This window comes from Enterobacter sp. 50793107, assembly GCF_001463365.1.
Taxonomy (GTDB): Bacteria; Pseudomonadota; Gammaproteobacteria; order Enterobacterales; family Enterobacteriaceae; genus Enterobacter; species Enterobacter cloacae.
The window spans coordinates 1-53,665 of the sequence record NZ_LNII01000047.1 but is presented as its reverse complement, the minus strand read 5'-3'; the positions used below and the strand labels follow the sequence as shown (position 1 = coordinate 53,665).

General features: G+C 53.3%; 40 protein-coding genes and 2 rRNA genes. 14 read left to right on the top strand and 28 right to left on the bottom strand.

What is annotated here, in order from left to right; translation table 11 throughout:
- Window positions 1-465: 465 nt before the first annotated feature.
- The 7 genes from APU11_RS06220 to APU11_RS06190 all read right to left on the bottom strand — a co-directional run bounded on the left by APU11_RS06220 (window position 466) and on the right by APU11_RS06190 (window position 9,398).
- Window positions 466-765 carry a helix-turn-helix transcriptional regulator gene (locus APU11_RS06220; protein WP_001097216.1) on the bottom strand — a complete coding sequence of 100 codons (300 nt, stop codon included), beginning with the start codon at window positions 763-765 and terminating at the stop codon, window positions 466-468.
- A 352-nt stretch (window positions 766-1,117) separates the two neighbouring features.
- Window positions 1,118-2,044: a hypothetical protein gene (locus APU11_RS06215; protein WP_000262423.1), complete on the bottom strand. Its 927-nt coding sequence runs from the start codon at window positions 2,042-2,044 to the stop codon at window positions 1,118-1,120.
- An 11-nt stretch (window positions 2,045-2,055) separates the two neighbouring features.
- Window positions 2,056-3,612 (bottom strand): TnsD family Tn7-like transposition protein, encoded by a 1,557-nt coding sequence (locus tag APU11_RS06210; protein ID WP_001324699.1) that lies wholly within the window; start codon window positions 3,610-3,612, stop codon window positions 2,056-2,058.
- Between the two features lie 40 nt (window positions 3,613-3,652).
- Window positions 3,653-5,101, bottom strand: a complete 1,449-nt coding sequence (locus APU11_RS06205) for an ATP-binding protein (protein WP_001049180.1) — start codon at window positions 5,099-5,101, stop codon at window positions 3,653-3,655.
- Window positions 5,101-7,224 (bottom strand): transposase, encoded by a 2,124-nt coding sequence (locus APU11_RS06200; RefSeq protein WP_000351437.1) that lies wholly within the window; start codon window positions 7,222-7,224, stop codon window positions 5,101-5,103. The genes APU11_RS06205 and APU11_RS06200 overlap by 1 nt, the downstream gene beginning before the upstream one ends.
- Window positions 7,211-8,053, bottom strand: a complete 843-nt coding sequence (locus APU11_RS06195; RefSeq protein ID WP_000090707.1) for a TnsA endonuclease N-terminal domain-containing protein — start codon at window positions 8,051-8,053, stop codon at window positions 7,211-7,213. The genes APU11_RS06200 and APU11_RS06195 overlap by 14 nt, the downstream gene beginning before the upstream one ends.
- 142 nt (window positions 8,054-8,195) lie before the next feature.
- On the bottom strand, window positions 8,196-9,398 hold the full coding sequence (locus tag APU11_RS06190; RefSeq protein WP_058650548.1) for an NAD(P)/FAD-dependent oxidoreductase: 1,203 nt from the start codon (window positions 9,396-9,398) through the stop codon (window positions 8,196-8,198).
- A gap of 228 nt (window positions 9,399-9,626) precedes the next feature.
- On the opposite strand from APU11_RS06190, the gene pitA reads away from it, so the two are divergent.
- Entirely contained in the window at window positions 9,627-11,126 is a 1,500-nt protein-coding gene (gene pitA / locus APU11_RS06185; RefSeq protein WP_013099193.1) for an inorganic phosphate transporter PitA, read from the top strand.
- A 54-nt stretch (window positions 11,127-11,180) separates the two neighbouring features.
- On the opposite strand, the gene uspB is transcribed toward pitA, so the two are convergent.
- Window positions 11,181-11,516 carry a universal stress protein UspB gene (gene uspB, locus APU11_RS06180; protein ID WP_003861224.1) on the bottom strand — a complete coding sequence of 112 codons (336 nt, stop codon included), beginning with the start codon at window positions 11,514-11,516 and terminating at the stop codon, window positions 11,181-11,183.
- Between the two features lie 282 nt (window positions 11,517-11,798).
- Between uspB and uspA the strand changes: the two genes are divergently transcribed.
- A complete protein-coding gene (gene uspA, locus APU11_RS06175; protein ID WP_058650535.1) occupies window positions 11,799-12,236 on the top strand; it encodes a universal stress protein UspA in 438 nt (145 codons plus the stop codon).
- A 91-nt stretch (window positions 12,237-12,327) separates the two neighbouring features.
- Here uspA and rsmJ read toward each other — a convergent pair whose 3' ends face one another.
- Together rsmJ and prlC are read right to left on the bottom strand one after the other, a co-directional pair.
- Window positions 12,328-13,080, bottom strand: coding sequence for a 16S rRNA (guanine(1516)-N(2))-methyltransferase RsmJ (rsmJ, locus tag APU11_RS06170; protein WP_032644932.1), 753 nt, complete (start codon window positions 13,078-13,080; stop codon window positions 12,328-12,330).
- Window positions 13,081-13,087: 7 nt separating this feature from the next.
- On the bottom strand, window positions 13,088-15,130 hold the full coding sequence (gene prlC / locus APU11_RS06165; RefSeq protein ID WP_013099196.1) for an oligopeptidase A: 2,043 nt from the start codon (window positions 15,128-15,130) through the stop codon (window positions 13,088-13,090).
- A gap of 213 nt (window positions 15,131-15,343) precedes the next feature.
- On the opposite strand from prlC, the gene APU11_RS06160 reads away from it, so the two are divergent.
- The 3 genes from APU11_RS06160 (at window position 15,344) to APU11_RS06150 (ending at window position 19,443) form a co-directional block, all read left to right on the top strand.
- Complete coding sequence (locus APU11_RS06160) at window positions 15,344-16,186, top strand: 23S rRNA (adenine(2030)-N(6))-methyltransferase RlmJ (protein ID WP_029883697.1); 843 nt, start codon at window positions 15,344-15,346, stop codon at window positions 16,184-16,186.
- A gap of 71 nt (window positions 16,187-16,257) precedes the next feature.
- Window positions 16,258-17,610 (top strand): glutathione-disulfide reductase, encoded by a 1,353-nt coding sequence (gorA, locus tag APU11_RS06155; protein ID WP_020687710.1) that lies wholly within the window; start codon window positions 16,258-16,260, stop codon window positions 17,608-17,610.
- Between the two features lie 183 nt (window positions 17,611-17,793).
- Window positions 17,794-19,443: an alpha,alpha-trehalase gene (locus tag APU11_RS06150; RefSeq protein WP_013099199.1), complete on the top strand. Its 1,650-nt coding sequence runs from the start codon at window positions 17,794-17,796 to the stop codon at window positions 19,441-19,443.
- Window positions 19,444-19,501: 58 nt separating this feature from the next.
- Here the strand turns inward: APU11_RS06150 and APU11_RS06145 are convergent, their stop codons facing one another.
- Window positions 19,502-21,091, bottom strand: coding sequence for an STY4199 family HEPN domain-containing protein (locus APU11_RS06145; protein WP_058650536.1), 1,590 nt, complete (start codon window positions 21,089-21,091; stop codon window positions 19,502-19,504).
- Between the two features lie 148 nt (window positions 21,092-21,239).
- Here APU11_RS06145 and APU11_RS06140 point away from each other — a divergent pair, with 148 nt between their 5' ends.
- Complete coding sequence (locus tag APU11_RS06140) at window positions 21,240-21,779, top strand: GNAT family protein (RefSeq protein ID WP_058650537.1); 540 nt, start codon at window positions 21,240-21,242, stop codon at window positions 21,777-21,779.
- A gap of 71 nt (window positions 21,780-21,850) precedes the next feature.
- Complete coding sequence (locus APU11_RS06135) at window positions 21,851-22,177, top strand: glycoside hydrolase family protein (RefSeq protein WP_058650538.1); 327 nt, start codon at window positions 21,851-21,853, stop codon at window positions 22,175-22,177.
- On the opposite strand, the gene APU11_RS06130 is transcribed toward APU11_RS06135, so the two are convergent.
- Together APU11_RS06130 and APU11_RS06125 are read right to left on the bottom strand one after the other, a co-directional pair.
- Complete coding sequence (locus tag APU11_RS06130; protein WP_038420781.1) at window positions 22,156-22,758, bottom strand: response regulator transcription factor; 603 nt, start codon at window positions 22,756-22,758, stop codon at window positions 22,156-22,158. The two genes, APU11_RS06135 and APU11_RS06130, sit on opposite strands and share 22 nt — an antisense overlap.
- Window positions 22,759-22,931: 173 nt before the next feature.
- The gene (locus APU11_RS06125; RefSeq protein WP_020686105.1) at window positions 22,932-23,690 is read right to left on the bottom strand and encodes an SDR family oxidoreductase; all 759 of its coding nucleotides are present in this window, start codon (window positions 23,688-23,690) and stop codon (window positions 22,932-22,934) included.
- Between the two features lie 119 nt (window positions 23,691-23,809).
- Between APU11_RS06125 and APU11_RS06120 the strand changes: the two genes are divergently transcribed.
- The 3 genes from APU11_RS06120 to APU11_RS06110 all read left to right on the top strand — a co-directional run bounded on the left by APU11_RS06120 (window position 23,810) and on the right by APU11_RS06110 (window position 27,371).
- Window positions 23,810-24,709, top strand: coding sequence for a LysR family transcriptional regulator (locus APU11_RS06120; protein ID WP_029883692.1), 900 nt, complete (start codon window positions 23,810-23,812; stop codon window positions 24,707-24,709).
- 50 nt (window positions 24,710-24,759) lie between these two features.
- Entirely contained in the window at window positions 24,760-25,785 is a 1,026-nt protein-coding gene (gene yhjD, locus APU11_RS06115; protein ID WP_013099206.1) for an inner membrane protein YhjD, read from the top strand.
- 263 nt (window positions 25,786-26,048) lie between these two features.
- The gene (locus tag APU11_RS06110) at window positions 26,049-27,371 is read left to right on the top strand and encodes an MFS transporter (RefSeq protein WP_058650539.1); all 1,323 of its coding nucleotides are present in this window, start codon (window positions 26,049-26,051) and stop codon (window positions 27,369-27,371) included.
- A gap of 93 nt (window positions 27,372-27,464) precedes the next feature.
- On the opposite strand, the gene APU11_RS06105 is transcribed toward APU11_RS06110, so the two are convergent.
- The gene (locus tag APU11_RS06105; protein ID WP_058650540.1) at window positions 27,465-29,507 is read right to left on the bottom strand and encodes an AsmA family protein; all 2,043 of its coding nucleotides are present in this window, start codon (window positions 29,505-29,507) and stop codon (window positions 27,465-27,467) included.
- 66 nt (window positions 29,508-29,573) lie between these two features.
- Window positions 29,574-30,347: a cyclic-guanylate-specific phosphodiesterase gene (gene pdeH, locus APU11_RS06100; RefSeq protein WP_013099209.1), complete on the bottom strand. Its 774-nt coding sequence runs from the start codon at window positions 30,345-30,347 to the stop codon at window positions 29,574-29,576.
- 229 nt (window positions 30,348-30,576) lie between these two features.
- Here pdeH and APU11_RS06095 point away from each other — a divergent pair, with 229 nt between their 5' ends.
- On the top strand, window positions 30,577-31,506 hold the full coding sequence (locus APU11_RS06095; RefSeq protein ID WP_013099211.1) for a sugar kinase: 930 nt from the start codon (window positions 30,577-30,579) through the stop codon (window positions 31,504-31,506).
- A 62-nt stretch (window positions 31,507-31,568) separates the two neighbouring features.
- On the opposite strand, the gene APU11_RS06090 is transcribed toward APU11_RS06095, so the two are convergent.
- From APU11_RS06090 to bcsR, 9 genes are all read right to left on the bottom strand, one after another.
- Entirely contained in the window at window positions 31,569-33,062 is a 1,494-nt protein-coding gene (locus APU11_RS06090; RefSeq protein ID WP_058650541.1) for a pitrilysin family protein, read from the bottom strand.
- Between the two features lie 226 nt (window positions 33,063-33,288).
- Window positions 33,289-34,575 carry a dicarboxylate/amino acid:cation symporter gene (locus APU11_RS06085; protein WP_013099213.1) on the bottom strand — a complete coding sequence of 429 codons (1,287 nt, stop codon included), beginning with the start codon at window positions 34,573-34,575 and terminating at the stop codon, window positions 33,289-33,291.
- A 159-nt stretch (window positions 34,576-34,734) separates the two neighbouring features.
- Complete coding sequence (gene hmsP, locus APU11_RS06080; protein ID WP_013099214.1) at window positions 34,735-36,741, bottom strand: biofilm formation regulator HmsP; 2,007 nt, start codon at window positions 36,739-36,741, stop codon at window positions 34,735-34,737.
- Between the two features lie 119 nt (window positions 36,742-36,860).
- On the bottom strand, window positions 36,861-40,343 hold the full coding sequence (gene bcsC / locus APU11_RS06075) for a cellulose synthase complex outer membrane protein BcsC (protein WP_058650542.1): 3,483 nt from the start codon (window positions 40,341-40,343) through the stop codon (window positions 36,861-36,863).
- Window positions 40,325-41,428: a cellulose synthase complex periplasmic endoglucanase BcsZ gene (gene bcsZ, locus APU11_RS06070; RefSeq protein WP_058650543.1), complete on the bottom strand. Its 1,104-nt coding sequence runs from the start codon at window positions 41,426-41,428 to the stop codon at window positions 40,325-40,327. Before bcsZ ends, bcsC begins: the two co-directional genes overlap by 19 nt.
- Window positions 41,429-41,434: 6 nt before the next feature.
- On the bottom strand, window positions 41,435-43,858 hold the full coding sequence (bcsB, locus tag APU11_RS06065) for a cellulose biosynthesis cyclic di-GMP-binding regulatory protein BcsB (RefSeq protein ID WP_048972551.1): 2,424 nt from the start codon (window positions 43,856-43,858) through the stop codon (window positions 41,435-41,437).
- A 10-nt stretch (window positions 43,859-43,868) separates the two neighbouring features.
- A complete protein-coding gene (gene bcsA / locus APU11_RS06060; RefSeq protein ID WP_029883686.1) occupies window positions 43,869-46,484 on the bottom strand; it encodes a UDP-forming cellulose synthase catalytic subunit in 2,616 nt (871 codons plus the stop codon).
- Window positions 46,481-47,233 (bottom strand): cellulose biosynthesis protein BcsQ, encoded by a 753-nt coding sequence (bcsQ, locus tag APU11_RS06055; RefSeq protein ID WP_058650544.1) that lies wholly within the window; start codon window positions 47,231-47,233, stop codon window positions 46,481-46,483. The genes bcsA and bcsQ overlap by 4 nt, the downstream gene beginning before the upstream one ends.
- Before the next feature lie 11 nt (window positions 47,234-47,244).
- A complete protein-coding gene (gene bcsR / locus APU11_RS06050) occupies window positions 47,245-47,433 on the bottom strand; it encodes a cellulose biosynthesis protein BcsR (protein WP_013099220.1) in 189 nt (62 codons plus the stop codon).
- Between the two features lie 173 nt (window positions 47,434-47,606).
- Between bcsR and bcsE the strand changes: the two genes are divergently transcribed.
- From bcsE to bcsG, 3 genes are read left to right on the top strand one after another with little or no spacing between them, the layout of a single operon-like run.
- Complete coding sequence (gene bcsE / locus APU11_RS06045; protein ID WP_058650545.1) at window positions 47,607-49,169, top strand: cellulose biosynthesis c-di-GMP-binding protein BcsE; 1,563 nt, start codon at window positions 47,607-47,609, stop codon at window positions 49,167-49,169.
- Entirely contained in the window at window positions 49,163-49,360 is a 198-nt protein-coding gene (gene bcsF, locus APU11_RS06040) for a cellulose biosynthesis protein BcsF (RefSeq protein WP_038983946.1), read from the top strand. Before bcsE ends, bcsF begins: the two co-directional genes overlap by 7 nt.
- Window positions 49,353-51,032: a cellulose biosynthesis protein BcsG gene (gene bcsG / locus APU11_RS06035; RefSeq protein WP_013099223.1), complete on the top strand. Its 1,680-nt coding sequence runs from the start codon at window positions 49,353-49,355 to the stop codon at window positions 51,030-51,032. The genes bcsF and bcsG overlap by 8 nt, the downstream gene beginning before the upstream one ends.
- A 101-nt stretch (window positions 51,033-51,133) precedes the next feature.
- Here bcsG and birA read toward each other — a convergent pair whose 3' ends face one another.
- The 4 genes from birA to APU11_RS06015 all read right to left on the bottom strand — a co-directional run.
- Window positions 51,134-52,096 carry a bifunctional biotin--[acetyl-CoA-carboxylase] ligase/biotin operon repressor BirA gene (gene birA, locus APU11_RS06030; protein ID WP_058650546.1) on the bottom strand — a complete coding sequence of 321 codons (963 nt, stop codon included), beginning with the start codon at window positions 52,094-52,096 and terminating at the stop codon, window positions 51,134-51,136.
- Window positions 52,093-53,121: a UDP-N-acetylmuramate dehydrogenase gene (gene murB / locus APU11_RS06025; RefSeq protein WP_058650547.1), complete on the bottom strand. Its 1,029-nt coding sequence runs from the start codon at window positions 53,119-53,121 to the stop codon at window positions 52,093-52,095. Before murB ends, birA begins: the two co-directional genes overlap by 4 nt.
- Window positions 53,122-53,247: 126 nt before the next feature.
- A 5S ribosomal RNA gene (gene rrf / locus APU11_RS06020) occupies window positions 53,248-53,363 on the bottom strand.
- A gap of 187 nt (window positions 53,364-53,550) precedes the next feature.
- Window positions 53,551-53,665 (bottom strand): 23S ribosomal RNA (locus APU11_RS06015); the annotation flags it as partial.

Here is a 53,665-nt window from a genome sequence, read left to right as displayed (position 1 = left end):
ATCTTAACGACATTTCGGGATTATGATCTGGTCGCGCTTTCAGAACTTTACTGCCCCTCAAAACACCGGAAACTAACTTGTGGTTGGTTACATGGCAAAGTTAAAACTCCAGAATCACGGGTAATGATTTCAATGCTTATTATATTTTTTGGAATTGACTCATGAGCTTTATAATTTAAATGATAATAATAACCATTCTTTTATGCGTAATATTTGCTACTGACACTGATGAATTTAAAAGAAGATAGATTTTCATTTACGGATTATTTCCTAAATTCATCGATAATGTGATCGACATAAAATTTTCACTGAAGAATGAAGAGATAATTTAAGGCCGAGCGAAATAGCTCAAAATGGTGTATTTAACATAACAGAAGAAATGAAAGGCTCTATCGCAACCTGATACTTCAGGCCGCTAAGGGGTTAATCTTGTTGAAGAAAAATTAGACCGGGAAGCGCCAGGCGTCACCATTTCTCCCGCCTGGCTGGAAGTGAAGAATAATTGTGCATAGCTCCGTATTCGGGCTTTGCATCTGACAATGGTTCCCTGGATGAAAGTACGATCTCCACTCCAAGGACGCTGAACACCCTAAACAAACGCTCAAAACCAGCACTTGCAGGGTTGGCCTCTAGTCGGGCATAAGTTTGCTGTGTTATACCCAAACGTTCAGAAACATCTTTTTGCGTCAGTCCATTGGCTTTGCGAAAGCCGATTAAAACAGGACGTAACTGATTCAAAGTCTTCAAAGCGTATTGAGTGTTCATAAGTGACCTTCCGTATCGACGGGTTAACAAGCATAACGCAGGGATTTACAGCATATAGGCTGTAATGCTCATTAACAGACTATAGGCTGTAATACGAATCTTGCCAAGATGCGGCATCTTTCAAATACAAGGCCGTATTGGGTAAGCAGTACACCGTTATATAGCACCCCTTGCCCCTTTGCTGGAGAGGGACCCACGTGATCGCAGGTCTTTTAGACGTTGTTGCTAACCGGCATCATACACAGGTGGTAACCCCCAGGGAAACTCTATGAGTGATAATTTATTCCTGCCCCAATCAAAATATAAAACCTTATCTAACTAGCTTTCTTAGTATTTTATAAATGAAGTGAAATTAGCGAAGAAGTTTTACATTGTAAAGTGAGCAAAAATATTTACCATTCAACTGGCAAAATTTACAATCTGCAGCCCTTAGCCTGAGAAAATGCACATTAACAGAATAATCATCAAGTCCGATAGAGGCATAACTTACGTCCTCAAAAATATCAGAAATAAATGAGTTGAAATTACAAAAATTAACTTCACTTAACATCTTGAACACCGCAGAAATATATCTATCATGCATTATCTTGACTTCGATAACCTTAGATAAACTTGAATGCGACTTACATTTGAAGAGATCAAAGAGAAAGTAAATCAGCATATTTTTATTGTCCGAAATCCATTTTAAAATTTTATTACGTGCACATGGTAATATATACACTGGATTTTTGAAAGGGTTTGAAACGTCAACCACAAGGGAACAATAACCATGAGGATTTATTCCACTTATAATTAAGTCACTAAGTCCTTTCACTGCATTCAAATAGTTATCAAAACAAACCTCATATAAACTGGTACTATGAACTGCACATTTAGATTCAAACAACCATCTATGACGCAGATAACCAATGCCTTTAGAGTGTATATCTTCAACAATACATTTGTGACAGTAACGAATGTTTGAGATGTTTACCAATGGATATGAATTAGTTATGTGAAAATTTTTCCGACAGGCATCTTCAACAGCGTTAAAATACCCGTAAACACCAGAAGATAACGACACTATATTGGAAGTTAGTATATAACCATTTCTAGTGGCAAGAATGTCATATATATCCTGCAAGCTATGCAGTTTGTACATATCAATCAGTTCGAAACGAGGAAAGGCATCGTACCTTAGTGCGCCATGCTTTGATATTATGTTCCTGCAATTGGATAAGTTATACATTATCTGTGAACGCAGAAGAAAACTGTGCCACAATTCATTTTCGTAAACCATATAACTCCCTCTTATTTAATTAGTTCCATTTTTCTGAGAAGTATCATTGTCATTGGTAGTTTATCTCTGTATTTCAAAAGCCAGCCATGCCCTCCCAGTAAAGCATCTAGACTTGTAAGTGACATCGAGTACTGCCCCTGAGATAAAACATCATTTATTAATGATGATGAGATAATATCTCTCTCGCTCCAGTCTACTCTTTTATTTTTATAGCATCGTATTGTTTTAGGAAGACAGGAATTAAGCCAGTCACATTCATGTTTATTTAGCCAATAGAAACTTGCATAACAACTTTCTTTGACTAACTTTCGTGTTATAGAAACGGATTGATTATGTATAAATCTTAATATTTTCTGCTTATGACGCCGTCTTAAAGAATCTTTTTTACATTTTTTACGCCATGAGCATAAACCGTAACAAGATGAAATTACAGAGGATACAGCTCCTTCCGATAATGAGTTTTTCTCAGCTATGGATGCCAGACTAAACCCCCTTACAGCCATAGACTTGATAAGCAATTCAGTGAATATATTAATTTTTGTGTTTCGCTTAAACGCCCTCAGGTATTTTTTATAAATAAGTGTTTTAATGTAACATCTGCTGCGACTAAATTCCTTCCCAAGGTTGCTAACACTAGTATTATTTTCAACTATATGAAAACTGTATTTCTTATGACTTTTAAAGATTTCTTTCTTTTTATTAGTACGACTTCCTGCATACGTTGGCCAGCAAGTATTTAACAAACAATAACAAAGCAAAAGATGCTTTGTGGGATGCTGACAACATTTGTCTTTGAGTATAGGCTCCCAGTAATGATAATCAGTTAGGGATGTTGGTATAAGTCCCGATGAACCCTCCCCAAATAACTGGCACTTAGCATAAACATGTGCGTAGAATACATTTTTCTTTAAATTTCCATCCAATGATAATAAATTCAACTTTTTAAGTACATCCATGTAATTGGGGTGTGTAATATCTTTTCTTCTGATTATATTTAGGGACTCATAACAAAACTTAGCAAAATCGAAGTCTATCTCATTGCTAAGTTGTTCTGTATACGAAACAGGAGGCATCAGTCCAATACGTATGTGCGGTGAAGAAGGGACATGGATGCTTTCAAGCGCTACCGGATGCCGATGGCAGGTTGTAACCCCATGAAGCTGATGCGCCAGATGCCAATAAGTAACACCATAATGAAAAGTATCTTCACGAGCGCAAACCGGGCAAAACTTCAATAGTGTGCGCTGCCCTAGTGAAAAATTACTAAGGCGGCACAATCGATTAAGCCTGGCAGGGGTCGTGTTGAAATCCATAATTTCATTACGACTGATTGGTAGTGCCCAGGCAAAAAGAGGGAGTAAAGTCTGTTCATGCCAGAGCTGATCTGCACTTTCGGATGTATGAAGAGAAATAGCCTTTAATCCTGAATTGAGAATTGGATGGACGTTCATATCAGGTTTGTTGAAAATGATCGTTAACAGAGAAGATGGGGACATACCGTACACGGTAGTTGTCCGACAAAACCGGCTGAACAAGGATTCATCAGGCAAAACAGGCAACATTCTCATTTCCCACACCTCTCTTTGACCGTTACGAACTGTTACCTCATTACAATTTATTAAGTGGATCTATATTTATAAGCCCGCAACGCTGAAGAGCATCGTAGGTATTTTTCTTTTCAGCTGTTCTGTTGATAACAAGATCGTGGTCAAGAGACAGTATTTTCTCGTCGAAATTGCGCAAAACCTCGTCTATTTTTCCTACGAATTCCTTGTGCTGTGGCCTGTCTATATCCCCAGGGATCAAAGACTTTAGGGACTTCTCTGCCATGATTTTAGCCGAAGCATCACCCTCATTAGATGCAGAGAGCCATTTAGCTTCCTCATCTTCAGTCGCGGCCCCCGGGAGTGGAGTATCCTTATATTCCTCCGTATGACTCACGAGTACCGGTACAGAGGCCGACAAGACTGCGCCAGTGATGATTTCATTGCCGCTACCGATAACCTTTAATTGTGCCCCCCGATAAATCATCTGAGCCAATCCAATATTGCCTTTAGATAAAATGAATAATTTTTCGTTTAACTCATCATTTAATGGAGTTTCAACATTTGTCCATTGTAATGGCCATAAATAATGAATAAACGATTGCCAGTCTTGTGAATCGTATCTAACATTCTTAATTTTCATGTAACCACCAGACTCTGCCCGCCTGGCAATTCTCATTTTCTTTGTCAGCGTCTCGTCAAAAGGATGATTTCCACAAAAAACCATAGATACCCCCATGGAATCTACAATTTCATGTAAAAAATCAATCAACTTACTCTCACCCCCGGTTCTTGAAAATTTAAGCCTCTGCATTTCATCAATAACAAGGATACCCAAAAATGATGATTTAATTCTTTGTGCAATCTGGCGAGCCAGAGCACCATTTCTAATCTCAGGTGTAGTTCGTTCAATACCAATTGCATCATCTAATTTTTGTAAAATCTCTTCACAAAGGTCTCTCACACTTGAATTGTATGGACAATTAATCTTTACCCATACAATTTGCTTACTGAAGCCGGGAAAAACTCCTTTATAGCTGCTGTGTTCTATAATCTGAGGGAAATGATCCATGACTTGCTCAATCATGGTAGTTTTTCCAGAACCACTCATTCCAACTATCGTAATAGTTTCAGCCTGGGATTTAAAATATCCACTTTCTGGCTCAATATCAGGACGCTCATTTCCATAGTAATGAAGATATTGAATTGTTCCGCTTTTTAAAGGATTACGAGCTGCATAGCTTTCCCTAAGTGCCCGTAATATCATCTTATAAGCCTGGATAAGATTGGTTTGAGGGCAACGGAATTTCTTTATACGTTCGACATACTGCTCTCTAACATTCGCCGGGGCAGTCCAGCGGATTTTTTCGTCAATTTCGGGGAAATAACTCATTTCCAGAAGTACTTCATCTTCCGTAAGCGCTTCAGGAAGTGCTTCAATTAAGGGATTGCCACGATACTCAGGTAACTCCTGTTCTTTATATATCGCTGAAACGCGCCGTATAAGGTTCATTATTCTGCGTCCTCAGTCTTCTTCTTACCTTTTAACCATCTTTGTTTCTCCTCCCGGCCAGGCAAAAGCAGAACATTACTGGATGAAGGAAGTAGGGGTTCAGATCTTCCATTAGCAACATGAGTTCGCCCTAATGAATCAAGTTCATTTTTCCTGTTTTTTTTAATATCTTTACCATGTACCCGACGAGATTCGTATATTTCATTTAATCTTTCGTTACCTTTCCTGTTAAATTCATCTTTATTATTGATATTGCTGAGCGAATCCAGAGTAAATAAATTAATTTCTTTTTGAGTATCTACCCAATCAGCCATTACATCTGTATCAAGATGAGCTTTCCCTTTAAATACATCTCTTTTCTTAAGTAGGTAATGTTTTTTGAAAATGCTATTTTTGTCAAATCTTACATATATATAATCTACGCAATTGTCATCTATTCTTGCTTCACAAGTGGTTCTTCCAAATACTCTGACACCTGATGCAATTTCAGGATCACATTCATAAAAAAGATTATTGTACTGAATCCCACCGGCGGTAATGTTAGCGTTCACAGGGATTAACAATCGTGCGATCACTTCGTCGGCCCCAACGGCTCTTGCGCTGAATCTCCCGTGCTTTAAGCTTATCATCCAACTATTTTTTGGTGATATTACGAGATCATTTTCAATCAGTAAGGGATTGATATAAGCCAGTTCCTCATACGTTCTCTGATTATGTGCAAGTATCTCCCGAATCAGTAAAGACGTGACCTCCTGAATCGTTAAACAAGCCCTGGATTGCGGTGTTGGCTCTCCTTTAACAATCTTTCCCCTTCGTGTTGTTCCAATAAGCCTATGAATAACCTCATCATTCAGAATGCCGAAACAGCGTTCAACAATGCTTTTTCTGTCGCCTCTACCGACTGGCGCAAACTCAAGTTTTGTCAGGGGGGTCATCTCTTCCTGAGGTTTAAGACCAATCATCTCCCCGTTGTCACACATCAATGTTAATGGAATGTGAGAACAAGGCCAATCATCATCAGTAATAGAGATTCCAAATAATCTACAATATTCTTTTTTTGGCATAAAGCAATTTGCTAACGCTTGTCGGGCGGCTCGCCATGAAGCATGGTATAAAGAAACATGAAGGCCAACAATCATTCTTGTTGCACGATCCACCACTGTATAAATAGTAGGACGCCCAATGACTTTTCGTCTGTTTAAACTCGAAATAAGATGTACATCAGCGACAGTTGAGTCTATTTCGAAAACATCACCCGGCAAAACAGTTGTATTAGCCACACTACCTAAAAGCGCCCGCATTTTGAGGTCTATTTCTTTTTTCGTGTTCTTCTTATTTATCGAGAAATCTTTAGTGAAGAGTTTTTTATTCCAGTATGAAAATTGTTTTAAAGAAGGAACATATGGAGCTCTATTTTCTAGGTTTGCTGTTTTAATTTCATCCCTAAAATACAAATCAATATGTCTCTCTAATGTTTTCTTTATCGTATCTCCGTTAACTTTATAATGATACGTAATGAGAGATTTTCTAATATTATTTATATCTCTTTCATTAAGAATGAAAACACGTGATCGTTCATTAGGTAATGCTCTGTTTTTTTTGGAATTCCCAAGTTTAATTTCATGTTTGATTCTACTTTTCCCAGCGGCGCCACAGTTCGAGAATGCGGGTAGCAATGCATAAATATCCTGCCCATGTCGCCAATACAACGCCAGAAGCGTTCTGATAGTATATTGTGATATTTTTTTATTTCTGGAGTAATCCATTAAAAGGTGCGACTTTTTATGTAATGCATAGTCGAACAGAAACATTCTGTCATCTACAAGATCTTTAATGATATTGTAATTTTCATCTCGCCTTCCTCTGTCTTTATCTGTTAATTCTTTCTCATCTACTAACATATATGAAGGATATATATAATCTTTACAAGTTATGCTATTTGATTCAATATAATATTTAAACATTGAAAATGAGAAAGGGATTGGCTTACCCGTTCTTTCTGATTTTATTTTAAACAAAATTAACAAATCGACCTTTCTGTCAAAATCCAAAACACGGTAAAGTCCCTCTGCAAGCAAATCAGTGCCTTGAGAGAGCCAGACTGAATTCCTAATAATATCCATTTGCGTTCAGTCCTATATAGTGGTCATTGGAAATTATCTTTATCAGACCGGTTTCGAGTATTGGATATGATAAATCAACATTTATCATTTTTAATCCAATCATTGCCTGCAATAACATCATCGCTTCTTGTGCATCTACCCCAAAGATTGATGAAATCATTGCACGTAGTCCTACTATGGGATAAACATCTGGTTTAAGCTTCCATAGGATTTTATCAAGAGGATATTTATCATAAAATTCAGAACCATCTCTTAATACAGAAGTAGCCCAGCAAATGTTTTTACCGACGACGTTATTGAGTTCCGAGCCAACATAAATTTGAAACTCAACATCAATCAACTGCCAAAACATCCTCTCTATTTCAAGTTTTTGGGCTTCGCGTTCAGGTATGCTCTCGTTATGTTTTACTGCTATAGCTTTGTATCGAAGTCCGCCTTCAGGAGTTCTCAAGGTCAGTAAAAAATCGGTTGTCATAACATTCAGAACTTCGACAGGTACTCCTCTTACTCCCCTCACCATAGGATGTTGAAAATGTAGATGATTTGCTATTTGTTGGGTAAGCCGGAGAGGAAAGAGTGGGAATTGTTCCCGGATATCAATCACCGAGTCATTAAACTCAGCCAGATAGAAAAAGTTACTTTCGACAGAAGAAAGGAGATGATGGTTTCGAAACGTCTTAAGGCCAAAGACTATCGAACGGTTTCCACGGGATTTAACGTCCTGAGCTCTAAGCCAGGGCTGATAACTTTGGCCATAGCCCACTCCTATGCCGTCACCTAGCGCATTTTCATAATCCAAATAGGATTTGAGACGCCTACCCCTAGCCATGATCGTACCCTAAAAACGACATTGATACGTACCTATATGTGCATTTTATAGTCTCCAACCCTATAACCACACATTCAGTAAGTATACAACATTAGCGTCGTTTTTTGAGAATGGTTACAACTTTAGTGCTTTGTGTACAACTTTATTGTCCTCGGACATCGGCCAGTGCCTGCGCACACGCCCAGGCACTGGCCCACGCCCACTGGAAGTTATACCCGCCGAGCCAGCCGGTCACATCCATCACTTCACCGATGAAGTAGAGGCCCGGCACGTTGCGCGCTTCCATCGTGCGCGAGGAGAGCTCATTCGTGTCGACACCGCCCAGCGTGACCTCCGCCGTGCGGTAGCCTTCAGTGCCGTTGGGCTGCACGCGCCAGTTTGTCAGGGTCTCTACCAGCGTCTCCTGCTCGCGGCTGTTAAGCTGCTTAAGGGAAACATCCGGGATCTGCCCTAACCCCTGCAAACACTCTACCAGACGCTTCGGCAACTGCATCGCGAGGGTATTTTTCAGGCTCTGATTCGGGTGCGCCGCACGCTGTTCATTGAGGAACGCATCCAGATCGCACTCCGGCAGCAGGTTAACCGTGACGAACTCGCCCGGCTGCCAGTAGCTGGAGATTTGCAGCACCGCCGGGCCGGAGAGGCCGCGGTGGGTAAAGAGCAAGTTTTCGCGGAACACCGTTCCGTCTTCGGCGGTAATAACGGAAGGAACAGAAACACCAGAAAGCGTCTGAAGTTGTTCCAGAAGCGGTTTGTGCAGAGTAAAAGGAACCAGTCCCGCACGCGTTGGCAGCACCTTCAGGCCAAACTGCTCGGCAATTTTGTAGCCGAACGGCGAGGCGCCCAGCCCCGGCATCGACAGACCGCCGCTGGCAATGACCAGGTTATCGGCGCTGACGCTTTCGCCGTTGAGCTGCAGCGTATAGCCCTGCTCGTCGCGGGATACGTCCAGCACCTCTGTACGCAGGCGCATTACCACGCCGCCCTTCTCGCACTCGGCCACCAGCATATCGACAATCTGCTGCGCGGAGTCGTCGCAGAACAGCTGCCCCAACGTCTTCTCATGCCACGCGATACCGTGCTTACCCACAAGATCGATAAAATCCCACTGGGTATAACGCGCCAGCGCAGATTTACAAAAATGGCGGTTCTGGCTCAGATAGGCCGCAGGTTCGACATACAGGTTCGTAAAGTTGCAGCGCCCGCCGCCAGACATCAGGATCTTGCGCCCAGGCTTTTTACCGTTATCCAGCAGCAGCACGCGACGACCCGCCTGTCCGACCATCGCCGCACAAAACATACCCGCCGCACCGGCGCCAATTACCACGGCATCAAACCTTTCCACGTCAAAACCCTCGTTGTTCACTGCCGCGGATTGTAAAGTTTCCTCTGTGGTCACACCAGCGTAAAAAGATATTACAAAGCCATTTCATTGAAATTTAAAGAATATCCTTTCAGGCACTTTTCCCAAATCAGGTGGTATGTCAAAAAAAGTCTATATTTCACTTTGCCCGCCGCGCATTTGTCCTGGATAATGCGCCGCGTTCATGTCCTCAAAATGGCGTAACGTCCTATGCTACATTTGTTTGCCGGCCTGGATTTACATACCGGGCTTTTATTATTGCTTGCTCTGGTTTTTGTACTGTTTTACGAAGCGATCAACGGCTTCCACGACACTGCAAACGCAGTAGCAACGGTTATCTACACTCGCGCAATGCGATCGCAACTGGCGGTCGTTATGGCGGCGGTATTTAACTTTTTTGGTGTCCTTCTGGGCGGACTGAGCGTTGCGTATGCCATTGTGCATATGCTGCCAACGGATCTGCTGCTTAACGTAAGTTCTGGCCATGGCCTCGCTATGGTGTTCTCAATGCTGCTTGCTGCAATTATCTGGAACCTCGGTACCTGGTATTTCGGCCTGCCTGCATCCAGTTCTCACACCCTCATCGGTGCCATTATCGGTATCGGGTTAACCAACGCCCTGATGACCGGCACCTCGGTTGTTGATGCGCTTAACCTGCCTAAAGTACTGGGTATTTTCGGTTCTCTGATCATCTCCCCTATCGTCGGTCTGGTGGTTGCAGGTGGATTGATTTTCATTCTGCGTCGCTACTGGAGCAACACGAAAAAACGTGCGCGTATCCACCTGACGCCAGCAGAGCGTGAGAAGAAAGACGGCAAGAAAAAGCCACCATTCTGGACGCGTATCGCCCTGATCATTTCCGCCATCGGCGTGGCCTTCTCTCACGGCGCGAACGACGGGCAGAAAGGCATCGGTCTGGTGATGCTGGTTCTGATTGGCGTTGCACCGGCGGGCTTCGTGGTTAACATGAATGCCTCCGGTTATGAAATCACCCGTACCCGTGATGCGGTCAATAACGTTGAAACCTATTTCCAGCAGCATCCTGAACTGCTGAAAAAAGCGACCGGCGTTGACCAGCTGATCCCGTCGCCTGAAGCGGGTGCGACCACCGCGCCGGGCGAGTTCCACTGCCACCCGGCAAACGCGATTAACGCGCTGGAACGTGCAAAAGGCATGCTGGGCGATATCGAAAGCTACGACAAACTGGCCGTTGAGCAACGTGGTCAGCTGCGTCGCATTATGCTCTGCATCTCTGACGTGACCGACAAAGTCGCGAAGTTGCCAGACGTAAATGCTGACGACAAGCGTCTGCTGAAGAAACTGAAAAGCGATATGCTCAACACCATTGAGTACGCGCCAATCTGGATCATCATGGCTGTCGCGCTGGCGCTGGGTATCGGTACGATGATTGGCTGGCGTCGTGTGGCAACCACCATCGGCGAGAAGATCGGTAAGAAAGGCATGACCTATGCGCAGGGCATGTCCGCGCAGATGACGGCGGCGGTCTCTATCGGTCTGGCAAGCTACACCGGTATGCCGGTCTCCACCACCCACGTACTCTCTTCGTCCGTGGCAGGTACCATGATTGTTGATGGCGGCGGTCTGCAACGCAAAACCGTGACCAACATTCTGATGGCCTGGGTGTTTACGCTTCCGGCGTCTATCCTGCTCTCGGGTGGGTTGTACTGGATTGCGCTGAAGCTGATTTAATCGGCTGAAGGCGACAAAAAAGCGGGTCAGGAAACTGACCCGCTTTTTTTATGCTCAGTGCCAAATCATTAAGGCAATCATACTGACGACGACCAGGCCACACAGGGCGCTGGTCAAAATGAACTGGCGACGCAGGCGCTCGCAGCGGCGGATAAACTCTTCATCGTGATGATCCCGGTAGCGCTGGTAGTAGATATACCCGACCAGGCGCATCTGTTTGCTGGGCTGTCCATGCGAGGTGAAGAACCCTCCACCGTCCACATACTGATAAAGCAACGGATCGCAACCACGAAGTACCACTAACAGCGCACGTAACGATGAGAAGTAGCGCGCCATATTCACTATGCAAACTACGCATAACGCCCAAAACAATGCGACGGTGCTAATCATACATCCTCCCCGGCGTCGGCCCACGAAGCAAGGCTTCTGAGCTACCGCACCCCAATGCCCTGACAGACAGTTCAGTGAAAGAATGACCAAAAGTCGATCCGGTTCGCGTTTTAATATCCGAACGGTTCATTAAATAGTGTAGGAGATCCGTTAATTTTTTTGCCACAAGGTTAATCGTTATCAACACCAAAGCTTGAAAAATATGTTTAACTGGGCCGTAATGAAAGCATCAGACGACGGCTTTCTGTTTAGTCATCGATAACTTAAGGAAGGAGTAACACTATGGCTTACAAACACATTCTCATCGCGGTAGACCTCTCCCCGGAGAGCAAAGTGCTGGTTGATAAAGCAGTATCCATGGCACGCCCTTACAACGCGAAAGTTTCGCTGATTCACGTTGATGTGAATTACTCCGACCTTTATACCGGTCTGATCGACGTGAATCTCGGCGATATGCAAAAACGCATCTCCGAAGAGACACACCACGCCCTGAGCGAGCTGTCCACCAACGCAGGTTACCCGATCACTGAAACCTTAAGCGGTAGCGGCGATCTGGGCCAGGTGCTGGTCGATGCGATTAAGAAATACGATATGGACCTGGTGGTTTGCGGTCATCACCAGGACTTCTGGAGCAAGCTGATGTCCTCAGCGCGTCAGCTGATCAATACCGTTCACGTGGATATGCTGATTGTTCCGCTGCGTGACGAAGACGACGAGTAAGTGCAAAAAAGCCCGGTGGCGCTAACGCTTACCGGGCCTACAAATGGCACTGAACGTAGGCCGGGTAAGGCGAAGCCGCCACCCGGCTTTTTTATTCCGGCGTACCCGAATAAATATCAAACCGGTGCCCTTTGGTGGTCACCGCGTTGGTCGTCGCAACGTCCGCCAGCGGCGGCGCGTAGTCCGGGCGTTTCACCACCACCCGCTTCGTTGCAAGCTGACGGGCAGGCTCAAGCAGGCCGTCCGCATCCAGATCCGGCCCCACCAGCGACTGAAACACCCGCATCTCTTTTTTCACCAGCGCGCTTTTCTGCTTATGCGGGAACATCGGATCGAGATAGACCACCTGCGGGCGCGGGGTGATATCGGTCAACGCCGTCAGGCTGGAGGCGTGGATCAGCTGTAAACGTTCCTGCAACCACGGGCCGATTTCCGGGTCCGCGTAACCACGAGTCAGGCCGTCATCCAGCAACGCGGCCACCACCGGGTTGCGCTCCAGCATCCGCACGCGGCAGCCGACAGACGCCAGCACAAACGCATCGCGCCCCAACCCCGCCGTGGCATCCACCACGTCCGGAAGATAGCTCCCTTTGATGCCGACGGCTTTTGCAACAGCCTCACCGCGGCCGCCGCCAAACTTGCGCCGGTGCGCCATCGCGCCCCCGACAAAATCGACAAAAATCCCGCCGAGTTTCGGTTCGTCGCGTTTACGTAATTCGAGATGCTCTGGCGTCATCACCAGCGCCATCAGGTTTTCTTCATCGTGCTCCAGCCCCCAACGGGCGGCCAGAACAGATAAGGCGCCGTCTCCGGCGCCTGTTTCATCCACTAAGCAGATCTTCACGTAGCAATCAGCCTTTGATCCCGTAATGCTCAAGCATCGCATCCAGCTGCGGCTCGCGGCCACGGAAGCGTTTGAACAGCTCCATCGGCTCTTCTGAGCCGCCGCGGGTCAGGATGTTATCGAGGAACGACTGACCGGTTTCACGGTTAAAAATCCCCTCTTCTTCAAAGCGAGAGAAAGCATCCGCCGCCAGGACATCGGCCCACAGGTAGCTGTAATAACCTGCCGCATAGCCGCCCGCGAAGATGTGGCTGAACGCGTGCGGGAAGCGACCCCAGGTTGGCCCTGGAATAACCGCGACCTGCTTTTTAATCTCAGCCAGGGTTTCGAGGATTTTTGCCCCCTGCTCCGGGCTAAACTCGGCGTGCAGGCGGAAGTCGAACAGGCCGAACTCCAGCTGGCGCAGAATAAACATTGCCGCCTGGTAGTTCTTGGCTGCCAGCATTTTATCCAGCAGTTCTTTCGGCAGCGGTTCGCCGGTCTCGTAGTGGCCGGAGATAAACGCCAGCGCGTCCGGCTCCCAGCACCAGTTTTCCATAAACTGGCTCGGCAGCTCGACCGCATCCCACGGCACACCGCTGATACCGGCCACGCCTGCGGTTTCAATGCGGGTCAGCATATGGTGCAGACCGTGACCGAACTCATGGAACAGGGTGATCACTTCGTCGTGGGTGAACAGCGCCGGCTTGCCGTTGACCGGGCGGTTGAAGTTACAGGTCAGGTAAGCGACCGGCTTCTGCAGGGAACCGTCGGCTTTACGCATCTGGCCGACGCAGTCATCCATCCACGCCCCGCCACGCTTGTTCTCACGCGCGTAGAGATCGAGGTAGAAGCTGCCGCGCAGTTCGTTTTTCTCGTCATACAATTCGAAGAAGCGCACGTCCGGATGCCAGACGTCGATATCGGTACGCTCTTTAGCGGTGATGCCGTAGATGCGTTTCACCACTTCGAACAGGCCATTAACGGCTTTGTTTTCCGGGAAGTACGGGCGCAGCTGCTCGTCGCTGATGCTGTAGAGGTGCTGCTTCTGTTTTTCGCTGTAATACGCGATGTCCCACGGCTGCAGCTCATCCACGCCGAACTCCGCTTTGGCGAAGGCGCGCAGCTGGGCCAGCTCTTTTTCACCCTGAGGACGGGCGCGTTTCGCCAGATCGGTCAGGAAATCGAGCACCTGCTGCGGGTTCTCGGCCATTTTGGTGGCGAGGGATTTGTCCGCGTAGCTGTCAAAGCCCAGCAGCTGTGCCAGCTCGTGACGCAGGGCGAGGATTTCCGCCATCACCGGGCTGTTATCCCACTTACCGGCATTCGGCCCCTGATCGGAGGCGCGGGTGCTGTAGGCGCGGTACATCTCTTCACGCAATGCCTGGTTGTCGCAGTAGGTCATCACCGGCAGATAGCTTGGGATATCCAGCGTTAACAGGAAACCTTCCTGCTCTTTCGCTTCGGCCTGGGCTTTTGCCGCCGCCAGTGCGCTTTCCGGCATACCCGCCAGCTCTGCTTCGTCGGTAATCAGCTTCGTCCAGCCCATGGTGGCGTCGAGCACGTTGTTGCTGTACTGGTTACCCAGCTCAGACAGGCGCGCCGCGATTTCGCCGTAGCGAACCTGCTTCTCTTTTGGCAGGCCAATCCCGGAAAGCTCGAAATCACGCAGGGCGTTATCGACGGATTTTTTCTGTGCGGTGTTCAGTTCGGCATAGTGGTCGCCGTCGCGCAGATCGCGATACGCCTTGTAGAGCCCTTCGTGCTGGCCGACCCAGGTGCTGTACTCGGAGAGCAGCGGCAGGGTTTGTTCGTAGGCTTCACGCAACTCCGGGCTGTTTTTTACCGAGTTGAGGTGGCTTACCGGGGAGAAGATACGCCCCAGCACGTCATCCACTTCGGCCAGCGGCTGACACAGATTTTCCCAGGTGTACGGCCCGCCCTGCGCGACCACGCTTTCTACCGCCGCGCGGCAGTTGTCCAGCGCTTGCGTAACGGCTGGAACCACATGCTCAGGGAGGATTTTAGAAAACGGTGGCAACGAAAAAGGCGTCAGTAATGGATTGGTCATAAACGCTGTCCTGTTGAATTTGATGAATGAAGCGCGCATCCGGCGCTGTGCATATGGTTCAGTAATGGGGTTAAGTGTAGAGGATTTCAATGCCGGGCGTTGCGCTTTCGCGGCCGTGGAAACTTTTCTGTATACTGTGGCGATACGCTCTATTTTTGCCCGATGGCGCTACGCTTATCGGGCCTACGTTGACTACCCGGAACACATTCATCCATGCTCAGTTATCGCCACAGCTTTCACGCAGGCAACCACGCCGACGTCCTCAAACACACCGTTCAGAGCCTGATCATCGAATCACTCAAAGAGAAAGAGAAGCCGTTTCTTTATCTGGACACCCACGCGGGCGCGGGCCGCTATCAGCTGAGCGGTGAACACGCCGAGCGTACCGGTGAATATCTGGAAGGGATCGCCCGTATCTGGCAGCAGGACGATCTGCCTGCCGAACTGGAACCGTACATTGGTGTGGTGAATCATTTCAACCGCAACGGCCAGTTGCGCTACTATCCGGGCTCGCCATTGATTGCCCGTCAGCTGCTGCGTGAGCAGGACAGCCTGCAGTTGACCGAGCTGCACCCAAGCGATTTCCCGCTGCTGCGTTCTGAGTTCCAGAAAGACAGCCGCGCCCGCGTGGACAAAGCCGATGGCTACCTGCAGCTGAAAGCCAAACTGCCGCCGGTCTCCCGTCGCGGCCTGGTGCTGATAGACCCGCCATACGAAATCAAAACCGACTATCAGGCGGTGGTCACCGGCATTAACGAAGGTTACAAACGTTTTGCGACCGGCACCTACGCCCTGTGGTATCCGGTGGTCCTGCGCGCGCAGATCAAGCGCATGATCAAAGACCTGGAAGCGACCGGCATCCGCAAAATCCTGCAGATTGAACTGGCCGTCCGTCCGGACAGCGACCAGCGCGGCATGACCGCCTCCGGCATGATTGTCATTAACCCGCCATGGAAGCTCGAAGCGCAGATGAACAACGTTCTGCCATGGCTGCATAAAACGCTGGTACCTGCCGGGACAGGTCACGCCACCGTCAGCTGGATCGTGCCAGAGTAATCGCAGCCATCGGTGGAAACTATTGATTTCAGGTATACAATCGCGGCAATTCACGATTAAGGATAAAAGCTATGACTAAGCATTATGACTACATCGCAATCGGCGGCGGTAGCGGCGGCATCGCCTCCATCAACCGTGCGGCCATGTATGGCCAGAAGTGTGCGCTGATTGAAGCCAAAGCGCTGGGCGGCACCTGCGTCAACGTGGGTTGTGTACCGAAAAAGGTGATGTGGCATGCGGCGCAAATCCGTGAAGCCATCCATATGTATGGCCCGGATTACGGCTTTGACACCACGATCAACCACTTCGACTGGGAGAAGCTGATCGCCAGCCGTACGGCCTACATCGACCGCATTCACACCTCGTACGATAACGTGCTGGGTAAGAATAACGTAGATGTGATCCACGGCTTCGCCCGCTTTGTGGACGCGAAAACGATCGAAGTGAACGGGGAGACGATCACTGCCGATCATATCCTGATCGCTACCGGCGGCCGTCCGAGTCACCCGAACATCCCGGGTGCCGAATACGGCATCGACTCCGACGGTTTCTTCGAGCTGCCAGCCCTGCCAGAGCGCGTTGCGGTGGTGGGCGCGGGTTACATCGCGGTCGAACTGGCCGGTGTGATTAACGGTCTGGGCGCTGAAGCGCACCTGTTCGTGCGTAAACATGCGCCGCTGCGCAGCTTTGATCCGCTGATCGTCGACACCTTAGTAGAAGTGATGAACACCGAAGGTCCAACCCTGCATACCAACGCCGTGCCAAAAGCGGTGATTAAAAATGCAGACGGCAGCCTGACCCTGGAGCTGGAAGATGGCCGCAGCCAGACCGTCGACTGCCTGATCTGGGCGATTGGCCGTGAACCGGCGAATGACAACTTCAACCTGGCCGTAACCGGCGTGAAAACCGATGAAAAAGGCTATATCGTCGTCGATAAATTCCAGAACACCAGCGTACCGGGCATTTACGCGGTGGGCGATAACACCGGTGCCGTTGAACTGACCCCGGTGGCCGTTGCGGCGGGGCGTCGCCTTTCCGAACGTCTGTTCAACAACAAGCCGGACGAGCACCTGGATTACAGCAACATCCCGACCGTGGTCTTCAGCCACCCGCCTATCGGCACCGTCGGTTTAACCGAGCCGCAGGCGCGCGAGCAGTATGGCGACGATCAGGTGAAAGTGTATAAATCTGCGTTTACCGCAATGTATACCGCCGTCACCTCGCACCGTCAGCCGTGCCGCATGAAGCTGGTCTGCGTGGGCCCGGAAGAGAAGATTGTCGGTATCCACGGCATTGGCTTTGGCATGGATGAGATCCTGCAGGGCTTTGCAGTGGCGCTGAAGATGGGCGCGACGAAGAAAGACTTCGATAATACCGTGGCGATCCACCCAACGGCGGCCGAAGAGTTTGTGACCATGCGCTAGTCCTGATGCCCCTCCACTGAGGGGCATTCTTTTTTACATTCACAAATCGTTGCAAAACGAATGCTCCGAAAAGAGTGATCTACCGCACATATTCCTCCCCATCTACCGAAGCGAATGTCTACGCTTATAAGACGCCCGGATAAACCTGTCTTCAAGAACACCTAACCGGAGGTCCTTATCATTATGTTCAACCAGAAACTACAGGCTAACGAGAACATCGCGTTCGAGATCGCAGAAGAGCTGCGCTACGAGACCGATCCCTGCGAGTTGAAACTGGATGAGATGATTGAGGCGGAGCCGGAGCCAGAAATGATCGAGGGGCTACCCGCCTCCGATGCCCTGACCCCCGCTGACCGTTACCTTGAGCTGTTCGAACATGTGCAGTCAACAAGGCTGTTTGCGGATAGCAAAACCTTTCCCGACTGCGCGCCGAAGATGGATCCGCTGGATATTTTGATCCGCTATCGTAAGGTGCGACGCCACCGGGATTTCGACCTGCGCCAGTTCGTGGAGAATCACTTCTGGCTGCCCGAGACCTATAGCACGGAGTATGTGTCCGACCCGGGGCTGTCGCTTAAAGAGCATATCGACAGCCTGTGGCCCGTGCTGACGCGCGAGCCGCAGGATCATATTCCCTGGTCTTCCCTGCTAGCTCTGCCGCAGGCCTATATCGTCCCCGGCGGACGATTCAGCGAGACCTACTACTGGGATTCCTACTTCTCGATGCTGGGGCTGGCCGAGAGCGGCCGTAACGATCTGCTGAAGTGCATGGCGGATAACTTCGCGTGGCTGATCGAGCGTTACGGCCATATCCCGAACGGCAACCGAACCTACTACCTCAGCCGCTCCCAGCCGCCGGTCTTTGCCCTGATGGTGGAGCTGTTTGAAGAGGACGGGGTGCGCGGTGCGAAGCGCTACCTTGAGCACCTCAAAATGGAGCACGCCTTCTGGATGGACGGCGCGGAGTCGCTACTGCTGAATCAGGCCTATCGCAGCGCGGTGCGTATGCCGGATGGCTCATTGCTGAACCGCTACTGGGATGACCGTGACACTCCGCGCGACGAATCGTGGATTGAGGACGTGGAGACGGCCCGCCATTCCGGTCGACCACCCAATGAGGTGTATCGCGATCTGCGTGCAGGGGCGGCCTCCGGCTGGGATTACTCCTCCCGCTGGCTGCGCGAACCGGGCCGACTGGCCAGCATTCGCACCACTCAGTTTATCCCTATCGACCTGAACGCCTTCCTGTTCAAGCTGGAAAGCGCTATCGCCAATATCTCGGCGTCGAAAGGAGATAAGGAGACGGCTGACCTGTTCCGCCAGAAAGCCAGCGATCGCCGGGCAGCGGTGAACCGCTACCTGTGGGATGAAGAGAATGGCTGCTACCGCGATTACGACTGGCGTCGGGAAAATATGGCGTTGTTCTCTGCGGCGAGCATTGTGCCGCTGTATGTCGGAATGGCGACCCATGAGCAGGCAGAACGCTTGTCTGATGCGGTTAAATCACGTCTGCTCACCCCGGGCGGTATCCTGGCGACCGAGTACGAAACCGGCGAGCAGTGGGATAAACCCAATGGCTGGGCGCCGCTGCAGTGGATGGCCATTCAGGGCTTCAAGCAGTACGGCAACGACTCGCTGGGCGATGAAATCGCCTGGAGCTGGCTGCATACGGTGAATCATTTTTATAAGACTCACCATAAGCTGATTGAGAAGTATCACATCGCCAGCAGTACCCCACGCGAAGGGGGCGGCGGTGAGTATCCATTGCAGGATGGCTTTGGCTGGACGAATGGCGTGGTGCGGCGGTTGATTGGGTTGTATGGGGAGCCTTGAGTGGGGTGCGGTCTGGTGCCCTCACCCCGCCCTCTCCCACCGGGAGAGGGCGTTACGATCAGCGGATCACCTCATAAATGGCAGACTGAATAGCCTGCCATTTTTTCGTGCTGGCATTCGGCTGTGACTCGGCGCGGCGCGTCGCCATATCCAAATCGTGCTGCTGGCGTTTCACCACGGCCGGGACGGTGCAAAACGCTTTAAGGTACTGTTTACGCAGGGATGTCAGCGATTCGCCATTCGCCATGGCATGGGTGAGCGTATTGATAAACCGGCGGCACGGCTTCTCTTCCACCATGTGCTGTCGGTAGCGCAACATCAGCTCCAGCACGTCGTCATGGTTGGATGACATCGCCTCTTCGGTCCATGACAGCTTCCAGTCCATTCCACCCTGCAAAAAGAGCTGCGCAATGCGGGTGTCGTTGCGGTTGATGGCCGAGCGGAAATTATTCTCGTCCCAGGTAATGCCCATGCGCGTCAGCGTCTCCCGCGAGGAGGGCGTTTCCCGCATCTCCTGCGGCGCAGGCGTTTCGGTGGCGGCCACTGCAGTCTCTGCTGGCGCGCTGCTGGTCACCAGCCAGAATCCTCCCACAACAATCGCAATGACCATCACGCCCACTGCGCCCCATAACACGCCGGAGATGAGCTGCTCGCGTTGTTCTGGCGTGCGCGGGGCGCGCTGGGTCGGTTTTTCTATGGTGTCACGGACTTCAAATAAATCCCCGCCGGTGACCCGATCCCTTTTCTGTGCTTTTTCCCAGAAAGCGTGCAGTTCGCTGGCATCCACCGCCATTATCCCGGCCGGGTTGACGCGGGTTCGCCCCTCTTCAAACGCACGCTGAACGGGCCGGGTGATTTGGGTGTAGTAGTTGTCGAGTAGCTGGATTTGCGCCGAGGTTAATGCTTTCTGAACGGTAAGGTTGTTGCGGATCTGGCGGATGTCATCAAGGAAGGTTTGCAGCGTTTTGCGCGGCTCCACCAGCAGCGTCAGCATGGACGAATCGCTGAACAGCGACGCGTAGTAGCGGCTGTACTCTTTTTTATCCACCAGCATCTGGGCCAGCTCGCTGAACATCATGCCGCTTAGCACATCGTTGATGTCGCCAAGCTTCAGCCAGCGCCGCACGCGGTCAGCGTTAAACAGGGTCTTCAGGTGGTTATTCAGACGGACCTGATCGGGCCACGCCTGCTGGATAAGCCCTTTAATCATCAGTTCAATTGCACGTACCTGCTTGTGCGCCTGCTGCTGTTCAAGATCGCTGCCCGGCGCCAGCTCGGTACTGTAGGTGAGAAGAGGCTGTTGCAGACGAAGATGTTCCAGCGCGGTGACAAACCGCATCGCCGCAATAAGCTGATTTTCACTGACATCCTGCCCGCTTTCATACTGTGGTACGCGCTGCTGCAACAGGCGCAGTTGCAGGGTAAATTCTGACATCTCGGCATCGTTCAGGTTGAGCTTCTTCGCCACGGCCCCCCATCCGCCCAGGCCTAAACGGGCGCTATCCAGCTGCTCCAGAAACCAGCGTGGATCTTTTCCCTCAGAAACATGTACATTCAGGAGAAGCAATATTTCCACAGAGGCCTGACGAATGACCGCCAGACAGTGTTCAAACTGTTCGCGGTTATGGTGTGATGTGCTGAGCGTCATTGTTTTCCTTAAAAGACCACGAAGACATCCAAAAGGGGCCCGGAACGGCCGTTTTTCTTTTTATTTATACGCGCTTAACCATACCTGACTTTCTGTTGAAATAAAGTGACAGTCCTAAAATCATTTATATTGTTTCAGGAGAATCTGAATGCCTCAGCTAACCACCTCGCGTCTTATCTGCTCGCCGTTACAGGAAGATGACTGGCCCTTTTTTCTGGCGCTACAGCAAGACCCGGATGTGATGCGCTTTGTCGCGCAGGATCGCACTGTGGCGGACATTCGTGAGGCCTTCGACTCCCGACTGACGCCATGGACGCCCGGCTGCATGCACTGGCTCTGCCTCGTGGTTCGCGATAACGCCAGCCAGACTCCGCTGGGGGTGACCGGCTACCAACACCACGAATCGGATTGCGCCGAAGTCGGTTTCCTTTTCGCCCCCGCGGCCCAGGGAAAAGGCTACGGCTTTGAATCCCTGCAGGCACTCTGTGATTATGCCTTCCACCAGGGGGGGATCCGCCGCCTCACCGCCACCGTCACGGCAGGGAATATCGCCTCCCGGTGTCTGCTGGAAAAAGCCCACTTCCGGCTGGAGGGTGAGCTGCGTGAGAGCTATTACCTTGGCGGCCGCTGGCATAATGACTGGCTATTCGGTTTATTACAGCGCGACTATCTGGAAAATATCAGCTGAGCAACGGCCATTTGGCGGATATGTCTCGTGCCGTATTTCCTCTACAGTAGTGTCTGAAAGAGGAAAATACCATGTTGAAGCTATCTTCTGCTGCCGTTGAATTAGTTAAAAAACAGCAAGGGCTGTCTCTGGAAAAATACCGTGATGAGCACGGTACTGAGGTTATTGGGTATGGTCACGTTATTCAGCAATGGGAGAAGTTCCATGGTCTTATTACCGTTGCTGAAGCAGAGCGCTTGTTAGATAACGATATTCAGATTTATGAGACGTTAATTCAGGAAAATATCGCCCAGCCATTAACGCAACACCAGCACGATGCGCTGGTGTTGTTAATGTTCAGTTTTAGTGACACACCGTGTCCAATAAACGCCATCGCTCAGGCGGTGAGCCGGGTATAGCACATTGCCGCCTGCGTGCGATTTTTTACATCCAGCCGCCGGAAAAGTGACTCCAGATGGGCCTTTACCGTTGCCGCACTGATATTGAGCGTGCGGCCAATCTCTTTATTCGACTCCCCGGCGGCCAGTAACTTGAGCACTTCACGCTGGCGCTCGCTTAAGGATAACAACGCCTGGTGTGACGCCTGCTGCGCAAGCCATTCGCCGGGAAAACAGACCATCCCCCGGGAGACCGAATCCAGCACTGCGGCAAACCGCTCGGGACTGGCATTGCGGGGAATAATCGCCTTCACGTTGCGCTGAAACATCTGTTCAGCCCATCGGGTCTCTTTTTTCGTCAGCACCATCACGACACGTATCGCAGGGAAACGCGTGATAATGTCTTTCAGAAAGCTGATGCCCTCATTCTGAATTAATGCGCCGTCAATCATGACGATAGCGGATGGCGACGCGGACAACTGCGCCCATAATTCATCTGCCTGACGGGTTCCTGTCATATTTATTTCAGGAATTAACGTCTGCAAACTGTTTATCGCTCCATGAATAAATATCGACTGCCTGTCAAACATGATTACTCGCATCGTTTTTCTCCCTCTGAGAATAGCGAGGGAGGATTGTATAGAGGCGTTATTTGAGAAAAAACTCAATGAACGGAGAGGTTACAAATTCATCGCCGTTCTTTATATCTGCCCGTATCTGGACACATCTCTTTTAAGGATTTCCTTAAGAGGTTCCGTCCCCTTAAGGAGGCGTATTACAGGAACATCCCACCAGACACTTCAATACGTTGCGCATTCATCCAGCCCAGTTTGTCGCTGAGCAGCGCGGCGATGGCATCACCAATATCATCCGGCAGGCCAACACGCCCCAGCGCGGTTTGCGACGCAAGCAACTGATTAAGCTGCGCGTCATCTCGTACGCGTCCGCCGCCAAAATCGGTCTCAATTGCCCCCGGCGCGATGATATTGACGGAGATCCCGCGTGCGCCCAGCTCTTTGGCCTGATAGCGGGTCAGTACTTCCATCGCCCCTTTCATGGCCGCATAGGTCGCGGAGCCTGGCTGTGTAAAACGCGCCAGCCCGCTGGAGACGTTGAGGATCCGTCCGCCATCTTTCAGCAACGGCAGCAGGCGCTGGGTCAGGAAAAACGGCCCTTTTAAATGTACATTCATTACCTCATCGAACTGCGCTTCTGTCGTCTCGGTATAGGGGGCGTATAAACCCGTTCCGGCATTGTTCAATAAATAATCAAAGGTATCACGCTGCCAGACGGTTCGGAGAGTTTCCTGCAACTGTTGAGCAAAATGTTCGAAATGGGTGATATCTCCGACGTTAAGCTGTAATGCCGCCGCGTTTACCCCTTTTCCCTGAATTTCTTGCACAACATCCAGCGCATCCTGCTGATTGTGATGATAAGTCAGGACAATACCTGTTCCCTCTGCTGCCAGCTTCAGGGCCGCGTTTTTACCCAAACCACGGCTACCACCGGTCACTAAAGCGATACGTTCAGTCATAAGAAACCTCATTTCGGTTGTCAGGGAGATTGAGAAAGAGCTTATTAGCTGATAGAAGATCAATAAAGATGTGACAGAACGCTTCACTGTTTCATTTACAACAACAATGAGCGCTACCGATGGATAAAATTAACGCAATGCAGTTGTTTGTTCGGGTCGCGGAGCTGGAGAGTTTTTCCCGCGCAGCGGAGACGTTGACCCTGCCAAGAGGCAGCGTGTCGCGGCAGATTCAGGCGCTGGAAAACCGCCTGGGCACTCAGCTGCTGCACCGCACCACGCGCCGCGTCAGCCTCACGCAGGACGGCATGGTCTATTACGAACGGGCAAAAGATCTGCTGGCGAACCTTGATGAACTGGACGGTATGTTCCAGCACGATCCCTCCAGTATCAGCGGGCGGCTACGCGTCGATATGCCGGTGGGGGTTGCACGAAATTTAGTCATTCCCAAACTGCCTGCGTTTTTGCAGCAGTATCCGGGTATTGAACTGGAGCTCAGCAGCAGCGATCGTCTGGTGGATGTGATCCGCGAGGGATTTGACTGCGTGGTGCGCGTCGGCACCCTGAAAGATTCCGGGCTTATCGCCCGCCCACTGGGCAAGCTTACGGTTATCAACTGCGCCAGCACGGATTATCTGACGCGGTTTGGTTATCCGGAAACGCTGGACGATTTGGCCTCACATGCGGTAATCCACTACGCCGCGATGCTGGGCACGCGCCCGCAGGGCTTTGAGTTTTATAACGGCAGTGCGACCCAGTGGGTTAAAACGGGCGGCGTCTTAACGGTCAACAGTACCGAGACGTACCATGCCGCCTGCATCGCCGGGCTGGGTATTATCCAGGTTCCCCGCGTGGGCGTTCGTGATTCTCTGCGCACGAAAAAGCTGATTGAAGTTCTGCCGCAATACCGGGCTGAACCCATGCCGGTTTCCCTGATTTACCCCCACCGCCGTAACCTTTCCCGCCGGGTACACCTGTTTATGGAGTGGCTTACGGAAATCACAAAAGCTTACGTGGATTAGTCGCAAGCTATAATTCAATGACATCCAGCTCAACGAAAAGGAAAAAACGCGTGACGCCGGAAAATAACCCGCAACGACCGACTCAACAATTAGATTATGATCCCATCAAGAAGATGGAAACCGGGCCCGAAGAGCCCAGCACACCCGGCAAAGCCAGCAAAGCGCTGGGGACGGTCACTACGCTGGCGGAGAGAGTTCAGCAGATCCCCATGATTGCGCACCTGATACGCGCCGCGGAACGTTTCAACGACCGGATGGGAAATCAGTTTGGTGCAGCGATTACCTATTTTTCCTTTTTGTCGATGATCCCGATCCTGATGGTCTCGTTCGCGGCAGCCGGTTTTGTGCTCGCGTCTCATCCGACGCTGCTGCAGGATATTTTCAATAAGATCCTGAATAACGTCAGTGACCCGACCCTCGCCACCACGCTAAAAAGCACCATCAATACTGCCGTGCAGCAGCGCACCACGGTGGGTATTGTCGGTTTGCTGATTGCACTCTATTCCGGTGTGAACTGGATGGGTAACCTGCGCGAGGCCATTCGCGCCCAGTCGCGCGAAGTATGGGAGCGTAAGCCTCAGGATCAAGAGAAAATTTGGGTTAAGTATTTCCGCGATTTTGTTTCGCTGATTGGTCTGCTGGTGGCGCTGGTCGTCACGCTCTCCATCACCTCGGTCGCCGGTTCCGCGCAGCAGATGATTATCTCCGCGCTCTATCTGGATTACATCGACTGGCTCAAGCCTGCGTGGCGCGGCATCGGGCTGGCGATTTCCATTTTCGCCAACTACCTGCTGTTCTTCTGGATCTTCTGGCGCTTGCCGCGTCATCGTCCGCGCAAAAAAGCGCTGATCCGCGGAACACTGCTCGCGGCAATAGGCTTTGAGGTGATTAAGATCGTGATGACTTATACCCTGCCGTCACTGGTGAAATCCCCTTCTGGCGCCGCGTTTGGCTCCGTTCTGGGGCTGATGGCGTTCTTCTACTTCTTTGCCCGCCTGACGCTGTTCTGCGCGGCGTGGATTGCCACCGCCGAATATAAAGGCGACACGCGCATGCCGGGGAAAACCCACCGCTAATTCCCCCTTTCGGGCTGAAAGTTTCAGCCCGATTCATCATTTCAGCATATATATCCAGTCCGTAACTTTTATTTAACTGAAAACCAGTTATATCCACTGATATTTAAAATCTGTGAAGCATTTCATGGAAGTGTTTTGGCTGGTCTGAACATTATCCGCTTTTTGTTGCTTTTATCACCGGTTCGCGGCTTTGTTACAGATTGAAATGTCGCTTTTGCTGTGCGTAATATGGCCTTTCGTCCGACATAAAATAAGAAAATATTATGCAAGCAACCGCCACAACACTCGATTCCGGGAGCGAAAACGTTCCGGTCAACTCACGCAATAAAGTTGTCGTCGCCTCGCTGATTGGCACCGCCATCGAGTTCTTCGACTTTTACATTTACGCCACCGCAGCGGTCATCGTCTTCCCGCATATTTTCTTCCCGCAGGGCGACCCGACGGCGGCCACGCTACAGTCTCTGGCAACCTTTGCTATCGCCTTCGTCGCGCGTCCGATTGGCTCTGCGCTGTTTGGTCATTTTGGTGATCGCATCGGGCGTAAAGTGACGCTTGTGGCCTCGTTGCTGACGATGGGTATTTCTACCGTCGCCATCGGCCTGCTGCCCACCTACGAGACCATTGGCATTCTGGCACCGGTGCTACTGGCGCTGGCGCGTTTTGGTCAGGGTCTGGGTCTGGGCGGTGAATGGGGCGGTGCGGCACTGCTGGCGACCGAGAACGCCCCGGCGCGTAAACGGGCGCTGTATGGCTCCTTCCCGCAGCTTGGCGCACCGATTGGCTTCTTCTTTGCGAACGGCACCTTCCTGCTGCTCTCCTGGCTGCTGACCGACGAGCAGTTCATGAGCTGGGGCTGGCGTATTCCGTTCGTCTTCTCGGCCGTGCTGGTGCTGATTGGTCTGTATGTTCGCGTTTCTCTGCACGAAACGCCGGTGTTCGCGAAAGTGGCGGCGGCAAAAAAACAGGTAAAAGTGCCGCTGGGCACGCTGCTGACCAAACATGTCCGCGTGACCGTGCTGGGCACCTTTATCATGCTGGCTACCTATACGCTGTTCTATATCATGACCGTCTACTCCATGACGTTCAGCACCGCTGCCGCGCCGGTTGGGCTGGGTCTGCCGCGTAACGAAGTGCTGTGGATGCTGATGATGGCGGTGATTGGGTTTGGCGTCATGGTGCCGATTGCCGGCCTGCTGGCGGATAAATTTGGCCGTCGCTCCAGCATGATCACCATCACGACGCTTATCATTCTGTTCGCCCTGTTTATCTTCCCGCCGCTGTTAGGCTCGGGCAGCCCGGCGCTGGTGATGGCGTATCTGCTGATTGGTCTGAGCCTGATGGGATTAACCTTCGGCCCGATGGGCGCGCTGCTGCCGGAGCTGTTCCCGACGGAAGTGCGTTATACCGGCGCGTCGTTCTCCTATAACGTCTCGTCGATTCTGGGAGCATCCGTTGCGCCGTATATCGCCACCTGGCTGCAGGCAAATTATGGCCTGTTCTACGTGGGCGTGTATCTGGCGGCCATGGCGGCACTGACGCTGATTGCGCTGCTGCTGACGCACGAGACTAAGCATCAGGCGCTTTAAGCTAATGCCGGGTGGCGCTGCGCTTACCCGGCCTACATTTGAATCGTAGGCCGGGTAAGGCGTAGCCGCCACCCGGCAACAACAGACCGCACCTTACCTCTTCATCTGCGACAAAATCGTCCGGCACTGATTGGCTTCCCCTTCTGATGGCGAAATCAACGCCAGCAGCGCCGCGGCTGGCGTGACCAGCGTTGCGAGCGCTGCCGCCACCGCACCGCGTGCAATCAGCGGCCCGGGTTTTACCCCCGCCTGCGGATTTTTGAAGGTGCCGCGCACGTAGAGCGGCGAGCGCAGGGTGATGATACGGATCCCTTTGCTTTCCGGGTCGATGGTTAAATCAAGCTGCTCAGAGGCCATGCTGGCGGTCCCGGTCACGTTGATTACCGCGTTTTCCGTGTCGAAGGCAAAAATCTGCGGCCGCGCCACGCCGTTAACCAGATCCAGATTCGCCGCCGCGCAGTTCACCCGCACCTCATCGTCACCAAAGATCTGCCCGATGATGTAGTTCCCGACGTTCAGCCCCAGGATTTCCATCAGGTTGCGGCTCACCAGCCCGTCGTTCATCAGTAGCTTGAGGTTGCCGTTACTGCTCCCGAGCAGCGCCGCCACGGAGTTCCCCACCCCGCGAATGTCCGCGTCACCGTTCATTTCACCAAGGGTCTTCTGCATCAGCTCCACGTTGGGCATCAGCTCTTTCAGCTTAAGCCTGCGCGCCTGTATATCAGCCCGACCCTGCATCGGCTTTTTATCGCCTTCCAGATGAATGTTCGAGGAGATGGTTCCGCCCGCCATGCCAAACTTCAGCGGCTGCAGACGCAGGTCGGCATTTTTAAGCAGAATATGGGTTGAGAGGTTGCTGATCGGCAGCGTGCTGCCGTGCTCGATTTTTCGCCCTTTGAAGCGCACATCCGCATCCATTACATCCCACTTGTCGGTTTCAAAGCGATCGTAGGGCAGCACTTTCCCCGCGGGCTGAAGGTCTTTTTTGACCTCTTTCGACTTCGTGCCTTTGCCGGAATCAACGCCGATCAGAGGGCCCAAATCGGCAAGCCTCAGCTGGCGGGACTCCACATCCCCTTCCAGTTTCGGACGCGGTTTGCCGGTGGTGTAGGTCAGCGTACCGTGGATATCGCTGTCGCCGATACGGCCGTTGAAATCCCGATAGTCAAAGACAGATGATTTTTCCGTATCGAGTTTGGCCACCAGATGCCCGTCCGTCTCAAACGGCGGCGTATCCGGCAGCAGCACGCCGGTGAGTTCGTAGAGCTCCCCCAGCGAATCTCCGGCGAACTTCAGCCGCAGATCGACCCCGCCCATGTTCATGGGATCGTTGACCGTGCCGGTAAAGGCGACTCGCGTGTTGCCGGAACGGAAGTCCGCCTGCACCGGGAACGGGGTACCTGCGCTTCGCAGCGCCAGCATGCCGCCAATTTTACCGGTGCCGGTCAGTGGCTGTCCGTTGTAGCGCCCGGTGGCCCGCAGGCCGAAAACGTAATCGCCCGCGCTGGCGTTATCCCCTTTCGCTTTGGTGCCGGTCACTTCACTGAACGGCAGCGGCTTACCCAGCGGATCGACCAGGATCTCCACGTCGGCCTTGCTGACTTTATCGTCGATGGCGATCCGCCCGCGATCGAACAGAATGTTATCGAGACGGAATGACCATGAAGAGGGCTGGGCATTGGGATCCTTCTCGCCGCTACTGGCGAGGTTAAAGGTCCAGTTATTGTTTTTTTCCGAGAGACGGATCAGACGTGCATCGGGCTGCTGAAGCTTGATCCACGGCAGGTAGACGGTTTTTGTCACAAGCGCTAACGGCGCCAGCGTGGCTTCAACCCGCGGAAGATGCACCATGGTGACGGCAGGAATATCCGGCGGATTGCCCAGAACGATGTCGTCGGCGTGAACGTGCGGCCAGGGGATCCAGCTTCGCCAGCCGGTCTCTTCTTTCTGACGCTCCCAGACCACGCCCAAATCACCGCGTATCGCGAAGGGGCGGTTCAGTTCAGTTGAGACTTTCTGGTTGATGGTCGGCTTAAGACGGTTCCAGTCGAATGTCGCAATAATGATGATAGCGACCACGATCAACAACAAGAAAATCCCTGCTGTCCAGGAGATTACCCTGGTTGTTTTAGTCATTTTGATCCCCTTTTCCTGATGACCTGTCCTGTAAAACTATAGTCCAGACAAAGGGAAACGGGCGGTTCAGAGGTTGGTTATCACACCGTCGAGGGTATCCATGGGCACCGGACGTGAGAGGTAATAGCCTTGCGCGGCGGCGGCGGGTGAGTTTTGCACATCGCGCCACTCTTCCAGCGTTTCCACACCTTCCACTATGACGCCTTTGCAATAGCGGTTCATCAGCTGCAATAACAGCGTAAACAGATTCCGCCCTTCCGGGGTCTGGCGCAGCATAATGAACAGATCGCGGGCCACTTTGATGTAGTCGTAACGCACTTCGCTGAGGGCGGAGAAGTTCGCCATGCCGGTGCCAAAGTCATCCAGCCACAGGGGGCCAAATTCACACATCGAGGCAAAGGAGGATTCCTGCGGCAGGCGGACATGCTCTACCAGTTCAAAGCGCATCCACGGCAGGGTGGCGATAAGCTCCTGCAACTTTGCGTTCTGGCGCAGCGCCAGCAGGGTTGGGCCATCCACGTTGACCGAGGCCAGAATATCGTGCTGTTCGAAAAAGGCCTTTTTCGTTTCCAGCATGCGCAACTGCTCTTCCAGCACGTCCAGGCGCTGGCGCACGGCGACTTCGGCAAAATAGCGGTCCGGCGCGATACGCTGTGAAGGGTTAGAAGGGTGTGTAACGACCGTCAATATTTCAATTGCCATCAGTCGACCGTCGGTACGATAGATTGGCTGGTAGGTATACACACGCTCACATTGCAGCCAGTAGCGATGCTCCTGCAAGTTCTCAATACTTGCCTCAGGCGTAGTGCTCAGCCGCTGGATAACCTGCTCTGACTTCATTTCAGATGTCCTGTTGTTGGGATGGCCTTTCTGGACTCGTCACTGGGTTATCGGCGCGATAATTGAGAACTTTATGTTCAATTCACCGGGAAAATGAAATTAAGATGACAGAAATGAACAGGAACACGCGCTGGTTCAAAAAAAATAATGGAACGATGTTTTAATATAGTTGACCTGATAATTCACACAGCGCACACTGCTTTTAAATACTCTGTTCAGGTTCATGATTATGTCCAAAAAAATTGCCGTTATTGGCGAATGCATGATTGAGCTGTCACAAAAAGGCGCGGACGTTAGCCGCGGTTTTGGTGGCGATACCTTAAACACCTCCGTGTATATTGCCCGTCAGGTGCCGCCGGAGGCCCTCACCGTGAACTACGTCACCGCACTGGGTACGGACAGTTTCAGCCAGCAAATGCTGGACGCCTGGCAGAGCGAACACATTGATACCTCGCTGATTCAGCGCATGGAAAACCGCCTGCCGGGTTTGTATTACATTGAAACCGATGATACCGGCGAGCGCACCTTCTACTACTGGCGAAACGAAGCTGCGGCCAAATACTGGCTGGAAAGCGACGACGCAGCCGCCATTTGCGAAACGCTGGCGACGTTTGATTATCTCTATCTGAGCGGGATTAGCCTCGCCATATTAAGCCCGACCAGTCGTGAAAAGCTGCTGTCGCTGCTGCGCGAATGCCGCGCCAATGGCGGAAAGGTCATTTTTGATAACAACTACCGTCCGCGCCTGTGGGCCAGCCGTGAAGAGACGCAGCAGGTTTACCAGCAGATGCTGCAGTGCACCGACATCGCGTTCCTGACGCTCGACGACGAAGATGCCCTGTGGGGCGAGAAACCTGTTGATGAGGTTATTGCGCGCACCCAGGCCGCTGGCGTGAGCGAAGTGGTGATTAAGCGCGGCGCGGCATCGTGCCTGGTGGCCGTAGCAGGTGAGGCGGTGATTGACGTCCCGGCGGTGAAACTGGCGAAGGACAAAGTGGTGGATACTACGGCAGCGGGAGATTCCTTCAGCGCGGGCTATCTGGCGGTGCGCCTGACGGGCGGCACGCCTGAAGCGGCTGCACAGCGCGGGCACCTGACGGCCAGCACGGTGATTCAGTATCGCGGGGCGATTATTCCGCGTGAGGCGATGCCTGCTTAAATAAGGTGCGGGCTGGTGCCCTCACCCTGACCCTCTCCCACCGGGAGAGGGAATTTTTTAGATTACTGCCCCTGTGGAATATCCGTCGCGTCCTGATGCAGATCATCAGACGTTGCCGCCTGCGTAGGTTGCGGCGCGGCGGTCATGATTGAATCCCATGTCGCCTGCAGCTCCTTCATGTTGTATTCCGGCTCGCCTTTCGGCTGCAGAAGGACTAATCCCATATCCTGCGACAGCTGCTGACGTAAATCCTGATTTAACATATCGACGGTCAGCCCATTCAGGAAGTCCTGACGGAGCTTCTGGTACTGTTCCGGTGCGATGTCCACCACCTGATTCTGCAAGGAGCGAATACGCTGGCTGATCAGGATATCCGTATCGGCGCGGGCATAGGTGGCAAACAGCTTCTGCAGTTCCAGCTTTTTCTGCGCGACCAGCGCGTTGAACTCTTCTTCAGACAGGCCCTCTTTACGCACTTTTGCCAGCTCTTTCGCCACCACGCCCAGATTGGCATTCAGCTTATCGCCAGGCGATTCGATATTAATGGCGCACTGGGCGCGCTGGAACAGCACCCGGCAGTCGAAGCCCAGCGCAATGTTCTTCACGCTGTTCTTACTGAGGCTCTGCTGAACGTGCCAGAACAACGCCTCACGCGTCAGATCCGCACGCCAGTAGCGTAACAGCGCGGCGGATTCTCGGATGGGCTGCCAGGCGGTATCCCACATCATGGAGAGCCGGTCCTGACGCACGGCATCAGTGGAGATGCTGACTGGCTCCGTCCGCAGCGGGGAGAGCGTCGGGACAGGAGCAGGCGTTTCACGCTTGCCTTTCAGCTCGCCGAAGGCTTTGTTGATCTGCTCAACCACCGCGCGGCTATCCACATTCCCGACCACGATCAGCGTCATCGCGTCCGGGGTGTACCATTTCTGATAGAACGATTTTACCTGTTCGGCATCGACCGGCTGTTTCAGCGGCTCTGCCGGGTCGTGCCCAAGCAGCGCTGAGCCTTTCAGGCGATAACGCCACCAGCCCTCTTTGGTATCCGCAGGCCAGGTCGCCACCATATCGCTGTTGCTCAGCGCATAGTTAATGGTTTCCGGCGTGATCGCCAGATTGCCAGTGGCATCGGAGAGATACGTAAGGGCTTCTTTGAGCAGATCGTTACGGTTATTCGGCAGGCTCAGGTTAAACATGGTGTAGTCATACGAGACGACAGCCGGCGGCAATGGACGCTTCGGGTCAATGCCCTGCTGCCAGAGCGAACGCACCTGAACAGCCTGTAAACTGCCGCTCTGGGTGAGCGCCAGTCGGGGAATAAAATGGCTAAAGCCGGTCTGCTGGGTGCTTTCAGTGAGGGAGCCGGTATTCACAGACAGACGGATCTCAATACGATCGCTGGGACGCTGCGGCGTGGCTAACACCTGCCACTGAAAACCATTCGCCAGGGTCCCTTGTTGCCATGCCGGGTCTGGCTGGAGCGCATCTGCCTGCACATAACTGGCTGCTGCCATCATCAGCAAACCGCCGGTTAAGAGTCGAATTTTTGTGCCCTGCATGTGAACCCCTGATCAACATTCCTGGTTAAAAAGAGTGTCTCGCGACGCGCTTCACTCTAAAAGATGACGATGAAAACACGTCGATTAGACCGCGCGTTCGGCAAAACGTCACGGTGAGAAGTGCAATATACCCAAAAAAAATCTTGTCGAATTATGACAGGTACGAACAGTCATTATGCGCAGGAGCCCGCATTCCGACAAGGGAATGCGGGAATTTAGCGGAAAATCAGGAGGATAAACCCGGGTTTTTGCTATCAGAAGAGCGATTATTCAGCGTATCGTCGAGCTTTTTGTGATCCAGCTCTTTAACCCATTTTGCCACCACAACCGTAGCCACGCCGTTACCCACCAGGTTGGTTAACGCACGCGCTTCAGACATAAAGCGGTCAATACCGAGAATCAACGCCAGACCGGCCACCGGCAGATGTCCCACAGCGGAAATGGTCGCCGCCAGCACAATAAAGCCACTGCCCGTTACGCCCGCAGCCCCTTTCGACGAGAGCAGCAGCACCACCAGCAGGGTGATCTGATGGAAGATATCCATATGGCTGTTGGTTGCCTGTGCAATAAACACTGCCGCCATGGTCAGGTATATCGAGGTACCGTCGAGGTTAAAGGAGTACCCTGTCGGGATCACCAGCCCCACCACCGATTTACGACAACCCAGCTTCTCCATTTTATCGAGCATGCGCGGCAGCGCCGACTCAGAGGAGGAGGTTCCCAGCACAATCAGCAGCTCTTCGCGGATATAGCGGATAAATTTGAAGATGCTGAAACCGGCCGCGCGGGCAATCGAACCCAGCACCACCACCACAAACAGAATACAGGTGATATAGAAGCAGATAATCAGCTGGCCGAGCTGTACCAGCGTGCCGACGCCGTATTTACCGATGGTGAACGCCATTGCCCCGAAGGCACCAATCGGCGCCAGGCGCATGATCATATTGATGATGCCAAAGATGACCTGCGAGAAGCTTTCAATGACGTTAAAGATCAGCTGGCCTTTGCTGCCCAGACGATGCAGGGCAAAACCAAACATGACGGCGAACAGCAGCACCTGCAGAATGTTTCCGCTGGCAAACGCCCCGATCACACTGCCGGGAATGACGTCCAGCAGGAAGGCGACCACGCCCTGATCTTTCGCCTGCTCAGCGTAAACCGCCACCGCTTTGGCATCCAGCGTCGACGGGTCGACGTTCATGCCAGCGCCAGGTTGTACCACGTTGACAATGATCAGACCGATAATCAGTGCCAGGGTGCTGACCACTTCGAAATAAAGCAGCGCCACTGCACCGGTACGCCCTACCGCCTTCATGCTTTCCATGCCAGCGATACCGGTCACCACCGTACAGAAGATCACCGGGGCGATGACCATTTTAATGAGCTTAACGAACGCGTCGCCAAGCGGTTTCATTTGCGCACCCAGTTCCGGGTAGTAGTGACCCAGTAAAATACCGATTGCGATGGCTGTCAGGACCTGGAAGTAAAGACTTTTGAAGAGTGAGGTTTTCATAGAATGTCCTTGGGAAGAAAAACCACAGGCTTTGTAAGGTTATGGTTAACCTGCGGCTCTAAAATAACACCCGCATAACAGGACAGAAATAAACTCAGTTCAAATTTGAAACACAAATGTTAAGAACTTTGAGCTGGCTCGCACAAGCCAGCAACAAAATTACACTTTTGCGTTATTGCCAGCGCCGGAAAGGTACCGTTGTTCAAAGACATCCGACGGGACGGCACGGGCAAAGAGGAAGCCCTGGCCTTTACCGACACCCGCCTCAGCCAGCCAGCGGCGCTGTGCTTCCGTCTCGATACCCTCAGCAATCAGATTCAGGTTGAGACTACGCGCCATCTGAATAATGGCCTGCACCATGCTGCTGTCTTCCGGCAGCCCATCGACAAACGCTTTGTCGATTTTCAGGACATCCACCGGCAGCGTTTTCATGTGCTGAAGCTGACGCAGTCCGGCATAGCCCATGCCAAAATCATCCAGCGCGATGCGGATACCGGCGTTGCGCAGCGGTTTGAGGATCGCGACCGCCTCATTCGGGTCGTCAATACGACGGCTTTCCGTCACTTCCAGAATCAGCGTATCCGGCTGGATCCGGTAGCGATTGATGAGCTCCAGCATCTCCGAGACCATAGTGGGATGCATCAACTGCAGGGCAGAGAGATTGACCGACAGCGGCAGGTTGACACCACGCTCCTGCCAGGCGGCAAGCTGGCGGCATGACTCCTCAAGCACCCAGTAGCCCACCGTGACCATCAGACCACAGGACTCAATACGTTCGATTAACCCTTCCGGCAGCTCCCAGCTGCCATCCGGCTGTTGCACGCGCAACAGCGCTTCCGCGCTTTCCACTTCACCCGTCAGCAAATTGACCTGCGGCTGGAGCCAGAGGGCAAACTGGTGGTTATCCAGCGCGGTGAGGATGTCGCTCTCTTCCGTCAGACGCTGCTGCGCCTTTTCCATCTGATCCGGGTCGAAGAACTGGATCTGGTTTTTCCCTTTGCGACGGGCGGTGAATGCCGCCGAGAAGGCGCGACGATAGAGCTGCTCTGCGGTCAGATCGCCATAGAACATGGCAATCCCGATACTGGCGCTGGGGCGAAGCTGAATACCCTGAATGGGCAGCCGCTCATTAATGACAGTGAGTACTTGCTGACCTAACGTGATCGCATGCCACGGCTCTTTCACGCCGTTCGCAATCACCACCAGGTCATAACCGCTGACCTGAGTCAGCACCATACGTGGAGCAAGTACCGATTTAACCTTTTCGACCAGCGTCAGCAACAGCATTTCACGCTGGCTCTCCTTGAGCACCCCAGCGGTATCCTGCAGGGTTTCACAGGCGATGACCATCAGCGCCGTGGTCTGCTGGCGCGCCACGGTCTGCTCCAGCATCGCCATCAGGAACGCTTTATTAGGCAGCTCCGACACCGGGAAACGGGTGGCGCTACTGTTCAGTTCATCCTGCTGACGCTGAATGCGCTGCTGGTTGAGGTTGTAGCTGCGCACCAGCATGCCGATCTCATCGTCATGATGCAGGCGGGGGAGCTCAAGCTGATGACCCATCTGCTCCTGGGGAGAAAGCGCGTTTAGCTCCCGGGCGATACGCCGCAGCGGGTGGACAATCAGCCGGTTAATGCACCAGGTCAGCGCCACGCTCAGTATCAGCGTCATAAGTAAGCAAGTGGTCACTAACGTGATAAACCAGCTCATGACGAACTTATACATGCGGTACGAGTCCGCCTGCAGAACAAGATAGGCCAGCGGCTGCGGATTTGCAGGGCGTTCAAGCGAGTAGATGGGAAGCGAAATTTGTACCGGCAGTTCAAACAGGCGCATCACCATCATCGGGACGGGACGTTCGGGGATAAAACTCATCCGCAGCGCCTGGAACTGGTTTGGCAGCACCACGTCTGCGCGGCTGACGACGCCCGCAGGCTGAATACGTTTTAAAATGGTTTCCGCTTCGGGAATATCGCCTTTCAGAATAGAAGCCGAAAGCGGGCCACGCACCGAGCGGGCAATACTTTCTAATTGCGAAGCCGTGTTATAGCGATTCTGCTGTACGGAATGAAACAGCAAAATGACGCAAAATAGCAGTACAAACAGCAAGGTGACAGCAGAAACCATCGCCATCTGTTTGATCGTTAAGGAACGGCTGACACGCAAAATGACTCTCCACAGAACTCGAAGCGCAGGGCGCACCAGGGTGTAAACCTGGCGCGCCTGAGTATACCCGATCGCCGCACTTTTAAGAGAGACTTACAAATGGATTAAGTAAAATCCGATTACCAGTCCGCGTAGGGAATGAGCGGCTGTGGCGGTAAGTCCATATCACCCTGCCAGCCTGCGGCGGAGTAGCGTACATAAAGCAGCGCATGGCTTGGGGTATAGTCTTTCGCTTCCTGAATATCCACGCCAAGACCCACAAACCAGTTGGACGTGACCCGGCGCTCGACAATGGCCCGCGCGGTATAACCGGTGCCTGAGGAGCTGCTGCCGGTTTCCATCGCCCCCCTGTCGGTGTAGCGGCCTGGCTCATCGACGGGAATGAGTCCCTGAAGGGGATAGCGCAGCACATCGTTGGTTTTAGAGTGAGACCATGAGACAGACCCGCCCAGCTCCCAGGACCAGTTCTCCGTGCGTTTACGCCAGGTGACCGGCAGCGCAAAGGAGACATATTCCTGCGGGCTATAATAGCCGCCCTGACCCAGGGTATAGCCGCTCAGATCTTTATCGTAGTGCCAGAGCATGTTAGAGACACCGACAGTCAGGCGCTCGTTGTTTTTATTAATCAGCTTGTAGTAGTAACCGGTCATCCAGCGGACGCGCCAGTTATCCTCTACATTTTTCCCGGTCAGCGATTCCGCATTCAGGCTTGACCAGATGCCGTTCGCCTCGCCTTTATCGTAGCTGATGCTCACGCCACCGCCGGTGGCGCGCACGCCGCCCCAGGTGGTGCCGGTATTGGTGTCTTTTTGCCCGGCAAAGGCCAGCAGAGAGCTGGAGATCGGGCGACGGTGGGCGTTAATGGTGTAGCCGATAGGACCGAGATCGTTGCTATAGCTCACCCCGCCGACCACATCCACCACGTCAAAGCCCATTGGCGTGGTGCCGATATCCCATGCCCAGGTTTTATTCTGCCAGCCCACGGCCACGCTTGCGCCGTTTGACGTCTGACTGGTGTTGCCGCGACATGGCGTTTCGGCACAGGTCCCCCATTTGGGATCGTAGGTGCCGTTGTTGGTGGCAAACGAACCGGCATCCATATTGACCAGATCGCTGCGGAAGAACATCCGTCCATCAGAGAGCGGCGCATCCACCTGCAGCATGGTGGTGTGGGCTTTGAGGTCGGAGTAGCCGCCGGTACCGCTGGAGCCCCAGTAGTCGTGCTGCAGCGTAACGTTAACATCCTGCTGGCGATACAAATCACCGGCATCGCTACGCACGCCGCGCTTCAGCCAGTCATCTTTTTCGTCGTTACGCGTCAGGCGCGTAAAGGTGTCATTGTCTGCCGGACGGGTGGTGGTGATGCCAGAGGAGACCATGGCATCTTTATAGGTCTCCAGCGCCTGCTGAGGCTGGCCATTTTGCGTCTGAAAACGTGCCGCATCACGCAGCACCAGCGCGTTTTCCATAGACGCAGGCTGTGATTTTGCCTGCGGAATGATGCTGTTGAACGTCTTTTCTGCGGCAGCAGAATCACCCAGCCCCGCCTGCGCCATCGCGATGCGGCGCTGCATGTTGAGCGACAACGGCTGGCCATTTTGCGTCGCAGGCAGTTTCGCCAGTTCGGCACGCGCAGCGTCTTTGTCGCCCTGCGCACTGTAGATTTCGGTCAGGCCGAGGATCGCATCTTCGTTTTGTGGCTCGCGCTGCAACACGCCGCTGTATGCCGTTTTTGCTGCACTGAGATCGCCCCGCTGCTGCGCCCAGTCCGCCAGGGTTAAATCGATACGGGTAGAAGCAGGTTGTTGACGAAGAAGATTTTCCGCCTCCTGCTCTTTGCCGCTGTCGCGCAGGCGATTGGCGGTTTCGAGCACCTGATTGCTTTGCAGGCGGTCGGCAAGCTCCTGAATATTGCCGTTCCACTGGCTGCGCGGCAGCGTCTCCAGATGGGCCAGCGCGGCACGATCCTGGTCGTTACCGGAAAGATAGAGCCCGTTGGCATACACCTGATCCGGGTCGGTCGGTTTCTGGCTGGCAAGCTGACGCATCAGGGTATCTGCCTGACTGCGCTGGCCTGCGCTGTAGAGATCGCGCGACAGGCGATAGGTGATCCACACGTCGCCTGGAGAGAGCGCCAGACGACGACGCTGAACCTCGGCGGCCTGGGCGTATTTGCCCTGGTTCTCCAGCTGCTCGGCCTGGGCGGAGAGTTGTTCGTTGGTCAGGCTACGTTCAATATCATCAATGCTGCGACGCTGGCTGGCGGAGAGCGACTGGATAAACTGCGAGGCTTTCTCCGGTGACTGTGCGCGATAAATATTGGCCAGTCCGCGGACCGCGTTACTGTTGCCGCTGTCCATGCGTAATGCCTGGCGATAATAGCGCTCGGCGGCGTCGTTATCTTTACGTGCCGCTGCGGCATCACCCAGCCCCAGCACCGCATAACTGTCGCTATTGTCGATAGTGCGCGCCTGCTGATAATAGCGCTCCGCCTGTGCCGGGTTATTCGCTTTCAGCGCCGCATCCCCCTGCTGGATCAGCAGCCAGTAACGGTTCACCTTCAGCAAGCTGTCCCATTTGCCGCGGTTATCGCTCTGCGGATCGAGGGCGATCGCCTTTTCAAACTGTGCCACCGCGCGAGCACGGTCGCCTTTCTGGGAGTATGCCTGGCCCAGCGCGCCAATGGCTTCGCTGTCGGCATGGTTTGCGCTGACCGCCTTTTGCAGTTCCGCCACCGCCTTATCACCCTGTCCGGCATCCACTGCCGCCAGGCCTTGTGCTTTCGCACGGAAAGTTGGATCGGCGAGCTGTTTTTGCTGCGCTTCAAGCTGTGAACGCGCTGCGGTTACGTTCTCACCGTCACTGAATACGCTCAGGTACTTTTGCAGCGCGGAGACGCTGGCACTGCTGACAGACTGGTCTTTGATCTGCGCATACCACATATCCGACGCCTGGCTGCGGCCATTGCTGGATTTGGCCATCTCCTGCAGCACCGCAAAGCCTTCATCACGGCGCCCGGTCTGGAACAGCAGCTGGGCCAGCGTCGACTGCAGCTGCGTATTGCCGGGGCTGCTGCTGTTGATCTTTTTCAGCTGGTTAATGGCCGCATTGCGGCGGGCGGGATCTTTCGCCACCACATTCCAGTATTCTGTTGCCACGTCGCCGCCCGGCGGGTTGCCGTCGAACAGCTTGTCATAGGCGGCAATCGCTTCCTGGGTATGGCCTGTCGTGGCGAGTAAGCGAGCCTGCTGTAACTGCTGGCGGCCATCCGGCGTGGAAAGCAGCATCGTATTGCGCGAGGACTGGTACGCGCTGGAACCGGGGGCGATCCCTTTCAGTCTATCCAGCTCTTTTTGTGCGCCAGCGTTGTCGCCCTGACGAAGCAGATAGCGAAAACGTGCCGCAATAACGTCAGGGTTGTTCGGGTCGATCAGCTCAAGACGATAGAGCGACTGACGCACCAAATCTTCACGCTGCGTCGATTCCCCCAGGCGCACCTGTTCCAGCAGCTGTTGCTGCTGTGGAGAGTTGACGGCCTGAGCCAGCGGCATCAGCGCCAGGCCAAGCGATAAACTGAGTAGATTTACTGTGAACTTGCGCATTCCTGGCCCCAATCCGGTATTAATTCACCTTTTGTGGTGAAACGAAAACGATGCTGATCCCATCCTTGTCCAAAGAGAGTCAGTACATAACTGTAGTAAGCATTATTATCAGGAAAGTGGTCAGCCACGCGCTGGCGCTGGACGGCCTGCGCATCACGCTGTTGTAAAAAAGGCAGCATGGCGGCAGAGAAGCCGACCGGGCCATTGCCCGTGCGTGCTCCACTCGCCACATTCACTTTCTCCGGTGGTACGCCCTGTTTTGTTGTGGTGGCGGCCATTGGCCTGAAGCGCGCCAGCAGCCGGGCTTTCTGAGGATCGTTATCGTTCATCATCCCCACCCAGAGATAGACGCGGATGGCGTCATATCCCCCCACCAGCGGCGGCTCCTGCTGTAACCGCCAGCCTTTGTTTTTCTGGTATTGCACCCAGTCCGGCGAAAAACCTTTCGGCGCACTCTCCAGCAGCAAGCGCAGATTGGTCTCACGCAGGGTGGTCCACGGGGTGCCAAAACGCGTGAAGTAGCTTGCGAGCTGTGGTGGAAGATAGCTGGGATTAAAACGCCAGGCGTTCTCATCGACAAAGCCAACTTTACCGGGCAGCAGCATCAGACCGAGGCCAGGTACTTTCACCACTTCTTCGCGGGCGATGCGCTCGAGTAGCGCCTTGCCCGTACGGGTATAGTCAGCGTCTTTCCATAACCGCCCCGCTTCAAGCAGGGACCAGGCGATCCAGATATCGGCATCCGAGGCGGAATTGGTATCGATAACCGCCCAGGTGTCTTTGTCTTTTTGCCCCCATAACCAGGCAGGGAGCGTGTCGTCGAGATGCCCCCCGGCAAGGTTATCCCGCGTCCATGCCAGCACTTTGTCGAACGCTTTACGGTCATTCGCGGCGAGGGCAAAGAACAGCGCGTAGCTTTGCCCTTCCGAGGTAGTGATTTTACGCGTGTCGCTGGGATCAATGACCCGCCCGCCCTCGCTGATGTAATCCTGTTTAAATTTCTCCCAGGCAGGCCAGGTACAGGCGGCGCGCAGAGGCACCGCCGCCAGCATCAACGCAATGACACACCAGCGAAAGGCTTTCATCACATCTTACTCATGATCCGGATTCAGGCGACGACGGCTGATGATACGCAGCAGACGCCACAGCACCCAGGCCAGCAGCACCACGCTGACGGCGGCCAGGATAGCGAGCAGAATCGGATGGTTAGAGAGCGCATACCACAGACGTTCGAACCATGGCAGATGCCCCACATAGTACACATCGCCTACGCGCAGGCTGTTCACGCCCGACTCACGGATCACCGACACAGAGCCGAACATCGCGGCACGTTTACCGCTGTCGTTCATCGCACTGTTGAGCAGTTCGTAGCCACGCGGGCTGTCTGCGAGCAGGGCAATCACGCTACGCTGATCGTTATACGGTGACTGGAAGCCGACCACGGCCGCCATCGCCCCCTGAGACGTGACAGCCGTCTGCGCGCTGGCTTTACGATCGTTGATATCCGGCATGATGCTCGGGAACTCGGTCTGACGCAGCGGCGTGTTAACCCAGGACTGGGCTGCCTGAACCAGCAGATCGATACGCTTCTCATCCTTCAGCTTATCCGGGATGGAACCGATCACCATGATGTCCGCATCTTTGTTCTGAATTTGAGCGCCATCATCCGTCAGGGTAACGTTAATCGCCGGCAGGCCCGTTTGCGCGCCTACGGTCGCCATGGTGTCCAGCAGCGTCGTCACCTGCCCTTCATTTGGCGCTTTTGGCATCACAACAATGGATTCAGACAGGTCCGCCATACGGCTGAACGGGAAGCCCGCGTTAGCAAACGCCCGCAGATCCGGCATGGCGAGGAAGTGATAGTACTTCGAGAAGTCGATGGTCGATTCATCGCCAATCACGACGTGGTTCTGCACCGGCTGGAAGGTGATGCAGTTGTCCACCGAACCGCCCGGCATTGGATTCATGTACTGGAAATCAAAGCGCAGCTGGTTTACCGCCCCGAGCTTCAGCGCCGGGATGGAGACATCGGTTTTACCATCCAGCAGCCCCTGCAGTACCGGCAAACGCAGCAGCAGACGGTTCGTTTCCTGATTATTCATCAGATTAAACGACTGAAGGAACTGGTTATTCAGGCTGATATCCATGCGCGAACTGTCTTTGGTTGACGGCGCGGTGTAACGATAGTTGAGGTTCATATCGATACCGGTGGTGCGCAGCAGATACAGGTCCGGCGGCAGGTTCAGCGACAGGCTGACAGGAGACGGCTCAATCCCTGTCGACTGCAGCTGCTCTTCATAGGTTTTCAGCTCGCCGAAGGTGACGGCGCGGTCGGTACGTACCCAGTTTGGCGCGTCATAAGGTTTACGTGCCAACAGCGGCTTGACCTCATCGACAACCACGCTACTGCCGCGGAACAGGATATTCCCCTGTGCAATCGCTTTTGCCGCCTGCACCAAGTCTTTCTCATCACGCCCGAAAACCACCAGCAGTTTCACATACGGGTTATCCGGGTGGCTTATCATCTCAATGGTCGGCGCTTTGACATCCGGGTGCTCACGCAGGAAAGCAGGACGCTTCGCGTTGGTCGCAAAGATGATGGCATTTCTGTCAGGGATCTTGTCATACATAACCGGGAAGTTCTGCCCGCGCCAGCCGGAACGGGAGCCGAACCAGGAGGCCACGATGGTCGCTGCCAGTTGCTCCGTGACGTCCGGTGAGGACGCAAAGACCATCGGCAGGTTTAACGGGCGATTATCACGCGGATCGAAGAACGGCACCGGGAACGCGGAGAGATCGTTTTTCAGCGCCAGCGACTGGTAGGTCATCTGCAGCGATGAGTTACGCCCGACATCCATCCACAGCGTGTTGCTGGCCGGGTTTTCGCACACGTCACGGTAGTGGCCCACGAATTCCAGACGGATACGGTTAAAGTCGGTGATAAACAGCGGGTTGATCGGCACCTGAGCCAGGGTTTTCTTGCCCAACTGCTCTTTGGTGACCGGCAGCACGTCCATCAGCTCGTCATTCAGGTAGACCTTCAGCTGAGACTGGGTCGGCAGCAGCGAAGGAGAAGGGGTATATTCCAGGTTCAGCACCGCCTTCGACACAACCTCATCGCTGCGCATACCAAACTCAACGCCGCCTTTAGGATTGACGCCGCGCAGCACCATGCTGCCCGGAGGCGGCGCAATTTGCGCAAAGGTGAGCTTCACGTCCCGCGACGGGGCATTCTCCGTGACAACAGGCGCATTAGCCCCCGGAACACCCGGCATCACCTGCCCCACAACCTGCGCGTCGGCCGGCAGGGTATTTCCCGCTGTCGGCTGGTTGGGAACGAGATTTTCTGTTTGACCGGGCGCCGCGGTGACAACCGGTTCGGTCGCTTGCGACACCACAGGCACCGTAGGAGCTGGCGTGGCCGCGGCGTTATCAGGCGCTGCGTTAGCCATTGTTGCGGGGAGCGTACTCATCCCCATTGCCACTGCACATAACCAGGAAAGTTTTGTTTTCATCGCGTTATCATCATTGTTGAGCCATAACCGGGTCCGCCTGCTTCGCCTCATCCCGCTCAGGACGACGAGGAATGAACGACACGACCCAGGAAACCAGCGAAGTAAGTGACCGGAAAATTATTTTCACCGACGACGGGGCAAATTCTGCAAGGTGACGATAGCCACGGAACCCCAGCTTCAGAATATCCAGCAGGCTTTCCAGAGGCTTATCTTCCGGGAAGCTGTCCTGCCAGAGAGCCCACGTATCCGCGCGGGCAAACGTACACTGCACAAAATCAATATGTTGCTTCCTGGTCAGCGGCATCAGCTGCAGACCCACTTCATTGCCTGCCACACGCACAACCTGTGTCGGGAAGACATACTCCTGCTGGCCACGCTTAAGCAACAGGTTAACCTTCTGCCCTTCCAGCACCTTCGCCTGACCGTTGATTTTGATACCCAGACCACCGTCGGAGAAGTCATGAACGGTACAGGAGAAGAGATGACCATCTTCACGGGCTATCGCCGCAGGCATGCTGATTTCAACACGATGCGCGCGACGTACCTGCTTGCTCTCCACTGACACCGCCACTGCGCCACCAAGGATAATCAGGTTGTAAAATACCCATGCCATACTGACGAACACCGTCAGGATTTCGTTTTCCGGACCGTAGAAGTAGCGCCAGATACCGGCAATCACCCCCACAATGTTCAGCAGCACCAGGAAGATGTACGGACGGGAGATCACCCAGTCGACATACTCCTCTTCCACCAGGCCCCCCTTCGCGGTGACGTTAAACTTGCCTTTATGCGGGTTAATCAGCGCCACCATCGTTGGCGGCGCGATGTACCAGGCCAGCACCGTTTCGTAGATTTCACTCCAGAATGAGTGGCGATACTTGCCCTGAATCTTCGAGTTGGTCAGGCTCGCGTGGATCATGTGCGGCAGAACAAACAGCGCAATCATCAGCGCGGGCGCGTAGATGATATAGGCGTGAAGAAGCAGGAACGCCAGCGGCGCGGTCAGGAAGATCAGCCGCGGAATACCGGATAAGAAGTGGAACATGGCGTTGACGTAGCACAGACGTTGCGCCAGCTTGAGGCCTTTACCCAACAGCGGGTTATCAAGACGGAAAATCTGTACCATCCCGCGCGCCCAGCGAATACGCTGGCCGATATGCGCCGACAGGGATTCCGTCGCCAGACCGGCCGCCTGAGGGATACGCATATAGGCCGAGGTATAGCCGCGACGGTGCAGGCGTAGCGAGGTATGGGCATCTTCAGTGACCGTTTCAACCGCGATGCCGCCAATTTCATCCAGCGGTTTACGGCGGATAACCGCACAGGAACCGCAGAAGAAGGTCGCATCCCACATGTCGTTGCCGTCCTGCACCAGGCCATAGAACAGCGTGCCTTCGTTCGGGGTCTTACGGAAACGGCCGAGGTTACGTTCAAACGGATCCGGCGAGAAGAAGTGGTGCGGCGTCTGCATCATCGCCAGCGCTTTCTCTTTCAGGAACCAGCCCATCGTCATCTGCAGGAACGAGCGCGTCGGCACGTGGTCGCAGTCAAAGATGGAGACAAATTCCCCTGTCGCATACTTCAGCGCGTTGTTGATGTTCCCGGCTTTGGCATGTTCGTGAGAGGTGCGGGCGATATACTCAACGCCCACCTCTTGCGCGAACTCACGGAACGCGGCCCGACCGCCGTCATCCAGGATCCAGATTTTGAGCTTATCTTTGGGCCAGTCGATACCCAGCGCGGCGTAAATGGTATTTTTCACCACGCTCAGATCTTCGTTATAGGTCGGCACAAAGAGATCGACAGTCGGCCACTGCGACGTATCTTTTGGCAGCGGAACCGGCTGGCGGTTGAGCGGCCAGATCACCTGGAAATAGCCCAACACCAGCACAATCCAGGCGTACGTTTCAGCAAACAGCAGCACCAGACCGCATACCAGACTGACCGGGTCATCCCAGTTCAGCGTTGAGGTATAACGCCACCAGATATAGCGGCAGGAGACGGTCAGTGATAACACAATCAGCATCAGGGCGGAGAAGCGCCCCGGTATACGCCGCACCAGCAGCGCCACGCCCCACAGCAGGATCAGGAAAGTGAACTGCGCCAGCGGGTTAAAGGGTTGCGTGATACAGACCAGCGCCAGAATGAGCGAGAAGACAACTATCACGCCCAGAATAAAACGCCGTAAACCCGGGTGCAGATGCCCGAGTTCTTTATGGTTATCCAGATGGCTGGTCTTATCGCCCACGCGGTCAGGCAGCCTGTCCAGCCACTGATGATAGCGTTCGCGTAAAAGCTGGACCCGGCTGAAGCTGCGCCAGTGCGGCGTCTTTTTCTCCTGCCGCGGCGACGTAACCACCAGCCAGATGGCCTGAATGATGTACCGCGCCGGATCTAACGGCCGTGGACGGTCAGGATTAATGTGCGGATACAATTCACTGTGTCGCGCACGAATGCGCTGCCAGCGGGGGTGCTCGAGGGGGATGAACATCCAGGCCAGAATCATCCAGAAACAGCCGAACGCGGCGCTAAATGCCGAGGCACCATGCCGGCGATAATGCCGGTAATGGTCGCTTAAACGCGAACTGACCGGCGGGATGAGTAACCAGCTGGCGAGTCGACTCATACCGTACCCCTGGCAGGATCCGCCTCTTGGGCGAAGTGCAGCAGACACCAGTTCGCCAGCGTCAGGATCTCTTCTGCCGCCAGCGAATCGCTACAATACTCGCCAAGTGGCTGTTTGGAGGCGAGGCATTCCGCCATCCCCTCATCACGATGGATCACAATCGGCAGCAGACGACGCTGGCTTTGCAGCCAGACCTGATACAGATCGTCCTGGATCTGGCTGCCAATGCGTAAATCGTTAATCAGGATATGGCTATTCTGTGGCAACCCCTGCTGATGTAGACGGATATGGCAATTGGCATCGACGTTCACAATGGAGAGCACGTGGTCGCACTGGGCAATCAGCTGTCGGGTCAGCGTGCCGGCACCGTGCGGCAGATCCAGCAGGATCCACTGATAATGGCCTTTTTCTTTGAGGCTCTGCAGTGCGAGTGTGAATTGCGAAAATAAACGCTGATAGGCGGCTTCATTCTCACGCTCTGTCGTGGTCAGTTGACCAAACGGCAGGAGATCGAGCTGGGAGGTGTAACGCAGACCCGCATCACGCCAGTCTTTATCATCAAGCAACGCGCGGGCCCAACCCTCTGTACGGGTAAAGTCGACGTTAAATGACATACGCAGCAAATTGTCGGCGCAGGCATCAATCACCAGCACCGATTCACCTAAAAGCTGTAATGACCACGCCAGCGCCGCGGTAACGGATGTTGTACCCACTCCACCACGGACGCCCTGTAATCCGAGTATGGCCATCAATGGCTCCCTTATTGTTGTTGGGTAAATTCAGCTAATAACGGCCAACGTTTAATAGCCGCAGCCAACTGTTCCCGCTGGGAAATATCGGTGTAATCTATTTCAGGTAAAGAAAAGGCCTGCGTCAGCGCCAGAAAATCGTTTTGGAATGTGTAACCCAGGGTCGAATCGACTGGGGTTCCGGGTTCGTTATTATCCATTTTTTTCCATCCCTTTGAGTATCGTTTTACTCTCTGAAGTCGCGAGGCTTCCTGCCCTGTGAAATTTCATTTACATGCTAAATCTGATGCTCTTTAATTTCAATGTTAGGTTTATTTCTACGCTTTCGCTAGTAAACTGATATACAGATAAATTAGACGAAAAGAGGGACACCGTGGACTCCATATTTTCTATTGGCATCCAGTCATTATGGGACGAATTGCGCCACATGCCAGTCGGAGGAGTCTGGTGGGTTAATTCGGATCGTAATGAAGATGCTATCAGTCTGGTAAACCAGACAATTGCCGCGCAGGGTAAGGACTCCCGGGTCGCTGTCATTAGTATGGGCGAAGACCCGAAGCAAATTATTACGCTTGAGCGAGACCGCGGTCCACAGACGGTACGCTTGTTTTCCATGCCGTCGGAAGCAGATAGTCTATACTATTTGTCCCGCGACATTCAGTGTTCCATCAATCCAGACCGCTTTTTATTGATTCTTAAATGTTCACATAATGCCCTGCAAAATATCCCGACGGAGAAACTGCTGCAGTGGCTGGAAAAAATCAATAAATGGGCAAAATTTCAAAATTGCACGCTATTGATAATCAATCCCGGCAGTAATAACGACAAGCTGTTTTCACTTTTAATGGCGGAGTATCGCTCGCTATTCGGCCTGGCGAGTCTGCGCGACCAGGCGGGCAGCTATCTCTACGATATTGCATTCTGGTGTAATGAAAAAGGCGTGAGCGCCAGACAGCAACTTACGCTTAAACATATTGACGGCGAGTGGCACCTTGCCCAGCAAGAAGAAACCGTGGTGCAACCGCGCAGCGATGAAAAACGGATCCTGAGCCATATTGCGGTACTGGAGGGGGCGCCCGCGCTGTCTGAAAACTGGTCCCTGTTTGAGTCCAATGAAGCGCTTTTTCATGAAGCCCGCACGACGCAGGCGGCAACCCTTGTTTTCTCGCTGATGCAGAACAACCAGATTGAAATGCTGGCACGACAAATTCATACCTTACGTCGTCAACGCGGCAGCGCGTTAAAAATTGTGGTACGCGAAAACAATACCAGCCTGCGTGCCACGGATGAGCGTCTGCTTTTGGGCTGTGGCGCAAACATGGTTATCCCGTGGAATGCCCCTCTGTCACGCTGCCTGACGCTTATCGAAAGTGTCCAGGGGCAGCAGTTCAACCGCCACGTACCGGAAGATATTTCCACGCTGCTTTCCATGACGCAGCCGATGAAACTGCGTGGTTATCAGAAATGGGATACCTTCTGCGATGCCGTTGGCAACATGATGAACAACACGCTGCTTCCTGCAGACGGGAAAGGGGTAATGGTTGCCCTGCGTCCTGTACCGGGGATCCGCGTGGAACAGGCGCTCACCTTATGCCGCCCGAACCGTACCGGGGACATCATGACGATTGGCGACAACCGCCTGGTACTGTTTTTGTCTTTTTGTCGGGTGAACGATCTCGATACCGCGCTGAACCATATCTTCCCGCTGCCTACCGGGGATATTTTCTCAAACCGTATGATTTGGTTCGAAGACAATCTGATCAGCGCTGAGCTGGTGCAGATGCGTGCCCTCGCGCCTGAAAACTGGGTGAAACCGCTGCCTGTCACGAGCGATGTCAAACCGATCCTCAATGCACGGCATGACGGCCATATCTGGCGTCGGGTTCCGGAACCCCTTCGCTTATTAACTGAGAATGGGGAGAACGCACCATCATGAATATCAGCGATATCATTCAACTGGTTGTATTCTGTGCGCTGATCTTTTTCCCGCTTGGTTATTATGCACGCCATTCAATGCGTCGTATTCGCGATACGGCCAGAATGGCGTTTGGCAAACCTCGCTATGTCAAACCAGCCGGAACACTGACACGGGCAACACACGTCAAGGCAGACCGAAAACATGACTAACTCAACTTATACCGCTTCGTCACCATCGCCTCTGTGGCAATACTGGCGCGGCCTTTCCGGCTGGAACTTCTACTTTCTGGTGAAGTTTGGTCTGCTGTGGGCTGGCTATCTGAACTTCCATCCTCTGCTGAACCTGGTGTTTATGGCTTTCCTGCTGATGCCGCTGCCCAATATCAGGCTGCATCGCTTGCGTCACTGGGTTGCCATCCCGCTGGGTTTTGCGCTGTTCTGGCATGACACCTGGCTGCCGGGGCCGGACAGCATCATGAGTCAGGGTTCGCAGGTCGCCGGGTTTAGCGCCAGCTATATCCTCGACCTGACCGAGCGCTTTATTAACTGGCAGATGATTGGCGCGGTCTTTGTGTTGCTGGTTGCCTGGCTGTTTCTGTCACAGTGGATCCGCGTCACGGTGTTTGTCGTTGCCATTATGATTTGGCTGAACGTTCTGACGCTGGCTGGGCCAAGTTTTTCCCTGTGGCCTGCCGGTCAACCGACCAGCACGGTGACCACCACCGGAGGAAGCGCGGCAGCAACCGTTGCTACGGCAGGCGACACGCCGGTGGTGGGCGATATTCCAGCGCAGACCGCACCGCCGACCTCAACCAACCTGAATGCCTGGCTTTCCAGCTTCTACACCGCGGAAGATAAGCGTCAGACTAAATTCCCGGATGCACTCCCGGCAGATGCTCAGCCGTTTGAACTGCTGGTAATTAACATCTGCTCCCTCTCCTGGGCTGACGTTGATGCGGCTGGTTTAATGTCGCACCCGCTGTGGTCGCATTTCGATATCCAGTTTAAAGACTTTAACTCTGCCACCTCGTACAGCGGCCCGGCGGCCATCCGCCTGCTGCGAGCAAGCTGCGGCCAGCCATCGCACAAGAATTTGTATCAGCCCGCTGGCAACCAGTGTTATCTGTTCGATAACCTGGCGAAACTGGGCTTTACGCAGCATCTGATGCTGGGGCATAACGGTCAGTTCGGTAACTTCCTGAAAGAGGTACGTGAAGAAGGGGGTATGCAGGCACCGCTGATGGATCAAACCGGGCTGCCGGTCACGCTGCTGGGCTTCGACGGCTCGCCAGTCTATGACGATACCGCCGTGCTACAGCGCTGGCTGCAGACCATTGAAAAAGACAGCAATCCGCGCAGCGCCACGTTCTATAACACCCTGCCCCTTCACGACGGTAACCACTTCCCGGGCGTGAGCAAAACGGCGGATTACAAAGTGCGTGCGCAGAAGTTCTTTGATGAGCTGGATGCGTTCTTCACTGAGCTGGAAAAATCTGGCCGTAAAGTGATGGTGGTTGTCGTTCCGGAGCACGGTGGGGCGCTGAAAGGCGACAGAATGCAGGTGTCCGGCCTGCGCGATATCCCCAGCCCGTCCATTACCAACGTGCCGGCCGGGATTAAATTCTTTGGTATGAAGGCACCGCATCAGGGCGCACCGATTGAGATCACTCAGCCAGTCAGCTATCTGGCCATCTCTGAGCTTGTGGCCCGCGCGGTCGATGGTAAGCTGTTTGTGGAAGATAGCGTGAACTGGGATCAGCTCACCAGCAATCTGCCGCAAACCGCGGAAGTGTCAGAGAATGCGAATGCGGTTGTCATTCAATACCAGAACAAACCGTACGTTCGCCTGAACGGCGGAGACTGGGTACCTTATCCGCAGTAAGTTCTACAGACTCTCTTCCCCTCGGGGAGAGGGAATGATTGTTCCGCGAGCCAGACGAGCATTTTCAGGCTCGCGGAATATCCTGTAGGGCGCATACTCATTTATTCAGCGCTGCGCAGGGAGATCTCACCGCCCACCCAGGGCTTGATGACGCCATCCTGCTCCAGGAGCAGGGCACCCTGTGCATCAATGCCGCGAGAGATACCGTAGATCTCCTTATCACCAATCAGCAGTTTCACCGGTCGGTTGATAAAGTTATCGAGTTTTTCCCAGCGAGACAGGAACGATGCCAGCCCTTCCTGTTCAAAGAGAGACAAGGAGGTACGCATCTCTTTAATCATACGCACGGCAAGCGTGTTGCGATCGATGGTGATCCCCGCTTCCTGCAGGTTAGTCCACGCCTGATTCACCACATCGCTTTGCACATTTCGCATTACCATATTGAGACCGGCACCAATGACAATTTGCGCCGCATCGCCAGTTTTTCCCGTCAGTTCGACCAGGATGCCGGCAAGCTTACGATCGTTCAGGTAAAGGTCGTTTGGCCATTTTACCCGTACTTTATCCGCGCCAAGTTCATGCAGAACTTCCGCCATAACGATACCAATCACCAGACTCAGACCCACTGCGGCGGCAGGCCCCTGCTCAAGACGCCAGTACATGGAAAGATAGAGGTTTGCGCCAAACGGCGAGAACCACTTACGCCCGCGACGGCCGCGCCCGGCCTGCTGGTACTCTGCAACGCAGGCATCCCCTGATTCCAGCTCGCCTATCCGCTCCAGCAGGTACTGGTTTGTCGAATCGATGACCGGCAATACGGCCACGTTACCCTGCCCTATCTGGCTGCGGATGAGTTCTTCGTTCAGGAGCTGAATGGGCTCCGGCAGACTGTAGCCTTTTCCGGGCACGGTGAAGACATCAACCCCCCAGTCGCGGAGGGTCTGAATATGTTTATTAATGGCAGCACGGCTCATGCCCAGCTGCTCACCTAATTGCTCGCCAGAATGAAACTCACCGTCGGCCAGGATGCCAATCAGGGTTAACGGGATGGTATTGTCCTTCACGCGATAGTCTCCACAGCATTCACTTCACCCGTACGACCAATGAAGCGGACTTCCGGCTCCAGCCAGACGTTAAATTTCTCACCCACTTGCTGACGCACATGGTGCGCCAGTTGCACCACGTCGTCGCTGGTCGCATCGTATTGATTAATCAGCACCAGTGCCTGCTGACGGTGAACCGCTGCGCCGCCCACGGTAGTACCTTTGAGCTGGCACTGATCGATAAGCCAACCTGCGGCCAGCTTCACGCTGCCATCCGCCTGCGGATAATGCGGGGCCGTAGGCCATTTAGCCAGCAATGCTTTCGCGTTTTCGCTGTTTATGACCGGGTTTTTAAAGAAACTGCCGGCATTTCCGTTTACTTTGGGATCGGGCAGCTTGGTCATGCGCATATGGCAAACCGAGTCAAACACATCGCGAGGGGTGACGGTTGCCGGATCGAGGCGCGTTAAATCACCATAGGTCAGCACCGGCTGCCAGGTTTTGGACAGACGCAGGCCCACAGCGACAATGACGTAGCGATCCTGATATTCATGTTTGAAGATGCTGTCACGGTAGCCAAAACGGCACTGCTCTGCCGTTAAACGCTGAGCCGTACCGGTCGCCAGCTCAATGCAGTCGACATAGTCGCACACGTGTTTGAGTTCGATGCCATACGCACCGATATTTTGAATGGGCGATGATCCCGCACAGCCCGGGATGAGAGCCAGGTTTTCCAGTCCCGGCATCCCTTTTTCGAGGGTATATTGCACCAGTTGATGCCAGTTTTCGCCGGCACCTACGCGCAAACGCCAGCTATCGGCGCACTCTTCGACCTCAATTCCCATGATGCGGTTAATAATGACCGTCCCGGCAAAATCATCGAGAAACAGGACATTGCTGCCTTCGCCCAGAATCAGTACGGGTTCGTTGTTTTCTTTTGCGCGTTGCCATGCATCCAGCAGTTGCTGGGCCGTATCGGCGCGTACAATGTGATTAGCATTCCGTTGAATACCAAAGGTATTCCAGGGCTTAAGGGAGTGGTTCATAGGCGCTATCCTGATGCAAAAACGCAGGTAGTTTACCGTATAAGCAGTACGTTGTGGGGGATTAGTTTGTGCAGCGCAGAAACGCAAAAAGGCCATCCTTTCGGATGGCCTCTTCACTTATTTGATGCCTGGCAGTTCCCTACTCTCACATGGGGAGACCCCACACTACCATCGGCGCTACGGCGTTTCACTTCTGAGTTCGGCATGGGGTCAGGTGGGACCACCGCGCTAAAGCCGCCAGGCAAATTCCTGTGCTCTGTCCTGTGTCTTTTGGGCTGATACTGCGTTGGCTGCTCTCGTAAAGTCAGTCACATACCTCAGTATGCTTCTTCCTTTCCTTCGCTTGCCGCCTTGTCTCAGCGCAAAATCCTTCGGACTCTGAATCAAAGCTGAAAATCTGTCTCTTCGCCAAAACATCTTCGGCGTTGTAAGGTTAAGCCTCACGGTTCATTAGTATCGGTTAGCTCAACGCATCGCTGCGCTTACACACCCGACCTATCAACGTCGTCGTCTTCAACGTTCCTTCAGGAGACTTTAAGAGTCA

Bases quoted from the DNA above. Each gene is read 5' to 3' on its own strand.
- prlC (WP_013099196.1), bottom strand. From the start codon at position 15,130: ATGACCAATCCATTACTGACGCCTTTTTCGTTGCCACCGTTTTCTAAA.
- APU11_RS06140 (WP_058650537.1), top strand. From the start codon at position 21,240: ATGCCTCAGCTAACCACCTCGCGTCTTATCTGCTCGCCGTTACAGGAA.
- APU11_RS06130 (WP_038420781.1), bottom strand. From the start codon at position 22,758: ATGCGAGTAATCATGTTTGACAGGCAGTCGATATTTATTCATGGAGCG.
- APU11_RS06210 (WP_001324699.1), bottom strand. From the start codon at position 3,612: ATGAGAATGTTGCCTGTTTTGCCTGATGAATCCTTGTTCAGCCGGTTT.
- bcsZ (WP_058650543.1), bottom strand. From the start codon at position 41,428: ATGAAAGCCTTTCGCTGGTGTGTCATTGCGTTGATGCTGGCGGCGGTG.
- APU11_RS06150 (WP_013099199.1), top strand. From the start codon at position 17,794: ATGTTCAACCAGAAACTACAGGCTAACGAGAACATCGCGTTCGAGATC.
- APU11_RS06110 (WP_058650539.1), top strand. From the start codon at position 26,049: ATGCAAGCAACCGCCACAACACTCGATTCCGGGAGCGAAAACGTTCCG.
- pdeH (WP_013099209.1), bottom strand. From the start codon at position 30,347: ATGAAGTCAGAGCAGGTTATCCAGCGGCTGAGCACTACGCCTGAGGCA.
- bcsG (WP_013099223.1), top strand. From the start codon at position 49,353: ATGACTAACTCAACTTATACCGCTTCGTCACCATCGCCTCTGTGGCAA.
- pitA (WP_013099193.1), top strand. From the start codon at position 9,627: ATGCTACATTTGTTTGCCGGCCTGGATTTACATACCGGGCTTTTATTA.
- APU11_RS06090 (WP_058650541.1), bottom strand. From the start codon at position 33,062: ATGCAGGGCACAAAAATTCGACTCTTAACCGGCGGTTTGCTGATGATG.
- APU11_RS06095 (WP_013099211.1), top strand. From the start codon at position 30,577: ATGTCCAAAAAAATTGCCGTTATTGGCGAATGCATGATTGAGCTGTCA.
- APU11_RS06205 (WP_001049180.1), bottom strand. From the start codon at position 5,101: ATGAACCTTATACGGCGCGTTTCAGCGATATATAAAGAACAGGAGTTA.
- uspA (WP_058650535.1), top strand. From the start codon at position 11,799: ATGGCTTACAAACACATTCTCATCGCGGTAGACCTCTCCCCGGAGAGC.
- bcsR (WP_013099220.1), bottom strand. From the start codon at position 47,433: ATGGATAATAACGAACCCGGAACCCCAGTCGATTCGACCCTGGGTTAC.
- APU11_RS06200 (WP_000351437.1), bottom strand. From the start codon at position 7,224: ATGGATATTATTAGGAATTCAGTCTGGCTCTCTCAAGGCACTGATTTG.
- bcsC (WP_058650542.1), bottom strand. From the start codon at position 40,343: ATGCGCAAGTTCACAGTAAATCTACTCAGTTTATCGCTTGGCCTGGCG.
- APU11_RS06085 (WP_013099213.1), bottom strand. From the start codon at position 34,575: ATGAAAACCTCACTCTTCAAAAGTCTTTACTTCCAGGTCCTGACAGCC.
- APU11_RS06160 (WP_029883697.1), top strand. From the start codon at position 15,344: ATGCTCAGTTATCGCCACAGCTTTCACGCAGGCAACCACGCCGACGTC.
- APU11_RS06145 (WP_058650536.1), bottom strand. From the start codon at position 21,091: ATGACGCTCAGCACATCACACCATAACCGCGAACAGTTTGAACACTGT.
- gorA (WP_020687710.1), top strand. From the start codon at position 16,258: ATGACTAAGCATTATGACTACATCGCAATCGGCGGCGGTAGCGGCGGC.
- APU11_RS06120 (WP_029883692.1), top strand. From the start codon at position 23,810: ATGGATAAAATTAACGCAATGCAGTTGTTTGTTCGGGTCGCGGAGCTG.
- APU11_RS06135 (WP_058650538.1), top strand. From the start codon at position 21,851: ATGTTGAAGCTATCTTCTGCTGCCGTTGAATTAGTTAAAAAACAGCAA.
- uspB (WP_003861224.1), bottom strand. From the start codon at position 11,516: ATGATTAGCACCGTCGCATTGTTTTGGGCGTTATGCGTAGTTTGCATA.
- bcsB (WP_048972551.1), bottom strand. From the start codon at position 43,858: ATGAAAACAAAACTTTCCTGGTTATGTGCAGTGGCAATGGGGATGAGT.
- APU11_RS06125 (WP_020686105.1), bottom strand. From the start codon at position 23,690: ATGACTGAACGTATCGCTTTAGTGACCGGTGGTAGCCGTGGTTTGGGT.
- murB (WP_058650547.1), bottom strand. From the start codon at position 53,121: ATGAACCACTCCCTTAAGCCCTGGAATACCTTTGGTATTCAACGGAAT.
- bcsQ (WP_058650544.1), bottom strand. From the start codon at position 47,233: ATGGCCATACTCGGATTACAGGGCGTCCGTGGTGGAGTGGGTACAACA.
- APU11_RS06105 (WP_058650540.1), bottom strand. From the start codon at position 29,507: ATGACTAAAACAACCAGGGTAATCTCCTGGACAGCAGGGATTTTCTTG.
- APU11_RS06195 (WP_000090707.1), bottom strand. From the start codon at position 8,053: ATGGCTAGGGGTAGGCGTCTCAAATCCTATTTGGATTATGAAAATGCG.
- bcsA (WP_029883686.1), bottom strand. From the start codon at position 46,484: ATGAGTCGACTCGCCAGCTGGTTACTCATCCCGCCGGTCAGTTCGCGT.
- APU11_RS06220 (WP_001097216.1), bottom strand. From the start codon at position 765: ATGAACACTCAATACGCTTTGAAGACTTTGAATCAGTTACGTCCTGTT.
- APU11_RS06215 (WP_000262423.1), bottom strand. From the start codon at position 2,044: ATGGTTTACGAAAATGAATTGTGGCACAGTTTTCTTCTGCGTTCACAG.